The organism is Corticicoccus populi, from assembly GCF_042686195.1.
GTDB lineage: Bacteria > Bacillota > Bacilli > Staphylococcales > Salinicoccaceae > Corticicoccus > Corticicoccus populi.
On sequence record NZ_JBHUOQ010000001.1, the window covers coordinates 633,328 to 690,998 of the forward strand.

The window sequence follows — 57,671 nt, forward strand, 5'->3', positions numbered from 1 at the left end:
ACTATCCTTCCCTCTGTAATCACGATTGATATTTTTGATTTCATCATTCGTTACAAAGGATACACTCACTTCTGCTTCACCTTCCTGCTTCAAATAATCATAAGCAAATGACAGAAGCGACTCGATATCTTTACGTTCGGTATCGGAAGTAAATTGTCCTGCATCAATAAAATCCACTGTAATCATAATTTCATCTCCTATTCGTATGCCTTGATAATTTTAGAAACCAGCGGGTGACGGACAACATCCGTTTCATCCATTCGGTTGATTGCGACGCCTCTCACATTATCAAGCCGGCGGACAGCTTCAATCAAGCCGCTTTTAGTAGAGCCCGGCAGGTCAATTTGTGTCTCATCTCCGGTCACTACCATTTTTGATCCGAAACCGAGACGGGTTAAGAACATTTTCATCTGCATTTCAGTAGTATTCTGTGCTTCATCCAATATACAAAACGCATCATTTAATGTACGGCCTCTCATATATGCAAGAGGTGCAACTTCAATGATACCGCGTTCAATCAGACGATCGGTCTGCTCGACTCCAAGAACAGTGTGAAGACCATCATATAATGGACGCAGATAAGGATCCACTTTTTCTTTTAGGTCACCCGGCAGGAAACCTAAATTTTCCCCGGCCTCTACTGCAGGACGTGTTAAAACAATACGTTTTACCTGATTCTCCCTGAACATCTGACATGCCAGTACAACAGCCAGGAACGTTTTCCCAGTACCTGCGGGACCGATTCCGAAATTAAGATCATTCTTTTTAATGTTTTCAATGTAGTTTCTCTGTCCGGTTGTTTTTGCCCGGATACCGCGGCCTTTTGTATCTTTGGCGATGACTTCATTATATAAATCCTGCATGTACTCAATCGTATTATTTTTTGCCATTTGAGTTGCAGACTGAACATCCCGTAAATTGATTTTAACGCCGCGTTGAATCAGTTTGATTAAATGAATCAGAACATCCTTTGCACGTTCTATGTTTTCTTCATCTGATCCGCTGACTGTAATTTCATTGCCCAGTGTATGAATGGTCACATCAAATTCAAGCTCCAGGTAAGAGATGTGGGCATCATTCGCACCGATAAGTGCCTGTGCCTCATCGATACTTTCCATATTTATAATTTTAGGCATGTATAAACCCCTTTTTATATCTATTCAACCTTTAGGTTCATCTATATTATACGGTTTATAACAGGGCTTTTACAATGATTTAATGTGATCTGGGTGAAGGATTGGAACTTTATCATCTATTATATCAGTGAAAATGAAATTCCCAGTATTTTAGAATGAAATAATTGTTCATGCTGAAAGGCTGTGTTATATTCACGATGTAAAGTAAATAATCTTTAAGGAGTGTTTTTATGGTTGAACATGTTACTTTAGGAAAATCCGACGTGAAAGTTCACCCTGTCGGACTCGGTACCAATGCAGTCGGCGGACATAATATCTATAAGGATCTGGATGAAGAAAAAGGCCGTGATGTTGTGCGTATGGCAATTAAAAATGGTATCACACTTCTTGATACAGCATATATTTACGGGCCGGAACGTTCAGAAGAATTAGTCGGTGAAGTGGTAAAAGAGTTTAATCGTGAAGATGTAGTGATTGCTACAAAAGCGGCGCATAAAACTGTCGACGGAGAAACTGTGAAGGATAATTCACCGGAATTTTTAAAACAGTCTGTTGAAGCGGCATTGAAGCGCCTGCAGACCGACTACATTGATTTGTTCTATATTCATTTTCCAGATGAAAAAACAAACAAAAGAGAAGCAGTTGCAGCATTGAAAGAGTTGAAAGATAAGGGGAAAATACGCGCCATCGGTGTATCCAACTTTTCTATTGAACAGCTGAAAGAAGCAAATCAGGATGGTTATGTCGATGTGCTGCAGGCTGAATATAATTTATTGAACCGTGATGCAGAAAAGACTTACCTGCCTTACACTAAGGAAAATAACATCACTTTCATACCTTACTTCCCATTGGAGTCGGGTCTTCTTGCAGGTAAATATGATGAAGACACTGTGTTTGATGATTTACGTGCTGATAAACCTAATTTCCAGGGACAGAAATTTAAAGATAATTTGGAAAAAGTCAGCCGTATTAAAAAAATCGCAGATAAATATGAAGAAGAAACTGCGCATATTGTTCTGGCATGGTATTTAACCCAGCCTTCAGTAGATGTATTGATTCCCGGCGCAAAACGTCCGGAGCAGGTACTGAGTAATATCAGGGCTGCTGAGATCAAACTTGAAACATCCGATATAGAGAAAATCAGCGATATATTCTCATAAACAGATTCTACGCCCCTTCCGAGGGGCGTTTATTGTATGCTTCTTCTGTTATCATGTAAATGACAGTGTCTCTGTACCCATCGGAAAGAAGAAGGTCTTTCATTACTACATCTGTCTTTGACATCCCGATTTTCTCAAGTACCTTTCTGCTGGCAATGTTTCTTGTGTCTGCTTTCCCGATGATTCTCTTCAAATTTAATTGTGAAAAACCATAATCAAGAATCATTTCAGATACTTTTCCTGCGATTCCCTTCCCCTGATAATCTGGATGAACTACATATCCAATCTCACCAGTCATTTCACTTTGATTAATATGAAGCTCGGCGGCTCCAATCACTTTATAATTTATGACAATTACTCTGTGATACAGGCTGTCATTTTCCCCGAGTAGTTCTTTAACATGGTTAAGAGTATCCCTGTATTGATTCGGTCCCCAAACCTGGTACTGTGATACCTCTGGAATCGAAGCATATTCATGAATATCGTCCACATCTGTTGTTTTGATTTTTCTTAAATACATGTTCAGCCCTCCAAAATAATGTCTGTAACTTTTCCTTAAATGGAATGATAAAATAAATATAATAAGCACATAATTAATATTAGAATTGGTGAAAATATGAACCTGAAAGTAATTCCTATGAATCACTTTGTTGCACTGGAAATTTTGTCTTGGAGATATGAAACGCCGTATGATTTATATAACATCGTCCTTAATGATGAAGAAGTAAATGAAAAATTAAATGGATCCTACCAAGCCATTTTTGACGAAGACAAACAGATTATACTTGGTTTTTTCTGTACAGGACTCTCAGCACAGGTCCCTGCAGGAAAAGCTGCAGATGTTTATAAAGAACAGTATATCGATATAGGTCTCGGCATGTCTCCTGAATACACAGGAAAAGGCTGCGGCACTGAGTTTTTGTCCTTTATTATAAAAGAACTGAAACAGATGCACCCGGACTCACTATTGAGACTGACTGTTGCAGTCTTTAATAAAAGAGCGATTCGATTATATGAGAAAATGGGTTTTTATAAGAAAGATGAGTTCTCGAGTTCAACTGTCCGCTTTATCACAATGATACAAAAAAGTTAGTGCATATACACTGATTTTTAATAAGTTTGATGATTTAGTCTAATTTATGATATATTAGACTAAATAATCGAATTAATTAAATTTGATAAGGAGTGTCGTAATATGGGGAATGAAGTGTCTATTTTCATAATGGATGTCAGCAGGTCTTCAAAAATATCGAATGGACAGGTATTAAGCCGTTACTTAGAGAGTCTGTCACTTGATGTGAAAAACTGGTGCAAAGATACTGTTACAGTGCAGATTAGTCATCGTGCAGGAGATGAGCTGGTTGTTGCTGTGGAAGGATACTCAACAGCTTATACAATAGCCTTTTATATCAGCAGGCTGTGGAAGTTTCCGGAACAGAGACCCTATTTTGGAATAACGTTCGGGGATATTGAGGACGATTTAAAATCGATTGATCTTAATACATGGATTCATCCACTTATGAAACAGGCCAGAAAAGCGAATGATGAATTAAAAAAAGAACACCCTCATCCTGAATGCCGCTTTCAGCTTTTACCTGTATTAAACGAAAATCATCACCCGGCATCTTACAACTCATTTGAAACGCTCATTAATTCCAATCTGCAGCTGCAGCAGGAATTAATTAATCAGCAGACCGATATACAGTCTGTCGTATGCGCATTATATTTAATACTCGGCAAACAGAATAAAGTCAGTGAACACTTGGGAAGGACTACAGCCACCATATCGCATCACATGAAACAGGGAAAAACGACTCTTATTTTGAGTGCTTTCCATGATATTTTGTGTGTACTTGAATCATTGGAAAAAAAAGAACACCCGCCTATTAAGCAGCTGCATGGTAATATACGCAGCCGGGTGACGTATCAACTGGATAATCACTTTCCAAAAGAACGGAGTTGAGTGACAAATGGTCTTATTATTATTAATACTGGCACATTTAACAGCTGACTTTTTAATGCAGTCCAATCAAATGGTAAAAGAAAAATTGAAGTATTTGAATCCACACATATTTCATCATTTTCTCGTGGCAGGTGTTTCATTGGTGATTATCTGGGGATACCAATATCACTTTCAAAACATTCTCATGCATTTCCTGTTACCTTTAGCCTTTATCATTTTCACACATTACTTGATTGATATTTCAAAGATAAAAATAAGCAGCAGATACCAAGGAAGAGCAGCCTCTGATATGAGACCTCTTGCAGTATTTCTTTTGGATCAAGGCCTTCATCTCGCGGTGATTCTAACTGCCGGTATCCTGTTTTTTAACATTACTGCTGAGAGTATTCGTCTGTTTTTTGAAAATGGATTCAGCACTTCTTTAAATTTTCCTGAGACAATCGTGTTTATTGTGATTGTATATATACTGGCCACAACTGTCAGCGGAGTGATTGTTAAACATATCATTGGGACTATCCCGTCTTCCCTTGCTAATTTTGAAGGCGAAATGACCCTGCAAAGCCGGAAGAATGCTGAAAAGGGTAAAAAAATTGCTGAAATCGAAAACAGTTTTACAGAAGCACACCACTACTTTACGTACTCAACACCAATACGTTCACGCGGTCGCTACATTGGATATTTGGAACGGCTCCTTGTGATTATACTTACTGTTTCAGGCGCATATGAAGCCATTGCTTTTATCATTGCTGCAAAAGCCATTGCACGCTTTAAACAGCTGAATGACAGGAACTGGGCGGAATATTTTTTACTGGGAACTTTATCCTCCATTTTTCTCGCTGTCATCCTTGGAATATTAGTCAGACAAATTTTATAAGCAGATAAAAATCTGCTTATAAAATTTAAATCTATTAAATGCCGTCCAGCCTGGATTCACAGATCTCAATAATTGTTTCCAGTGCTGTAATTCTTGCATAACGCTTATCATTTCCTGATATCACTTTCCACGGGGCATATGATGTATTGGTCAAGTTCACCATATCCTCCCCCGCTTCAAGATAAAGATCCCATTTTTTACGGTTACGCCAATCCTCATCAGTTAATTTCCATTGTTTTTCAGGTCTGCCCTGCCTGTCCAGAAACCGTCTCAGCTGCTCACCTTTATCAAGTGACAGGAAGAATTTAATTATAATTGCGCCGGAATTATATAACGACTTTTCAAAATCATTAATCTCTTCGTATGCTTGTGACCATTCTTTTTTTGTCGCGAATCCCTCAATCCGCTCAACCAGTACCCGGCCGTACCAGCTGCGGTCAAAAAAGCCGACATGTCCGCTCCTCGGTATTTTAGATGCGAACCGCCATAAATAATGATGTCTCAGTTCAATATCCGTGGGTGAGCCGACCGCATTATACGTATAGCCTGTCGGATCAAGCAGTGCGCGTGTCCGTTTGATATTTCCGCCTTTACCGGCGGCATCCATGCCCTCATATACGAGTATGAGCGGTCTTTTCTCTTTGTACAGCTGAAACTGTATCTCACGCATTCTTTTTTGAAGCTCAGGCAGACGTTCTTTATATACTTTTTTCTCTACTGTCTCCTTGTCAAAATCAAAATTAAATAATTCTGTTTCAAAGCCGGTTGTAAAACCGCCCGACACTTTTTCGCGTATATTTTTTTGCTCTTTCTTAATTCTTTTGTTCAATTTCTTAATAATGGTTTTGAATAATTTCTTCACCGCATGTTTTTTGTCATCAAAATCAATTTCGGTCCATGGACAGTATGCATCGTGGGCGATAAAACGCTCCATCTCACCTTCATAATTAAAGTGTTCAAGCCTCTCCTGAAATTCTTCAGCTTTCCATTTCAATATTGGATTCTTTTTTATCTTCTCTATATGATGCTCACGTACATCTTTAGCTGTATCAATATAAAATTTCAAAATTTCATAACCGTTTTGAATTAAGGTTTTTTCAAAGTTGTCCATATCCTCTTCAATTTCATCAAAATCCACTTTAATATTATCCCTGATATTATTTTCTTTAAACTCAATGTACTGGGCATACCAGCTTCTGAAATGAATATTGATATCTCCTTCTTTGGGAAGATGATTCCAATATCTGTGCATAAATGAGTGTCTCAAATCAAATTCTCTCGGCGGTCGGGTTGCGATAAAATCCGTATATTTTGCATCGAGTGCCATGTAAAGTGCATTTGATAAACGGGATTTCCCGGACGCCGGGGGTCCTTCAATCACTATCATAACCGGGATTCCAAGGTTATGTATCGTCCGCGTTACCTCTCCAAGCTGGAATTCTAATTCTTTGTCTGGTTCCACCATCTGCATCCCTCCAGATTAAGTCTTAATTATATACTACCCTAATCTATCATTATTCAACAGAATATTCTGTGATTATTTACTGCTTATCAGTCTACTCTCTGATGAAAAAACTTTATAGTGGACAAACGATTATAAAGTTTTAAGTGAATACTTTGGAACATTGCGATAGAGGGTTAGATGTATGTAGGTGATGAATTTTAAGCTTTTGAGAAAAAGCACAGTTGAATGTTTATCAACATAGTAATATTTTTCAAAATGTTTCTTAATTAGATCTTCCTTTTTGGAATTACTATTACACTAAATCATTCTTCTGATAACTTTTCGAATAATCTTTTAAAATTATTAACGGTATTATCGCTTAACTCAATCTCACCTTTAGTTACGGCATCTGCAAATAAATTAGAGAAGAGCACTTTTAAACTATTATCACTTTGTATAATTTCAGAACTATAATCCTTATTTATTTTTTTATAGTCTTCATCATCGATTAAGGATTCTATTGTTAATGCAGTTTCATTTTTAGATTTTGATAAAACATCCTCTATCATAATTATATTTTGACTTTCAAAATTTTTTGCCTCCTCAGTTCCTTCTTTAAAGCCATATGATTTTAATATAGCTTTTCTACCATTTACTCCTGCATTGTCCGAATCAAATAATGCTTTAAATTGAAAGCCCCATCCCCACAAAATATTAGTCAAATAAACAACATTACTAGCACCAATACTTGGAATAAACTTCATACCTTTAATATTTATCTTATTTGCCATTACATCAAGATAAATTGCATCTGAATAACCTTCCGTAATGATATTCATATTAAGTTCAGTCATCCCTATATTCTGATAAATTTTCATTCCTAATGCACTTATTAATGGTGAGAGCGATTCACTTTTTGACAAGCCATCAATTTTTTCAGACAGTATGCTTGTAATGATTTGCGAACTACCCTTTGTATTTTTTTGCACTGTTCTAATACGATCTAAACGATTTTCGTTCAGCATAAAAGGAGAATGTGTAGTATAGACAATTTGATTATCATCTCTTGATAAATCATCAAATAGTTCTAACACCTTTTTTTGAGCATCAACATGTAAATAGACACCAGGTTCATCAATCAAAAAGATAATATTTTCATTCTCTAAGTTATTTGCGAGAATATCAACATATAAATTAAGGTACCACTTCAATCCTTGACTTCGTTCAGAAACAGATAATATTGGACCGTCTGTCTTTATATAAAGTGAAAATCGATTTCTACTCATATCTGCCAGAATACTTACATTTTCTTCTTGTTTATAAAAATCATTAAACCCTTTTTCAACTTTTGTCTTAATACTATTCTTAATTTTTTCTTTTGCATCCATTCCCCGACCATTATCCGGATGATCTATACAAGCAGTTCTAATATCATCAATACTACAACCTGATGCTATTAATAGGTTCTTTAACGAGCCTAAACTAGGACTATCTTTTTCCAAAAAATCATTACTAACTTTATATTCACTTAACAAACTATTTTCTACGTATTTATAGAATTTCGGGAACATGTTATAGGCTCTTTCAAAATAATTCTTTAGATAATCATAAGTTTCTTGCATTATTGTTTTTTCTTCAATCGATAAAAGTTCTATAATCTTTTCTTTTATTCTATTTAGATGATTTAAGTAGTCAGGGACTATATAATTATTAGCACCTCTTAAATAATTAAAAACTATTTCAATATTATTCGAATTAAAATTTTTAATTTTATCTTTATATTTTTTTAGTAGTTCTCCTATGATTTCTAAGTTACTTTGAAATTCTTCTTTGTTAAAATATTCTTGGATTCCTCCAGAAATAGATATTCCAAATGGTTCGTACTCTTTAGAAATACAAAATAAGGATTGCTTATTATTTGATTTTAATCCCAATAGTTGAATTTCTGTGTCACTAAATGAACATTCTACATCAATTACCATTTTTGCATTGCCTGCACCTTGCGGTATATTTTTATAGGTGTTGGGTGGCAAACCATTTATTAATGATATCGATCCTAAAATATCGATAAGATTGCTTTTACCTGATTCATTTTTACCTATAACAGCTGTGACTGAAGAGTCAATTTTTAACTTAGTTCTCTCTTCAATAGACTTATAATCTGTTATCCAAATAAAGTCTAATTTCATATACATTCTCCTTCTAAAATTCTTATAGAATAAAAAAAAACGATGACCCATTACTTGTTTTCTGATTTTAGTTATAGATATAATTCAGCAACATATATTTTGATATCCTAATCCAAAAATTTACTAAAGACCCATAAAAATATAATAATTCTTTTTTAGGTATCATTGGCAAATTATTCTTTTAAAATTTCAGACCTTTCAGCTTTTCAGCGAGCTGATTGTTAATCGGCTCATCATCATTATTCATATATTTTTTAACTGTTTTACGATCAACTTTCCCACGGCTTTCTTTTTTCTTTCTGGCTTCAAATGCAGATAGTTTTTCACGATGTCCGCATACACATGTGAAAATCTGATTGTCACCGGAACCGCTGAGTGTGAGTTTCTTCTTACATTTTGGACATCTAGCATTTGTTGTTCTCGCAACATTCTTCTTATATCCACAGTCTCTGTCCTGACAGACCAGCATTTTACCTTTCTTCCCTTTGACTTCAAGAAGTGGTTTCCCGCAGTCCGGACAGTCTTTACCTGAAATATTATCATGTTTGAACTTTTTACCGCTCTCTTTAATTTCAGTAATAATTTCTTTTGTATGGTCCTTCATTTCTTTAATAAACACTTTTCGGCTCAATTGATTCTTTGCGATTTTTTCGAGTTTCTGTTCCCAGACTGCTGTTGTCGCAGGAGATTTCAATTCTTCAGGTACAAGATCCAGCAGCTGTCTGCCCTTTGAGGTGATACGGATCTCACTGCCGTTTTTCTCAATCAGGAAGGAATTAAATAATTTATCGATGATATCAGCACGCGTCGCTACGGTGCCGAGACCGCCGGTTTCCTCAAGAATCTTCCGCATTTTATTATCTTTAATGTCACTGTATTTTGCCGGCTTTTCCATAGCGGATAAAAGTCCTGCCTCAGTAAAGCGCTTCGGCGGATTCGTTTCCCCTGTCGTGATACTGCATTCTTTCACTTTCAGTATCTCACCTTTGTTTACTTTAGGCAGTGATGTGTTTTGAGAAACATCACCAAACACTTTTTTGAATCCTTCTTTAACGACATTTGTTCCTTTCGCTGTAAACTGTTCGCCGTCGATTTCCCCGCTCACTGTCATTTCTTCAAATTCATGCGGCGGCATTAAAACTGCAATAAATCGTTTAACAATTAAATCATAGATTCTACGTTCTTTTTCACTTAAATCGCTCAAATGAACAGTTTCCTCTGTCGGTATAATCGCATGGTGGTCACTGACTTTTTTATCATCTACATATGATTTATTTGCTTTCACCGGAGAATTCAGAATCTGTACAGCATAAGAGCGGTATTCACCGATTCCGCATGCACGAAGTCTTTCAGGAATAGTTGAAACAATATCACTGGAAAGATATTTAGAGTCTGTTCTCGGGTATGTCACAATTTTATGACGTTCATAAAGATTCTGCATGACATTTAACGTTTCCTTTGCAGATAAGCCGAACCTGTTGTTGGCGTCACGCTGCAGTTCTGTTAAATCATATAAAGAAGGTGCGTATGTTTTCTTTATTTTAGAATGAACATCCGTGACTTTTAAATCCTTATGACTGACTTTGTTTTGAATTTTCTTAATGAGTGATTCATTGAAAGTGGATGTTCTGTTTTTATCATCCGACCACTTAAACTTAATACCATCAGTCAGCACTTCAAGGCCGTAGAATGTTTCAGGTTTAAAATGTTTAATCGCTTCTTCTCTTGTAAAAATCATATTCAGCGTCGGCGTTTGTACACGGCCGCAGTTCAGCTGCGCATTGAATTTTGTCGTCAATGCACGAGATGCATTGAGTCCGACATACCAGTCTGCTTCACTTCTCGCGACTGCCGCCTGGTACAGTGCATAGTAGTCACTGCCCGGCTTCAACTGTTTAAAGCCTTGTCTGATTGCTTTATCAGTAACTGAAGATATCCAGAGTCTTTTAACCGGTTTATTTACTTTGACTTTATCTATCACCCATCTTGCAACAAGCTCACCCTCACGCCCTGCATCTGTTGCGATAATAATCTCATTGACATCTTTTCTGACAAGCTGGGATTTCACAGCGTTAAACTGTCTGCTCGTCTTTTTAATTACCATTGTCTGGAGCGGTTCCGGCAGCATCGGAAGATCTTCAAGCTTCCATTCTTTTAATTTCGTATCATACATTTCCGGAGATTTTAAAGTCACTAAATGACCCAGTGCCCATGTCACGATATAATTTTTTCCTTCTATAAATCCATTGCCTTTTTTATGGCAGTCCAATACTTTCGCAATATCTCTGGCCACTGATGGCTTTTCTGCGAACACAACACTTTTTGCCATGTGTGTCATCCTTTCATTCTTTAAACTAGTCTATATTATACAGAAAAAGCCATGGATAAGATATCCTTGGCTTTCCGGTAATTTTGAATGACAGAATACCATTCGATTGTTTACTTATGTCCTCCTCAACTATATGTCCTTCACCAGTTTGTATCCAATCCCCCACACGGTCTGTATTATTTTGGGCTTGGATGGATTCTGTTCGATTTTCTCCCGTATTTTCCTTACATGCACAGTGACTGTAGTGTTGTCTCCTAATGCATCCAGTCCCCATATTTTTTCGAACAGCTCTTCTTTAGTGAATACGTGGTTGGGGTGCTGTATCAGGAAATAAAGTAAATCATACTCTTTTGCAGTCATTTCAACTTTTAGTCCGTTGACTGTAACTGTTCTTGCCACGTGGTTAATTGTTACACCCTTCAAGGAAATTTCTGCGGAAGCACCGGACTGATTTTTAATGCGGTCATATCGGTTCATATGCGCTCTGACTCTTGCCGTAAGCTCATTGGGATTAAAAGGTTTTACAATATAATCTGCTGCGCCGTGGCTGAATCCTGTAAGTTTTTCAAAATCCTCACCTTTTGCAGTCACCATTAATACCGGAATGTCTGTCCGTTCACTAATTATTTTCGAAATTTCCAATCCGCTTTGGTCAGGAAGCATCAGGTCTAAAATAATCAGGCGGTACTGATGATTATCCAGCAGTTTAAAGGCAGTTTTACCATCACCCGCAATATCACATGTCAAACCGTTCATCTCTAAATAATCTTTTTCAAGTTCAGCAATACTCCGTTCATCTTCTATAATCAAAATATCTGTCATAACATCACCTGCGGAAGTTTAATGGACACGACTGTCTCTTTATTCAAAAGGCTGCTGATATTGATTTCTCCGTCGTGTTTTTCAATAATTCTTTTTACGATTGCGAGACCGAGTCCGCTCCCGCCTGTAGTTGAATTCCTCGATTGATCTGTACGGTAAAATGTTTCAAATACATGCGGCAGGTCGTGTTCATCAATACCGGCACCATTATCCTTAATGTCTATATACACGAAACCGTCTTTACTGAAAATATTAATTTGAATCAAAAGAGGCTCCTGTCCTCGGTATTTAATACTGTTCCCAATGATATTTGAAACCGCTCTGTAGAATTGTTCACGGTCTGCTGATACAGCTAAGTGTTGTGAACCTTGTAATTCAATCATTATTTCCGGATGATCCAATTGATATTCACTTACAATATCACTAAAATACGGCGCCAACTGAACCGGACTAAAATGAAATTCCACCTCTTCAAGGTCAAGTTTTGAGTACAAAAATAACTCATTTATCATAGATTCCATCCGTTCAATGGACTGATTGATTGTTTCTGTATACCTATGACGCTTCTCTACTGTATCAGCGACACCGTCAGCAATGCCATTCACGTAACCTTTCATAGAAGTGAGCGGTGTTTTTAAATCGTGGGACAGGCCTGCCATCAGTATCTGTCTGTTTCTGTTATATGCATCTTCTTTTTCACGAAGTGTCTTCAAATTTTTCCGCATCGTCTCGAACGAATCGGACAGACTGCCGATTTCATCGTTTCTGTTAACAGTAACAGGCGTATCAAGGTCGCCTTCTCCAATTTTCCGGGCATGTTCATTAAGCATTTGAATCGGCCGGATAATGTGTCTGCTGACGAGCCATGAAATCGTTACATTCACCAGTAAGAATACCAGTATGATGGATATGAAACGCAGCGTAATAAACGTGCCTGTACTGCCGTTAAGAGATACAATAATTAAATATCCCAGAACGATATCGATAAAAAACAATGAAATCACCGGTACAATCAGCAGTATTATATTGGATAGAACCATCTTTTTTGTAATTGACATATGATCACCCTGGTTGGTTGATTATCTTTATTATACCTAAAGAAATCAGGCCTGTAACCGTTCCCCATATGATATTTGTCATAAATACACTGATGAACGCAAATGGATTCGTCAACGGACCCATTAACGCTCCCAGCAGTACAGGTGAGAGAATACCGCTTAAAATAACTGAGGCCGCTGCATAAAATATGCCTGTCATAACTAAGTGCTGCACCGGTGTTTTTACATTTTTATAAACCATGATGATGATCCAGACAGCTGATATAATCAAGGTCAGTGATATGCTTGTGTATGGCTGACCAATCATTTCTGTAACACCCAGTATGCTCATCAACGGCCGGATTAAAGCAAATGCAGACAGCAGAATAATTAATTTCCAGTTAAACTTCATTGTCCGCACCCCTGTCTTTATAAAATACTTTTGATAACAGTAAAGTCATTGTCCCGAGTATTACACCCATCACAACTCCTGTCGATAAACTGCTGATAACCGCAAATCCCCTGATTATTATTTCAGATGGAAAAGCTGAACCAGAAAAATTCCCGCCCAATGAAACACCTTGAGGAAAAGCCGCCGTCCATAACAGCTGATGCGTGACCGCAAGAAACACACCATATATGACGCACAGCATTAACATTGTGATAAAAGGCCGCCTCACCCTTTTCATCAGTATATATACTATCCAGATAAATATCGGAATAAATACAAACAACGCATTTACAAATGTACCTTCTTTAATCATAGACAAATCATGAAGTATGACCCTCGGCACTCCTGCTAAGGATAGAAGTACCATCTCAAAAAAATGAATTCCAAAAACCGCTTTAAAATTTTTCACATTAAATCCTCCCATGTATCGTATACCTTTACTCTACATAGCATCTGTTATTAAATAATTATCTAATTCTTAAATATTTCTTAAACCATTGATTGGAAATTTTATCCTAATATAGTTTTTGTTTCAAGGTATATTAGGTTATGATAGGATTAAAATACTGTTAACTTGTAATTTAATCCTGCTGTTTTAAAAAGTATTTCCTGAAGTTGTTGATAAGTTAAAGTATCTTCCAGTTAAATATGCAAATTAGAAAATAGAGATGAGGATATTTATGAAGAGATTAGCTGTAGTTACTGTTGGAATGACTCACAGTGGCAAAAGTTCATTTGCAGAAAAATTAGAAAGCAGGCTCGATAACTCTTTTGTCTTGGATCAGGATAATCATGCTGCGTTTATTAATACATATTATCAAAAGCTTCAGCCAAAGAATGGGACTAATACACTCAAACATTCAATTACCGATTTACTTACTGATTATGCGATTGTAAATACCGACCTTCATTTCATTACCTGCAGTTCAAATCTTGTTAAAAAAGGGAGAACTTATCTTCTTGAAACATTCTATAACAAAGAATTATTCACCCGTATATTAGTATATTTTGATATTCCACACGACATCTTGAAGAATAGAGTGAAAAACAGTGTACGAAATACAAATATTTTTAGAGGTGACTATACTAATTTTGAACAGGTCCTTACGCGTCAGATTAATGAAAATTATTTAACAGACGCACAACCTTCCGCAGAAGAAGCAGATTATTTATTTGTAGTAAAAAACAATGATGAGGTCGATTCTATTATTAAAGAAATCATTGCTATAGCTGAGAAGTAATCAGCCTTCCCAATATGTAAAATTCAAATATTAATGTACGATTGGTTGCTGTTACAGGAGGAATCAGGATGTGGACTAATAAAAATTTTCTTTACTTTTTAAGTGGTCAGATTGCTTCATCAATAGGATTGGCTCTGTTTACAACTTCTCTGCCATTTTTGGTTATGTATTTGAATGGAAATGCCAGTGACATTAGTGGTGTTCAGAGCATGTTTATTGTCCCGCAAATTTTCATTTTATTAATTGGCGGAGTGTTTGTAGACCGTCTGCCGAAAAAAACTGTGATTATTCTTTTAAATATTCTAAGAGCAACAGCATTATTCATCATTTCCGTACTGATTTTTACCGGTAGAATTGAACTCTGGCATATATATGTACTTACCTTTCTACTTGGACTATTCAGTACAATCTATCAACCTGCTTTAAGAGCATTCTTACCTTCTGTAATATCCAAAGAATTTTTAATAAGGGCAAATTCATATCGTTCGATGATTAGAGAAACATCTGAAATGATTGGGCCGGTGTTTGCTGCATTTCTTGTTACAGCTTATGGTATATTCCTTACGTTTGGTGTTACAGCTGTTTCATTCTTACTTGCGGCTGTTTCATATGTTTTTATTGCAGTAAATCGTCCTCCGGATCCGAATACACGAAATACAATAATGAGTGATTTCAAATCAGGTGTCAAAATATTATTTGAAAAGAAGTGGCTTGGTTCAAGCATCTTTATCGGCTCAATCGTCAATGTAGGTATTGCATCTTTTGATGTTATCATTCTCCCAGTGTACGCAGAATATCATTTCGATGGTATTCAAAGTTATGGTCTACTGTTATCAAGTATGGCAGTCGGTGCATTTTTAGGTGCTCTTGTCATCAGCAGACAGACTAAAATAGAAAAGCGTATGAAAAAATATTATAGTTTCATGCTTATATTAGGTTTATCAATCCTCTTATTATATTTTATTAATCATTTTTATATTGTGTTAATTATAATGTTGTTGATTGGTTTTTCAATTTCATCATTCATTATACTTTGGGACAGTACTATACAAGAACTGATTGAAGAAAAATTCCTTGGCAGGATTATCAGTCTTCAAATGTTCGGAGGTCTACTCCTTTTGCCTGTAGGTTATTATTTTTTCGGTGTAATCATTGATTATATCAATTTTGAAATCAGTATTATAATCAGCGCATTAATTATAATACTCTCTGCTCTAACCGGTCTTCTGATACGGAAAATTTACGGCATTCATATTTAAAATAAAAACCCCCAAATAATTGAGAATCATTATCAATTATTGTATATTATAAATAACACTATATAAAGGGGAATTAAATCATGCAGATTTATTGGACTAAAATAAACCGTATTATTGATGAGACGCCGGAGGTAAAAACATATATGCTTGATTGTCCTGAGGGGTTCACTTGGGAAGAAGGATCTCATACCCATTTCGCATTAAAAGGATTCAATGCCGGGGAAAAACCAAATAGAAGTCTGATTCGTCATATGTCCATCTCAACTCTGCCTCATGAAAATTCAATCGGCATTACGACACGTATTAAACCGGAGTGTTCTGAATTTAAATCTATTCTAAGAGATATGGCTGTCGGCAGTGAAGTTGCACTGTTTAAAACACATTCTAATGTTCCGCTTAAACGTGAAAACAAAAATGTATATCTCCTGTCATCAGGAGTCGGACTCGCAACATTCAGACCTCTTGTGATGGACTATCTTGGGCGTATGGATAATGTGAATCAAATTCATTCTTTAAATATTGATTCAACAAAAGACTTTTTATTCCCTGATATTTTCAATGCACTTCCGAATCAGAAGTTTTCAGTTCAATTTGTAGATAACCGCATTCAGTATTATGATGCAGTAAAAGAGCTGGCAGATGATCAGGACGGACTATTTTATGTCGTCGGCAGTGATGAATTTTTGCAGCAAAACATTGAAATTTTGCGCAGTAAAGGAATAGACCCGGCACAAATTGTACTCGATAAACATCCACAGCAGCGTTCGGGCTTTTTGCCTGAGGAAATCTGATCATAAAAATCCCCCCTTATATTTGTGGGCAACCTGAAGTTTTAGGACTCTACAAATTTAAAGGGGGCTTTATTTATTATTTATCGAGGTATTCTTTAATCAGACGAAATGAGTTTATTTTATCTTCAAGTAAATGAGTATTAGTAGAAATCATCAATTCATCGACGTTTTCATCACTGTAGATACGTTCAAGCATGTTTCCAACTTCCTGCTGGCTGCCGATAATCATACTATCCATACGATGACTCACTTTTCTGTTTTCTTCTTCCGTTAGAATAAATGATTTAGCTTCTTCAACGGACGGCAGGCGGTCATCATTTTTACTTTCTCCAAATTCTCTTTCTTTCATAATACCAAAAATGATTGAACTCATTGCGATATCACGGGCTTTTTCTGTTGTCTCTGCGCAAAAAGCAGTAATTGTAACAATCACTTTACCGTTATTGCCTGATAGATTATCTTTGTAGGTCTTCAGCACTTTTTTGATATCCCCGGCATTTGACATGAACTCACCGAAACAGTAATTAAGTCCTGCCTGTCCTGCTGCCTCAGCACTCTTTTCACTCGTTCCAAGCATCCACACTTCAGGCACTTCTTCATTCTTCGGTGTAATTTTTAATTTATAGTCTGTATTATCATAGTTGATATAGTTGATAAGTTCTTTTGCAAGTTCCGGCATATTCAATGCATTTTTTAAATAATTATCACTTAATGCTTCAGATACTTCTGCCGGTCCGCCGGGTGCACGGCCAATACCAAGATCTATTCTTCCCGGATATAATGCAGATAAAGTGTGGTACTGTTCCGCTACCTTAAATGGTTTATAATACGGCAGAAGTGTCGCTCCAGATCCGATTCTGATATCTTTTGTCAATTGTCCGATTGCTGACAGCACCACTTCCGGCGCTGATGAAGCAAAGCCCGTCATTCCATGATGTTCAGCAATCCAAAAACGATAAAAACCGGATTTATCTGCAAAAACTGCCAAATCCACTGTATTGTTCAGTGCGTCCCTGGAAGATTCTCCTTTTGATACAACTGCCTGATCCAGTATACTTATTTTCAATTACGACGCCGCCTTTACATCTTTTAAGGTGACATTGTATTCCCCCACCTGGCCGGCTTCATAAAGATTTGTCCGGTCGGTATAATAATTTACAATTTTCCCACGAAAGTTTAAATTTCTTTCAGGAACCTCCACATCAAAAATCTCCTGATAAAGCAGTACAGCAATATCATGATATTCGTCACTGGTTACATCAAAAATAATTTGTATTTCTGACTGACCATCGTTTTCTTCATAACTTTTCAAATCGATTGATACATTATTTAAAAGAATTTTATTTACCATAAATCATTCACTCCATTCCTGAATAACTGTAACATGAGATAATTGATTTTCTTAAAAATTTGCCTGTGATTAACTGTTACCCACTAAGAAATCTACTATAGTAGGATTGGCAGTTCTTACCGCATGAACATTACTCGAATCATTCCCACCAAAATTAAGTGTCATTTTCCCGGACTGCATGAAAGACATCACTGGTATGTTTACGAAACTGTATGGAAATGCAATAAAATGTCCGGCATCTTGGAAGTCCAAAAATATATCCTTTGGATGAGTGCGTTGTGTTCTAATTAATTCTGAAAATGCTGATGACGGCCAAAGCTGATCATCAGCTCCTGAAATTAACATTATTGGACAAGAAATATTTTCAACATCAATCATTATATTTTTTAATTTTGAGGATTTCTTGAGAGAATGAGTCCATATTTCTAAAAAGCTCATTGGTTTATTTCGAAAATAATTCGTAAATGATTTAAAAATTAAAGATGGTGAAAATCGTGTTTTTAAATATGGAAGTGGTACACCATCGAGTGTCCAGCTTTTTACAGGAGCAAAAACACCTTCTCTCATTCCGGAAGTTATATAGGCTCCAGGCGCACCAGCAATGATTGATTTATAATCATCATAAACTGATCCAAGAAGCAAAGCCAATTCCGCTCCTTTAGAATATCCAACCAAGTGGACATTCCCGTCACATCGTTCATGATTTTTAAGATATTCCGTTGCTTCCTTAAAATATTCCAATGGAATATTCTCTAAATTTTTCGGCAGATTCTCACTATTAAAATACGGTAAGGCGTATACAAGAAAATTATGAGAAGCTAAATATGCGGCAGATTCCGCTTTACAGCCACCGTCAGAACCACTCAACAATATAACGGCAGGAAATTCTCCACCTTTCTTTGGCTCAAATAACAGGCCCTTCCTGTCAGAAGTCGAATATTCTAATTTTCTAACAGGTTTTCTATAATAGATTAATTTGAAATCTGTAATATACAACACCTTGCCTTCAGCCATCACTCTTAAACTCACGAGAATCGGCAACTCATTATTTTTTTCAAAATAATCTTTTCTTCCAGCAGCTTTTTCTTTCATAGACCATAAAATCCCATTGGAGTCAGCAGTGTAATAATCACCTTTTACTGGGGATTGTTCATCCAAATTCACCTCATTATTATTCGGCATGTATTCATTTACCGATTTGAAAATTTTATTATTATCGTCCTTCATCTCAGTAATTATAGTTATTAATTCTTCCGGGCAGTTTTTTATCCGTAATTTCAAATCTTCATCGATAAAAACCTCTTCCTTCAATCCTTCAATATATACCAATAAAATCACCAACATCTTCTATTAATTTATGTTATTAAAACTCAATGTGCTTATTATATCAAACTTTATTTTTACTCTTATAAATATGTGCAGACTAAAAAAAGAACCTGCAATCTCACTGGATTACAGATTCTTAAAGTTCTATATAAACGCTCTATTCTTCAGCTCTTCAGGGCTTCTGCTGTATCACTATTTTCAGGAATTTCACCATTCGGCGTTAATTCTTCAATAACCTGTTGGACAATTTCTTCTTTCTGCTCTAATTTTTCTGAAACTGCAGCTATGATATCCGGTACTGCCAAAATTTCTGTACCGTGCTCAACTTTTGTTTTAACATGTGGTGTTTTCACCCATGTACCCTGGTTCGGCCAGGTATAGAGACCGATGAATTGAACAATGAAATCTGTCAGCATAAACCATTGAACAGCGATAAATACTTTAAAAGTGTTATGTCTGCCGACTTTTTTATACGTACTGTATATCGGCAGCACTCCGAAGCTGTAAAGTATTAAAAGGATGTTAAAGCCGTAAATATATAAGAAGTAATCATTTACAGTATGCCATGCCGATGTCAGATCCGTTGTCATTACGACAGTTAAAAATCCGCCGTTTAAAACGGTCAGACCTGCTATTGATGATAGTAAAATGATAATCAGCACCATATGGAGCGCCTTACCCATACTCATCAGGAAGAAAATTTTGTCGAGATACTTAAGATTGAGTGTCTTGATGAATTTTACAGATAAAGGAATGAACTGCTTAAATGCAACATACCAATGCCCTTTAATCCAGCGGTGTCTTTGTTTCATACTAATCTTTGTATGCTCCGGTTTCTCATCGTATACGCCCGCAAAATCGTTCCATAATATTCTGCCGCCGTCTTTTACAATGTCAATCTCCATCTCCAAATCTTCAGTAAGAGATTTAAATTTAAATCCACCCTTCGCAATCAACCAGTCTGTACGAATGAAAAACCCCGTACCTCCAATTGAATTCGGCAGACCGAGACGGTATTTTGCTGCCTGCATAAAACGGTTATTTGTCCAGAAAATCACGCTGTAACCGAGGCTGACTAACTTATTGTAATTTTTAGTGCCGAGATACGTTTGTATCGCTTCCGGTTTGTCTTTAGTAATATATTGTGAGTTGACTTCTTTTAAAATATTATCGTCAACAAAATTATCTGCATCAAGAATCATAACTAAATCATAATTTTCCTGAACATTTTTAAAGCCTAATTCTCTAAGTGCATATTGAATCCCTGCCGGTTTGCCGACACCTTCACGCGGAAATCTTTTTTGAATCGTATCAACGACAAGCATTCCGTGATTTTTGGCAATTTGAGTGGTCTGATCTGTAGAATTATCACTGACAACACAAATGTCATACAGTGACGGATCATATTTAATACGTTTTAAATTTTCCAGCGTCTTCAAAATCACTGTCTCCTCGTTGTGTGCGGCAATCAGTATAAGAAACCTTGTCTCATCTTCAAGAATTTCATAATCTTTCTTTAAATTTTTATAACCGAATAAAGAAATGAAAAGATTATAACCGTAAACAACCATGAAATAAAACGATAAACTAATAGTAAGCGCATACAACACAGTGATAGAAAAATTTAAAAATTGATCCAATACGTATCCCCCTTGGCACAACGTGCCGTCATATAATTTGTCTATACATGTATCATACTACAAAGTATCTATAAAAATATAGATAAATATGTCAGAAATAAGTAATTTTTTGAAAATTTTTTAATTTAAAAAGTACGCAGCAGGTTCTGCGTACTTTTCAGTCTTTCAATATTACTCAATATACCGCTTAATATGCGCTGCAGTAACAGAATCTTGTACATCCAGAAGACCTTCAGGAATACCGCTGTACAAAATACGGCCGCCTTTTCCACCTGCACCGGGTCCGACATCAATCAACCAGTCGGCATGGGTCATCATTGTCAGGTTATGCTCAATTAAAATAACTGTATTACCCGCTTCAATCAACTGTTTAAAACAATCCAACAATATTGGAATATCAGCCTCATGAAGACCGGTGGTCGGTTCATCAAAAATAAATGTATGTCCAGAACTGCCGTTATCTAAATGTCGGCTTAATTTTATTCTTTGAATTTCACCACCGGATAGTGTGTCGAGCGACTGCCCGAGTCTCATATAATTCATGCCGGTAGACTGAACTGTTTTTAATCTGTTGTAGATGTTCGGCATATCTTCAAACATATCCAAAGCTTCTTCGACTGTTAAAGATAAAACATCCGCAATTGAATAACCTTCTACTTTTGCGTCCAAAGCTTCTTGTCTGTATCTGGTACCATTACACTCCTCACATACCTGAGAAAAGTCACCCATAAATGCAAGCTCTGTTTTGATGATACCTTTGCCGTTACATTCAGGGCAGGCACCGGTGGAATTGTAACTGAACATGCCTTTTTCAATGCCGGTGTGTCTGCTGAAGAAAGTTCTGACTTCATCAAACAAATTCATATACGTTAACAGATTCGAACGATTTGATGCATGGACTGGTTTCTGGTTAATAAAAGTCGTATCCTCTTTATTTTTAAAGCCTTCCCGGAGCAGTGTACTTTTTCCGGAACCTGCAACGCCTGTTACCACCGTAAGAATGTCCTTTGGTATTTTTACAGATACATCTTTCAAATTATTTTTATTAATATTTTGAAGTTCAATATATTCTTTCGCTGCTGCCGGCTCTTTCTTTAAATGATGCTGCTGATTAAGACTGGTGCTTGTCACAGTATCAGAATCGAGCAGTGCCTGATACGTCCCTGTAAATGTCACCTGTCCGCCGTGCTGTCCCGCACCGGGTCCAATATCAATAATATAATCAGCTGTTTTGATTACATCAGGATCATGCTCAACAATTAAAACCGTATTTCCTTTATCTCGAATTGATTTCATTATGCGGTTAATTTTTTCAATATCTTCCGGGTGCAGACCGACACTCGGCTCATCAATAATATAAATCAAATCAGACAAGGGACTGTTTAAATGCCGGACGAGTTTTATTCTCTGGGATTCCCCGCCGGATAAACTTGTGGTCTCACGGCTCAGTGTTAAATAATTTAACCCGATATAAGACAGTGCCTCTAATTGAGAAAGCAGCGGCTTTATAATATACATTGCTTTGTCATCATCCAGAGTTTTTAAAAAGTCAATCGCATCATCAATAGACAAAGATGTAAAATCCGCAATACTTAACTTCTTAATTTTACAGGAAAGTACTTTGTCGTTCAGACGTTTTCCTTTACATGAAGGGCATTTTGAAGCAGTCACTACTCTGTTCACATCTTTCAGGAAACGTTTCTTCTCAAAATTATCATTCAACAGAAATGAACGTCTGAACCTGTGAATTAATCCCTCAAACTTTGCAGTTTTCGGCCAGTTATCCGGCGGATTCTTAAGTTTTTTCGGTTTAGTGTACAGGAACGTATCCAATTCTTCTTTTGAATAGTCTTTAATTTTTTTATCATTATCAAACAGCCCGCTGTATAAGTAGCGCTTCCCGCGCCAGCTGTCCGGACTGAAAGAAGGGAACTTAATGGCATCTTCGTTTAATGATTTATCAAAATCCAGTAATTCATTTAAATCAATATCTTCAACATAACCGAGCCCCTGGCATGATTCGCACATGCCGCTTGGATTATTAAAAGAAAATACACTTGAATATCCGACAAACGGTGCACCGATTCTTGACCATAACAGCCTGACAGATGCATAAATGTCAGAGATTGTTCCTACAGTTGATCTCGCATTGCCGCCTAAACGTTTTTGATCAATCACCATCGCTACAGGGAGATTTTCGATATGATCTACGTCCGGCTTATCATATTGAGTCAATTGATTTTGAATATAGCTTGAATAAGTTTCATTCAACAGACGTTCTGATTCTGCTGCGATTGTATTAAATACCAGTGATGATTTACCTGAACCTGAGCGTCCTGTAAATACAACAAGCTCTTTTTTCGGTATATCAACATCGATGTGTTTTAAATTATTTTGACTGGCACCTCTTACTTTGATAGATGTCATTACACTCACCTCAAATATCATTGTACTTGAAAAGAGACTTAAATTTAAGTCTCTCAATTTTTATGTTTATTTATTTTATCAATCAGCGTTTCCCATAAATCAATGATTTCATCAGAGTATTCAACATTCCGCTTACTGTAAAGCATTTCTTCATAGATTTTTGTTAAGCGGCTCATTTCATTTATAAGAAAGGCTTGATCTACCCTTTCGGCATATTCCCGCAGTGTTTCATCCTCTGTTCTCTCACCTACAGTTTTACCGAGTAGTTTCAGCAGATAAAAATAGGCGGTCTTGAATGAACTGCTGTTTAAACTGCTGACAAGACGCTTTCTGATAAAATAAATTCGGATACGTCTCCACTTAATCAGAACAAACAGCAATAATAAAATAATCAGTGATGAAATACCGGCAGTCAAAAACAGAGTGGGACTTCTACTGCCGCTGTTTTCACTATCTGCAGCTTCTTCATTGTTCTCTTCGATTTCTGTTTCAGGCGTTTCAGGTTCATCAATCACCGGTTCTTCTGTTTCGGATTCTTGTGGCTCAACAGCTGTCTCACTTTCTACTTCTTCAAAGTCTGCAAGATTGGTAAAGCCCTGAGTCGGCTCAAATGGTACCCATCCTGTTTCCGGAAAATAGACTTCCACCCATGAATGTGCATTACTGTTTGTCACTCGATTAATATAAGTATCTGTCTCATCCGTATCCTGCGACCTTCTCTCACCGCTCGTAAATCCCTTCACCCATCGTGCAGGAATATCCTGCGTTCTGAGCATCACAACCATCGCAGTGGAGAAATTATCACAGTAGCCGTACTGCGTTTCGAATAAAAATTGATCAACATAATCTTCCCCTTCACCTGTTGTCGGTACATCAGTCAATTGGTAATCAAAACCATTAGCATTAAAATAATTTTCAACAGCCCGCGCTTTGTCAAATCGATTATCAAAAGGCTCTGTAATCTCCGATGATAAATCAAATACTCGTTCCGGCAGATTGTCCGGCAGCTGGGTATACTGTTCAAGAATATCTTGATTATCATCTTCCGGACTGTTTCGAAGGTTTTCAGTATCAAACACCGGGTGTTCATATGAAATTTCCTGGTATCCTAATTCCCCATCCTCTGCATTTTCATAGTGAAATACAAGTGTTTCACTATTTTCATATAAATTCAGTACGCCGTTATTATTTTCTGCATCAATTGAAACCACACCATATGGGTAGGCAATCAACGGCAGACCGTTGCCGCCCCGGTAATCTATTCCTGTATTCATAGATTCTGTCTGCACATTGTCACTATTAAACGTAGTGAGTGTTACACTGCCGTCTGCCTGTTCTACAGGATTTTCCTGATTCGAGACCTCCCAGCCACGTCCCGTATAAATATCTTTTGTTTCCAGCCTCCAGTAATGATCTTCTGTAACCTCCGCTTCGAAAAGTAATGTATTATCAAGAACCAGACTCCCTCCAAGGACAGAATCATCTGCACTGTAACCAATACGGGATATATTATCCTGGCCTTCGCCTTCATTCTGAACTATTGACAGATTTTCAAGAAAAGGCACAGGATTTGTCCACTCCGGACTGTGTTTCGGTGCCTGATACGCAGCATAAGTAATGACAGGAATGCATAACAAAAGCGGTACAGCCCAGTAAATCATTTTTTGAATATGTGTCACTCTTACATTTGAACTCTTTATGACCTTACTCATCCCCGATAAGCCCAAAGTAATCATGGATATGATGAACACCCGGATTACTGCATATGTACCATCAAAAGAAGTATATGAATCAACAGCGGCAATCATTAGAAAAGTTAAAATGATAAAGAAAAGCACATCTTTCCTCACCGCCATCAGACGGTATAATAACATTGCCATCGACCATATGAGTAAAAGACAGAGAATAGTCCTGAAAAACAAAGTCAGTTGAAACCATTGACCGGAGAATATTAAACTGATATTGAGTAAAATCTCCTGCACCATGACTCCGAGCCATCTCACATCGAGTATACTGCTGTCAAAATATAATATGTGAATAATAATCAGCAGCACACTCCCGTTAATCAGAAAGCGAATAATCCGGTTCAATCTTAAATAAGTTATCAAAAAACAAATGACTGTAAACAGTATAAATAAATCTATTCTCGTATCTTCAAAGATAGTCTGAAGAGGATAAATCCATTCTAAAAATAAAAAGAAACCTGCTGAATATAATAATAACGGACGCCAGCCATTATCTCCCGACTGCTTCATATACTCCTCACCTCGACAGGATCTTCATAAAAAGATTTTAAATTGATTTCATACACTCTGATATTTGACAGTGACAGCTTGTGAAGTACTTCTTTATCCTTATTCGACAATCTGCCCATGTATAAATATATCAAAGAAAAATACCCGGCATGTTTGCTGATATTAATGATGGAATGGACAGGTACATTGCTTGAAGACGTCATAATCATCACAACGTTTCCTGATTCATTTGTTCTGCTCATTTCATTAAATGAGGTCTCGGGCAGTATTCCAGAATCTCTTTGACGCCGCGATAAATATTCATCTATCATTATTTTCTGAATGTCACCTTCACTCATATCAAACGATTCAGTAACACTGCCGAACGATATAAAATGCACTATATAGTCTTTCTTCGACAGTATTCTCGTAAGGGATGCACTTAATTCAATGGATGCTTCATATAGTACAGGTGCAGAATCTTTCCTCATAAAATTATTATGAATCACCCATATGTCATCACTTTTTTCCTGATCAAATTCTTTTGTCATCACTTCATCTTTCCGGGCAGTTTGTTTCCAGTCAATCCATGCCATTCTGTCACCTGGAACATATTCTCTCGCACCCGATACTCCCGTAATATTAATAGACGGAATATGATAGACGGCCGTACCGCCCTCGCCTTCAACACTTTTCACATCGTCAATCTTTAATTGATGATGATACGGATAAACTGTGAAAGACTGCTGAATGCTGAAAGTGACACTTTTTCGTATGATACCGAAGATATCTCCGGTTTGTATCTCGATATCACTTAAATAATGTACCCCTCTTGGAAGGTGCTCTAAAGTATAACTGTATTCAAACTGTCTTTTGAATAGTGGAAATAAAATACCGGAAGCCTCTCTGTCAATTTCCATACTTCCTGCTACTTTTGGAAACTTGTATTTTTCTTTACCACTGTCTCCTTTCATTAACGAATCAGGTATTTTATCCTGTACTGTACAGTATTGAATCGGAAACGGAAGACGGCGTTTTATAATGATGTTCACCTTGATTTTATCTCCGGATTGAAAGACAGAAACATCATTCTGTCTTTCTACATACCAAAAACGAATTGGATATAATAAAAAAATAACAAGATACAGCATGACAGGAAGAAAAGCGTAAACTAAAAACCAGCTGACAAAGCCGCCCTGAACCATCGCATATGTATAAAGAGAAAGGGATATCACAAATAAAAAAACAATCCGTAATACCAGACTAATTGTCTTCATCATGTACCCGCTCCTTTTTCAACTGGCACACGGATTGATTGAACGACTGATTCAACCACATTCTCATTTGTTTTTCTCTGATATTTTGCTTCTGAAGTCAGTTTTAAGCGGTGGGATAATACAAAAGGTGCCATATACTTCACATCATCAGGTATTACATAATCTCTGCCTTCAATATAGGCATAAGATTTACTCGCCTTCATCAAAGCAAGCGCACCTCTCGGACTCACACCAAGATAAATATCCTTATGATTCCTTGTATGAGTGACAATATCCATAATATAGTGATGAATGGTCAAATCTGTGTAGATTTCAGAGGCCTCTTTCTGTGCTGATAATAATTCACTTTGAGTCATGACAGCTTTAATGTCCTCAATTGGATGATGGCGGCTGTTCTTTAAAAGCATATCCAGCTCATTTTGATAATCCGGATAGCCGAGTTTCAGTTTCAATAAAAAACGATCCATCTGTGCTTCCGGCAGAGAGTAAGTACCGTCATATTCAACAGGGTTTTGTGTTGCCATAACGAAGAACGGACTGTTCAGCTGTCTTGTAACACCATCAACAGTGACACTGTTTTCTTCCATTGCCTCAAGCAGTGCAGACTGTGTTTTAGGCGAGGTCCGGTTAATTTCGTCAGCAAGTACAATATTCCCAAAGACAGGTCCTTTAATAAATCGGAAGTTTAGTTCTTTTGGATTATAAATAGACACACCTGTGACATCCGACGGAAGCAGGTCCGGAGTAAATTGAATTCTTGAAAAATGACAGTTGATTGACTGAGCCAAAGAACGTACAAGCATGGTTTTACCCACACCGGGAACATCTTCAAGCAGTACATGACCTCTTGTCAAAAGTGCGGCAAGACTCAGCTTGATAACCTCTTCCTTACCGTAAATTACTTCCGCCACATTATTTAATACATCTATGATTTTCGAGTGATTTGAAAAATTTTTTTCAGCCATTAAATTTCTCCCCCCGATAATATGTTAATATTTTCATAATTATCAAATTTTAATATATTGTTTATATTATGCTACCATGCAGACAGTAATAATGAAATTATTAGGTTCTTAATTTTTATTATAATAAAAGCCTGAGGTCATCCCCAGGCCGTTGTATTCTATTAAAGTCTTTCCTGTTTTTGTTCAGGCTTACCATACTGTTTAAACCTCTATATGACCTTACTGATACCAATCAACAGGATACTTCTTTATCCGTCTGATTTAATCACCTGCATTGCTTCTTCATCTCTTTCCATCACTGCACGCGCAAACGGACATTCCGGAACAATCTTTTTATTTTCCTGCTTTGCATAATCGACCATTACACTTACAAGACTGCTGCCTACACCCTGTCCTGACATATGGTCCGGAACTAAAGTTGAATCTACGATAAAATCCCCATCATCGTCTAACTTATAAGAAATATATGCTTCCGGATTTACGTCATCATCTCCGATATAAAACATATTCTCACCTTTTTTAATATCTATATCCATTTACTGTTCCTCCATTCCATTGTTTTCTTATATATTCTCGTTAATGCCACTTTTGAAACATTGAATACAAAAAAAGAACTTCAACTTGAGAAATCTCAAATTGAAGTTCTTTTTTATTTTTAAGCTTGAATTTCAGGCTTTTTCTTAACAAGTCCGAGAAGTACCGCACTGATTACTGCACCAATCAGAAGTGCAAGTAAGAACATCATTACATTTTCACCAACACCGACTACAAAGATACCGCCGTGAGGTGCCGGGATAGTTGCCCCGAGTCCGAGTGCCATCGCACCTGCGAGTGCAGAACCAACCATCATTGTCGGAATAACTCTAATCGGATCTGCTGCTGCGAATGGGATCGCACCTTCTGTAATAAATGAAAGTCCCATGACAAAGTTTGTCGGTCCTGAAGAACGTTCCATTTTTGTGAACTTACTTCTAAAAATAATTGTGGATATTGCGATTGCAAGCGGCGGTACCATTCCGCCGATCATTGCTGCTGTAATAGGCTCCGGATTACCCGCAGTTAATGCCGCAATTCCAAATGCATATGCGGCCTTATTGAAAGGACCACCCATATCAATTGCCATCATTCCACCGAGTAATGCACCTAAAATCACTATACTCGAACCACTGAGGTCAAACAAGAAAGAGTTCATTGCTGAATTCAATGCGCCTGCAGGCGGTTCAACAATATAATACATAATAACCCCGGTCAAAAATACACCGATTAACGGGTAAAGTAATACTGGTTTAAGGCCTTCAAATGAAGCCGGTAATTTTTCGAGTACTTTTTTAATACCTAGCATTAAATAACCTGCTAGGAAACCTGCGATCAGACCGCCAAGGAATCCTGATTCCATCACTGATGCCATCAGTCCGCCGACCATACCCGGTGCAAGTCCCGGTCTGTCAGCAATACTCAATGCGATAAAGCCTGCTAAAATCGGAATCATCAGTTGGAAAGCATTACCACCGATGAAGTTAATCATTTCCGCAATTACATTATATTCTGCATTCGACGGATCAGCGGATTCAATTCCCCAGAAGAAACTGATTGCAATTAAAATACCACCCGCAACAACAAATGGCAGCATGTTTGATACACCATTCATTAAATGTTTATAAATTGTTGCGCCGACACCTTTTTTAGAGTCTTCTGATTCACTCTGGCTGCTGCCGGACCCTTTATAGACACTGCCTTTTTCGTCCAATGTATTTTGAATCAGTTCCTGTGGACGTTTCATACCATCTGCAACCGGCACCTCTGTTAAATGTTTACCGCTGAACCGGTCCATTTGAACATTGGTATCTGCTGCAACAATCACTCCGACTGCACGGTCAATTTCTTCAGCAGTCAGTTTATTTTTCACACCGCCTGAACCATTAGTCTCAACTTTGATGTCCACATCCATTTCAGCCGCTTTGTTTTTTAACGCATCTGCTGCCATGTATGTGTGTGCAATTCCTGTCGGACAGGCCGTAACTGCAACGATAAACGGTCTGCTGCTGTCTGCAGGAACCTCTACAGTTTCTTCCTCATCGGAAACAGAGTCATCAAAATGATTAATCGTATTTAAAATATCATCAGCTGTCTCTGCTTTTAATAATCTTTCTTTCGCTTCCGGATTCATTAAAATTCCGGAAAGTTTTGCAAGTGCATCCAAATGTGTCGTTGCCTGTCCTTCAGGCGCCGCAATCATAAAGAATAGATGTGCAGGCTGTCCGTCAAGTGAATCATAATCAATACCTTCTTCACTGCGTCCGAACATGATTGACGGTGTTTTTACTTCTGCTGTCTGAGCATGAGGGATGGCAATACCATCGCCGACACCCGTTGTACTTTGTGACTCTCTCTTATGAATCGCAGCTTCAAACTTTTCAGTATCCGTAATTCTGTCTGCATCAAATAAACCATTAACCAGTTCAGTAATCACATCATTTTTAGAAGCCGAGTTCACATTCATGTTAATCGTTTCTTTTGTTAACAACTCTGTAATTCTCATGAAATTCACCTCTTTATATTTTTTCTACTTCAACATTCGGGAACAGGGCCTCTATGTCATCTATCGATGCCAGGTCCTCGTTAAATGCGGTTGCACTCCCGGATGCGATTGAGTATTTAATCTGTTCCACGATATCTTTATCCTCGTGACTGATAAAACCTGCGACAGTTGAATCTCCTGCACCGACAGAATTGACAAGCACACCGCCAGGATTTGAAACTCTGAATTGATGCTCTTTATTTATAAACAATGCACCATCTTTACCAAGAGTCACAAGTACATTTTCAGCACCCTGCTCAATCAAATATTTTGCAGCTTCAACCACTTCTTCCACCGATTCAAGTGAACGTCCGATAATACCTTCCAACTCAAACTTATTCGGTTTTACAAGATACGGCTGATACTTTAATGTAGATGTCAGCTTTTCACCTTCTGCATCAATACTGAACGGTACATTCTGTTGATGCAGATGTTCTGCCAGCCGCGCATACAGGGCATCATGACCACTCGGTACACTTCCAGCAAACACAACATGATCATCAGAATTCAGTTTTTCAATTTGATTGATTAAACTTTGAATATTTTCTTCAGTAATGACAGGACCGCTAGCATTAATTTCTGTTTCCACTGAGGTTTTCAACTTTACGTTTATCCGCGTGTCACCTTCCACCTCAACGAAATCATGTTGTATGCTTCTTAGATTAAGTTCATCCTTGATAAATTCTCCGGTAAAACCGCCGATAAAACCGAGGGCAAGTGTTTCTTTCCCATGCTCTTTAACAATACGTGATACATTGATGCCCTTTCCTCCCGGAAATTTCTCAGTCTGATTCGACCGGTTCAACTCACCTTCCTCAAGCTCACTGAGTCTGACGATATAATCGACGGATGGATTAAATGTAACTGTATAAATCATGACTACTCACCTCCAATTATTTTTGTAATCTTAGCTGCCTCACTAAGAAATTTTGAACTGTTTTTATTGGTAATCAATGCTGCTTCATTTAGTGCGGCAAACTGGACAAATGCTGTTTTGTGAAATTTAGAGTGATCCGCAAGAACGAACTTCTGCTTCGACTGCATTATTGCAGTCCTTTTTATATGGCCTTCATCACTGTCAGGGGTTGAGTACCCATGCTCTAAATCAACACAGTTTGTACCGATAAAACATTTGTCAAAATAAAGATTCTCAAGCTTCTTTATCGCATCATGACCGACAATTGCACGTGTAGTCAACTTAACTTTACCACCAAGAAGATACACATAGTATCCTTTTTTTACAAGTATATCAATCAGTGTCATATTGTTAGTGACAATCGTCAAAGATTCTGCATCAATAAACGGAAGCATTTCATATGTTGTAGTCCCCGCATCAATAAAAACAGTATCTCCATCATCAATCAGTGACGCTGCAAGTTTACCAATGTATACTTTCTCTTTTAAATTACGAATAGATTTATCAGAAAAAGTCGCTTCTTTCTCAATTTTGTCCAATGTGGCCCCGCCGTGTATACGTGTTAACAGCCCGGAACTCTCAAGAAAGGTTAAATCCCTTCGGATGGTTGCTTCACTGCTTTCTGTAATATTAACAAAGTCAGCAACACTGCCCGAACTGTGACGATTTAAAAATTCCAGTATTAAATCATATCTTTTTTGTGTCAGCATCTCTATCACCGTCTTAATCATAACATTTTAGACAATCATATTCAATCACATTCAATCAATTATAATCAAAATAATTTAAAAAAAGAGGACCTTTCTAATTAGAAAGGTCCTCTGATTCATTATCTTCTAGACTTCGGCTTACCTAAAATTTCACTGAAAATAATACCATTAACTACTGCACGCTGATCAAATGATAAATCTTTTTTTGTAACATGCTTTCTCCCGGACCTATTTCTTTTGTGAGACTGCGTCCGGTCGTCACCATATTGATAACGCACCTGTTCAGCAACATCTCTGCCAATTCCTGATGTGCGGGTCTCTTTTTTGGGACCTTGGTTTCTGGAATAGCCCTCACTGTATACTGCCTGCTTTGATTCAGCAGCACGTTTACTGTGTTCAGTCCGGTAACCCCGGTTATTTTTTTGAAAATCACGTTTATTTCTCTCTCCTGAAGAATTACGTTCACTTCTGGAGTTCTGAACTTCCTTGACTTTCTTCTCTGCTTCCTGCTGCATACGACGCGATTCTTCAGTTCGTCTTGTTGTCTCTGACTGTCTGCCGGACGGACGTTGTTCTTCTTCAGTACCCATGGCTTTGTCATATTCTCTTTTAAACTCGCGTTTTAAATCTTCAAAAATACCTTTGGAACCTGATGATTCATCCCGGTTTTCCGGCTGACGCCGCCTTGGTGCAGAGTTGCTCCGGCGTTCCATCTTACTCGGATCAATGTTTCTTTGACCCTCTTTTTCTTTATTTGCCCTGCTTGCAATAGTTGAATATATGATACCACCAACAATGATTAATATTGGTAAGAGTTCCATAATATCACGACCTATTCTTCGTCTTCACGAGACGGATTAGTCATCTTGTTGATTGAGTCCCTCATATTTGTATCTGCTTCAACATTTTTAAGGTTATAGTAATCCTGAACACCGATGTTACCACTTTCAAGTGCGCTGGCAAATGCAAGAGGTACTTTGGATTCTGCTTCAACCACTTTTGCTCTCATTTCTTCAACGCGCGCTTTCATCTCCTGCTCTTTGGCAACAGCCATTGCGCGGCGCTCTTCGGCTTTCGCCTGAGCGATGTTCTTATCAGCAACTGCCTGCTCAGTCTGCAGGTCGGCACCAATGTTTTTACCGATATCCACATCGGCAATATCAATTGAAAGAATCTCAAATGCTGTACCGGAATCAAGACCTTTTGACAATACAGTCTGTGAGATACTGTCCGGATTTTCAAGCACTTCTTTATGGCGCTGTGATGAACCAATTGTTGAAATAACACCCTCACCTACACGGGCAATAATTGTTTCTTCACCTGCACCACCGACAAGTCTTTCAATGTTTGCACGTACAGTAATACGTGCTTTTGCTTTCACTTCAATACCGTCAACCGCAACACCGGCAATAAATGGTGTTTCAATCACTTTAGGGTTTACGCTCATTTGAACGGCTTCCAGTACGTCACGTCCGGCAAGGTCAATTGCCGCACAACGTTCAAATGTCAGATTAATGTCCGCACGCTGTGCAGCAATCAGTGCATCAACGACACGGTCAACGTTACCTCCGGCAAGGAAATGCGCCTCAAGCTGGTTTGTCTTCAGCTTAATCCCTGCTTTATGTGCTTTGATTAAAGGTTCAATTACACGTTTCGGTTTAACACGTCTTAATCTCATACCTACAAGTGTGAACAATCCAACCTTAACTCCTGCAGCTACTGCAGAAATCCACAGGCCGACAGGAACAAATGACAGCAGGAATGCAAAAGCGATGAGAACAATAACAATCAGGAATATAACCGTTAATGCTCCACCCGTAATAAACATTAAATCCATATTAAATTCTCTCCTTTAATATAGTTCTATTCTTCTACCGGTCTTACTACGATTCTTGTACCTTCAACAAATATAATTTTAACTTCCACATTCCCTGCAATGTAAGAACCTTCTGCCACAGCATCAATACGACGATCATCAAGACGAATCGTTCCAGACGGCCTGAGTGGGGTAATTGTTTTTGCAATTTTGCCTAATAATTCCGAACGGTCATCAAATGATGTATAACCCGATTCCTTATCTGTTGAATCACTCAGTATTAGACGGCTGAAAAACGGAAGTCTTCTTTTATTATTTTTTTTCACAAGTATCACCCACAATATAATCGCTATAATTAAAATAAAAAGTAAGAAAATGCTGTATAAAAGTATATTTCCACTGACAAGGAGTATACTGATCAATATCATAAACATCCCTAATACACCAAGGAATGTGCCGAGTATAAAAAACTCAAGCATAATCAACAGTGCACCCAGTCCGAAAAGAAATAAGCCACTGATATTGTGACCGTCAGTTAACAAATGACCAGCATAAAAAATGATGATTGATGTAAATGCCACTACACCAAATAAGTTAATGTTTGTTGAAAACACCTGTAACACAATACCAATAAAGAATAAAGCCAATAATATAAAGGCAATCACAGGACTTGTAACAACATCACGAAATGTTGTGATTGTGCTACTCATTATTAACATCTCTGTTAACGCCATGATAATCCCCTCCAATCTAATTATACATATAATCATCTTAAAAATAAACGAAACCGTAACGGTTTATGTATAAAAATTAATTTTTAATACATTTCTTAAAATTTTGTAATTGAATTTCGAAAAGATATATTATAAAAAAAGACAACACCAGTCAGGTGCTGTCTCTATATTAAATTACCCGAGGGAGGTCGGATTATTTAAATTTACGCTTACGAGCTGCCTCAGATTTTTTCTTACGCTTCACACTTGGCTTTTCGTAATATTCTCTTTTACGAACTTCTTGAATCGTACCGCTTTTAGAAACTGTACGCTTGAAACGACGCAATGCATCCTCAATTGATTCATTATTTCTAACAACTGTTTTAGACATTAATTTTCCCTCCCTCCGAATAAACACATGCAACATTAAACATAGAATTAACTATGTACTCACACATTATAATATAAGTCTTTTTTTCGGTCAACTTTATTTTAATAATCTTCTTTTGAAATGCCGCCGTTAATGATTTCTTTACCGCTTGAAGCTCCTATGCGTGTTGCTCCGCTGTCAATCATCTGTTTGGCATCTTCAAACGAACGGACACCGCCGCTTGCTTTAACACCCATTTCTTCTCCGACAGTCAGACGCATTAAAGCGACATCTTCAGCTTTAGCACCTTCTCCGTTGAATCCTGTAGATGTCTTAACAAAATCTGCACCGCATTTCTTCGCAATCTGGCATGCAGTAACAATTTCATCACTCGTTAAAAGTGCAGTTTCAATAATTACTTTTACCAGTGTATCTTCCCCTGCAGCATCACAAACCGCTTTAATATCATTATAAATATAATCTGTATTTCCGGATTTCAATGCACCGATATTAATAACCATATCAACTTCATCAGCACCGTTTTGAATAGCGTTCATTGTTTCAAACGCTTTAACTTCGGGCGTTGTCGCACCAAGAGGAAAACCGACAACTGTACATACTTTTACATCAGTTTCTTTAAGCAGTTCACTTGCTGTAGTTACCCACGTCGGATTAATACAGACACTGAAAAAGTCAAATTCCTTGGCTTCTTCACATAATTCAAAGATTTCATCCTGAGTTGAAGCAGGTTTTAATAAAGTATGATCAATATATTTTGATAAGTTCATTTTGATTCCTCCAAATTTAAATTGTTCTTTCTAAATAAGCATATGTTTTTATCATCGGCTTTTCCAGTACTCTGACAACTTCGCCTTTACTTACGGGATAGCCTGGTTCAGTAATTTTCACTTTAACCAGTTCACCGGTCAGTGATTCGTCACCATCGACTTCAATTTTCAGGTAATTATCTGAATGTCCGATAAGCTTGCCGTCCTTCATTTCCTCAGGAATGATTTCCAGAACACCATCTTTAAACTGCTCAGCATAACTTTGTGCAAGTTCCTTGTTTAAATCGAGCAGACGATGGACTCTTTCATTTTTAGTTTCATTGTCAATCTGATCTGTCATTCTTGCAGCAGGTGTCCCTGTACGGATTGAGTACGGGAATACGTGTAGTTCGGAAAAATGGTGTTTACGGATGAAATCATATGTCTCCATAAACTCCTCTTCAGTTTCACCCGGAAAACCGACGATTACATCACTTGTGATTGCAACGTTCGGCATAATTTCCTTTAATTTTATAATACGGGATTCAAAGAATTCCATAGTATATTTTCTGCGCATTCTTTTTAATACAGTATCACTGCCGGACTGAATTGGGATATGAAGGTGTCGTACAATTTTGTTTGAGTCATTAATGACATCAATGACTTCATCTGTTAACTGGCTTGCTTCAATACTGGAAATACGCAGACGGTTTAAACCGTCTACTTCCTCAAGGTCACGAAGAAGCTGTGCTAGATTGTAGTCTTTTAAATCTTCGCCGTAGCCGCCGGTATGAATACCCGTTAAAACGATTTCTTTATATCCTTCATCTACAAGTGTCTGTGCCTGTTCTACTACCTTCTCAGGATCTCTGGAACGCATCAGGCCGCGTGCCCATGGGATAATACAGAACGTGCAGAAGTTATTACAGCCTTCCTGTATCTTTAACGTCGCACGGGTCCGGTCTGTAAAATACGGCACATCCATCTCTTCATATGTGCGTTTTTTCATGATGTTTTTAACACCGTTAATCGGTTCGCGTTCTTTATGATACTGGTCTACATATGAAAGCAGCTTATCCCTGTCTTCTGTACCGATAATAATATCAACACCAGGAATGTCCATAATTTCTTTTGGTGACGTCTGGGCGTAACAGCCGGTTACTGCAATGACGGCATCCGGATTCTGACGAATGGCACGACGGATGACCTGGCGGCTCTTTTTGTCCCCTGTATTTGTTACAGTGCAGGTGTTCACAACAAATACATCTGCATTCTGTTCGAAATCCACACGCTCATAGCCATCGTTTTTAAACACCTGCCACATCGCTTCTGTTTCATAATGATTTACTTTGCAGCCAAGTGTATGAAATGCAATTGTTCTATTAGTCATAACATCAAATCTTTCTACATTTATTAATAGGATAACTTAAAATATGATAGCACTTTTACAGCCTTCATTCAATCTCAAGGCAGTAAATCTTCTGCAAAGCAACAATTTAAAACATCATTATGTAGGAAATAAAAAAACAGAAGCACCTTTGTATATGCTTCTGTTTTAAAACGGTAATATTCACTTGTCATGCTTTCCTAGCTCCATTGAATCAGCTGTGCAATTACTAAAAATACAATGGCTGTTCCAATCCACATGAAGAACAGCGGCAGATAAAAACGCACCCACTTATTCCATGAGATCCCTGCCAGTGCAATTGTAGCCATAAAGTAGCCGGAAGTTGGGTAAAGAAGATTACCTACACCATCACCAAATTGATATGCAAGTACTGCCGTTTGACGTGTGACACCGATTAAATCAGATAACGGCGCCATAATCGGCATGGTTACAAGCGCCTGACCGCTTCCGGATGGAACTAAGAAGTTAAACAGCATTTGGAAGAAAAACATACCGACGGCTCCAAAAACTGCCGGCAGCCCAGCAACAACTGACCCGATGTTATTAACAATTGTATCCATAACCATTCCATCTTCCATAACCACACCTACTGCACGGGCAACACCAATAATAAATGCCCCGACAAGAACATCTCTGAAGCCCTCGTTAAAGCCGAAACATATCTCTGTAAAGTTCAGTCCTGCAACCCTGCCGACAACTACACCCATTACTATGAACAGGCCGGCCATTTCAATCATGAACCACCCCTGGGTCAACACTCCGTATAATAATACTCCGAAGAACAGAAGCAGCAAAACAGACGCAACTTTTTGTCTGTTATTAATTTGCAGCGGATCACCTGTGAAGTTATTCTTTAAGTACTGTTCCCTCTTCTCAGCATCGTCATAATACACAAGACTGACCTCAGGATTCTTCTTTACTTTCCCTGCATAACGCATCAAATAAATCATACCTATCAGTACAAAAACAACAAAAGCAATGATTCTAAATTCTATTCCTGAAAATACCGGTACATCCGATAATCTTTGGCCGAGGCCTGTATTTACCGGGTTGAGAAATCCAGTCGTAAAACCTGCAGTCGTTGCAATTAAAGCTGTACCTGCAGCAACGATGGAGTCATATCTCAATGCAATCATCAAAGGTATTAATATAGGAACATAGACAAGACTCAGCTCCTGAGTCCCAATCAAACTGCATATCACGGCAAACAGTACAAACAGTATAGGAATAATCATGATACTGTTTTTTGAGAATTTCCTTGTCAGTTTGTCGACACCAATTTCTATTAAACCGGTCTTTTTAATAACCGCAAATAATCCGCCGATAATAAATGTGAAAAATACAATTTCGCCTGCTTCAATTAAACCTCTCGGCACAGCAGTCATAAACTCCGTAAGACCAATTGGCGACTGCTCCACACTCTGGTAGGAATCCGGATCAATCGTCGTTCTTCCATCCGGCCCTGGTACTCTGTCATAAGTACCTGCAGGAATGAAATAAGTCGCAATTGAAGCCAGAATAATAAAAACAAAAAGAATGACGTATATATGAGGCATTGTAAAGCCTCTCCCCTTAGACTTAGCGCCTGTTTTTTTATGTTCAGCCATTTTATCCTCCTTTGTTATAACAGCTCTTTTAAGAGCCTGAATACACTTCAGATTCACACATAAATTTAAACTTATGTATAAAATAATTTTTAAAAATTTCAGATGATAAAATAGTGAATTAAATTAGTCAGCGGCTGCTGATTCAGTTTATTTTACCGATTCATATTCATCAAGGGCTGCCTGCAGACCTTCAGCATGATTTAATTTCACACCGTGACGAATAAGCACTGCCTCTAAAGCTGATAGTACAAACAATACGTTCTCTTTCCGACAGCTGTAGCCCATTGTGCCTATCCGCCATATTTTACCGTGCAGCGGTCCGAATGAACTCGCAATTTCAATACCGAACTGCTCGAGAAGCATGTTCCGGACAGAGTCTCCGTCAATACCTTCAGGAATTTTTACGCAGGCAACCATCGGCAGCTTCCATTCAAAATCGTTAAATAATTCAAGACCCATAGCTTTAATTCCTGACATTAGTGCTTTTTCATGTTTTTTATGACGGTCAAAACGGGTTTCAAGCCCTTCTTCCAAAACGATTCTCACACCTTCACGCAGGGCATAAAGCATTGAAGTCGCTTCTGTATGATGGTTTAACCTTCTCGGTCCCCAGTAATCCTGTAACTGGCTTAAATCAAAGTAATTGCTCTGAATTGTTGGTCCTGATTCAAGATTGTCTTCAGCAGTTGCAATTCCCCGTTCTACTTTCTTTCTTGAATTAAGGACTTTTTCAATACGCTCATTATATGTAATTGGAGACATACCTGAAGGTACAGACAAACACTTCTGCGTCCCGCCGATTACAGCATCAAGCTGCCATTCATCAACTTTCACAGGTGTTCCTCCGATAGTTGCAACAGCATCAACAATACATAAAACATCCAGTTCACGACATGCAGGACCGACTTGATCAAGCGGCTGCATGCAGCCCGTGGACGTTTCTCCATGTACCACAGCGAGCACTTTAGGCTTCACTCTTTTTACCGCTTCAATAATTTCATCCTGATTAAATACTCTGCCCCACTCACATTCAATCGTATGAATTTCAGCCCGGTTCCGCTCAGCAATTTCAGTAAGCAGATGACCAAAACGACCGAAAATCGGAATAAGCACCTTATCTCCGGGCTCAATCACGCTGCTCAGTAAACTCTCAATTCCTGATCTCGAAGTTCCGTCTATAGGAAATGCCCACTGGTTCTCAGTCTGGAACACACCCCGGAGCATATCCATTGTTTCATTCATAATTTTAGTAAATGCCGGGTCAAACTGTCCTAGAATCGGGGTGCTCATTACACGAAGTACTCTTGGATCAACTTCAACCGGTCCGGGCGTCATAATTGTTCTTAAAGGCGCGTTAATTTCTTGATAGTTTTTCATTCCTAATCCTCCTGTAGAAGTTCTTGTTATTCTTGTCATCAATATATAAATATTTCACAGATGTATAAAAAATGTATAAATCATAAAAATAATTTCAAAATCCAATATTTATTCTGTCATATGATATTCTCATTAAATGGTAATAAAAGGAATAAAGTGATTATACGAAGAGAAATACATTTAATATTTGGTGATTTCAAAAATATTTTTTTTCATAATAACACATTTCAAAATAAAGAGTGTCAGTTAATTTCAAATTTTCAGCAATAAAGAGATAAAATATAGTAATAATAATCCGTTATATAGTTTAAATACACATTTAAAAGCGTTTTATTCTTCCGATGAATGATGTGACACCTTCAATGACATATATATTCCATATAAAATATCTTTACCTGAACTCGATCCCAAAGTAAGTAATTTTTCGATGGATTCCGGGGATGGATGATGGTGAAGATCCGTAATTCTTGAACTGAAAATACCATCAGCAGCACAGTGAAGGAAATTTTTGCTGACTGTCGTCGTTAAGGGTTCTTCAATCAGGACTTTCATGGCCTTTATATGACTTTCATTAATAAAGGGATTGATAAAATGTCCGTAAAGTATGCCGACGAGTATATCATCTCCGGTCGGTGTCAATCCACTTCCCCGGCCAATAATATACCTCAGATCACTTTCCACACTCTGTACCAGTTTCAATCTTTTTATAACATCAGAAATCAATTCCATATTGAAGAATGACGACTCATACGTTTCAAATGATATATCATCAATGCTATCAAGCAGTTTTTTTATATCCGCGTTATAAAAATCAGAATCCGGTGTAAATATTTCCGCCCTGCTGCAGTCCAGTATAAAACGTGGATGCCGGAGTATACTGTCTTCGACCATTAAGCGGTCGCCGATATTAATCACAGCTTTCATCTTCTGTACGTTTACGGGATCTACTGAAATACCGAATGGGAATAAGCCGTTAATATCTGTTCCGATAAATATTAACTTTTCATCAGCACCTGATATATTTATCCCTTTATCGAAGATACTGTGAACTATAAAGTATTTATCCTCTGTCATTCGGTCGACGGCAGTTATCCCGACCCAGTCAGCATAAATTCTCATTCTTTAAATCCGAGTTTCTCTGCGTACGCTGTCACTGCCTTTTCAAAGCACTCCACCGGAGGCTGCACGGTGCCGGCACCAATCTGCCCGTAACCTGCAATTTTATGAGCTATTCCTGTATTAATTACTGGTGTAATACCGGTTTCGACTACTTTTCTTGCATCAAGACCTAAGCAGGCACCTTTGAAATCCCACGTTGGAATAATAAAATTCGGGTGGTTGCTGATAAATATTTCCGCCATCTGATTGGTGGTATCAAGTGCATCATTAAATCCACCTGAACCGACAAAGCGTGTTACTGCCGGGGCTGCAATCATAGCAACACCGCCTAATCCGATTGTTTCCGTGATTGCAGAATCTCCGATATCAGGATTCGCATCTTCAGCAGAGTAACCTGTAAAATATAAGCCATCCGGTGTATTAACCGGGGCAGTGAACCATTCATCCCCCATTCCCGAAATACGGATACCAAAGTTTTCACCGTTTCTGCACATTGCAGTAACAACTGTTCCATCCTTAATCACGGCAGCTGCATCCATTACTGCCTTGCCTGTTGCCATCGCAATATTTAAAAAGAACTGGTCGGTGTTTGATAAAAATTGAATCACATCTGTACGGTCTTTATTATCAATTTCTTCAAGTCCTGAAATAACAGGACCGACCTCTTTTAAAAATACAAGGGATGCTGCTATATTTCTCTGATGAAATTCATCGCCCATGGCAATCGCTCTTGCTATTAAAACATTTACATTCAGTCCGCCGTCAATATTTCTTAATGCCCTGCCAAGTACAGGACCAAGAATGTTCTTCATCCAGTGAAGACGTTCAATTACCTGTATATTATATGCCCCGAAACGCAGTACAGCACCGATGCCCTCATTCATCTGACAGTATGCCTCATTACCGTTTTCCTTATTTTCTACTACCAGCACCGGCATATTGGGTGAGGTAATTCCGCCCATCGGACCGACAGCTCTGACATGATGGCACGGAATAAAAGTGATTTCCCCATTTTCAAGCAGCTCCCGTGCAGCCGTTTCGTCTTCTGCCCATTCTTCAAATAAAACAGCCCCAATACATGAGCCCTGCATTGGATCAGTCATGTTCTCATATTGAATCGGCGGTCCGGCGTGGAGGAGAACATACTCTTTAAGTTCGGAAATGACTGATTTCGCCGGGACAACATCAGTCAGAAACGGGGATGCTTCAGTAATTTTCTGAATGACGGCCTCATTTGCTTCATTAATCGTTTTATAATTCATTAAAATTCTCCTCTTCATAATTATTCAAAAACTGAAGTATTTTCATTAATTTTTCGTCCCCGCCGGCAACCGGCCTCCAGTTAAACTGAACACAATCTGCACCATTGTTTTTAATCGTCTCTGAAAAGCTTTTTAAGCCGATGTTAATCACACTTGGTTTCATATACATTAAAGAAAGGATACTCTCATCTATAGATAAATCCTCTTTTGTGTGCTCGATTGTTTTTATTTCCGGGTTCGGATTTGTAATTTCTCCACCGGTTAACTCTATCGCTGTGCGGACCATCTGATCATTTGTATCACAGACTATTACACCGATTTCCCTTAAAGTTTCAATTTGTTTTCTATAATTTTGCGGATCATTTTCTGTTCCCACAACTGTCGCAAGGATTTTAATATTTCTTTCTTCACTTTCAAATACTTTTTTGATTGCAGGCTGAAGTGCCCCTGCCATATTGTCATGACTGCCGTAACCAATCACAACATCAATCATGATGACTGCTGTAGAAGGGTCATTAATTGATGATTCAAGAATTTCAATACGCTTTTCAGGGTCAATCATAGGATGCGGCTTCCCTTGAGTATATATATCATCACCTAAATCAATAATTTCATGATTCCTCGTTTTAAGTACTGCTGCAGAATGACTGTCTTCAATAATCTCTTCATGAAATGCTTCCTGGATTAACATTGCCGCTTCAGAAGCCAGTGTTCCTCCGGAATAATATCCCTTGATCCCATGTTGATTTTCCTCAAAAGACACATCAACCCCTTGTACTGTTTCCGGCACGAAGACAGGTTCTCTGCCATCCGCCAGTTGGACTGCAGCTGAAGCTGCTTCATGAAGTGTGTATGCATGATAAATATTCGGTTCATGGTATGAAGGTCTTTCTCCTAAGAACAATGTCACCACAGGCTTCTCAACATTTCTTAACAAATTCAGAACCTTCTCCTTCACTTCTTTTGCAGGCGGCTTTGAAATCACTGTAATGACTTTTACATCGGGATTTTCATTCAATGCTTTAATACTGTCAATCATCGTCACTGCACCGACTTCTGAAGATAAGTCGCGTCCGCCGGTTCCAAATGCGTTCGATACACCTTTACGAAAGCGGTCAATAATTGTAGTCACTTCCTGGATTCCAGTGCCGGAGGCACCGACCACTCCAATATCCCCTTCCCTCACTGAATTTGTAAAGGCAAGGGGCACGCCGTTAATAATGCCGGTACCGCAGTCCGGTCCCATAACAAGCAGACCTTTTTCACGAGCCTTACGCTTCAGCTTGATTTCATCTTCTTTCGGCATATTATTACTGAAAATAAATACATGCATTCCATGATTCAGAGCATTATCTGCTTCCATTGCGGCGTACTGACCAGGGATAGAAATGAGAGCAAGGTTTGGATTTCCTGCCATCTCTACTGCTCGTTTCCAATTATGTGCTTCTTGGTCCGCCGGTCCATTTTGCGACACTGATTTTTTCTTCAGCTCCGACTCTGCTTTCTCTTTTATTTCAGAAACCGCCGATTCATTCTCTGTGTCTATAACAATGACAATGTCATTCGGCCCGGCGTATTCGAGTTCAGGAGTTTCAAGACCTGAAGATTTAAAAATATCTTTATTTGCCGGTGTTCCCATCATTATAGAGACTTGATTCACATTATCCATAGCCGATAATTTATTAGATAAAAGCATTAAAGCAATTGAATCCTGATACATATTCTCTTTTATAATCGTATACAACATATCTCATCCCTCTGTTCTTTTTATTCCTGTATTCAAGATAATACATCCGCAGTTAATATTTATAAACCTAATGTCAGTCCTTATAGGCAAGCTGATAAAGAACATCTTTCAGTACTTCAATTCCTTTGACCAGATCATTAATATCCGTTTCCTCATTAACATTGTGGCTGATTCCGTCTATAGATGGAACAAAAATCATTGCTGTCGGTACAAAGTCAGAAAAAATCTGGGAATCATGACCGGCACCGGATGCCATCACCTTGTATTTTTCCGGTGCGTTACTTTCAGCTGATGATTTGACAGTTTCCATCAACCGATTATTCATTAGCTTCGGCTCTTCATCCATCCAGAGCTGAATATCATATTTAATATCATTTTTGTTTGAAACTTCTATAATTTTCTCTTCAATTTCCCGTGAAAAATCATTTAATGCTGTCTGATCAATATGCCGGCAGTCGATAGAAAAATTCACTTCACCCGGGACAACGTTCACTGTATTCGGAACAGGTGACACCTGGCCGAAAGTTAAAACCAGCGGATCGCCGATTTCAAGTGCACGTTTATTTAAATCATATGCAATTTCAGAAAAAGCATTTACTGTATCCCGGCGGAGTCCCATCGGGGTTGTACCGGCATGGTTCGCTTCTCCCTTTAAATTAACGGCATATCTTTTCTGCCCGACTATACCGTTAACGACACCGATGGTTTTATTCTCAGTCTCGAGAACTTTTCCCTGTTCAATATGTATTTCGACAAATGCCTTAATATCCTCCCGGACATTATCTGTTTCCCGGTAATCGAATCCGGATTCCCGCATCGCATCTTCAAACTTTATTCCGTCTGCATCAAAGGCATTTTGAACATCCTTTTTATCTGCAAGATTAAAAAAGTTCTTGCTTCCCCAAAATGAATATGGGAATCTGCTGCCTTCCTCTTCACATAAAGACAGTACCTCTAAAGTTCTGAGCGGCTGTCCGTATGTTTCATTCAAATACTTTACAGCAATGAATGCAGCTAAAATTCCATACTGTCCATCCAGATGCCCGCCTTCAACAACTGTATCAATATGTGAACCTGATAAAATGGTTTCATCCGGATATCTGCTGCCTGTAATACGGCCCGATAAATTTCCAACAGCATCGAAATCTGTTTCAAATCCATTTTTCTCAAATGATTTTTTAAGTTCACTTACAGCCGTCCGCCACTCTTCAGTATATAATAAACGGGTAATCCCGCCCTGTGGTAAGCCGCCGAAGCTTGAAAACTGCTGATCCAACTCTATAAATGTTTCCTTAATATTCATTGTTTGCACTCCCAATTAAATTATTCTGAACCTACAAATACTCTGATTATATCAAATTCACGTCATCTTGAATATTGTAAATATTCAAACTAAAATTATCAAGCTTTTTCCTCTTTTATATTGATTCTGTTTGATTAAAACCATAATAAAAAACCTTCAGTGACTGAAGGTTTTTAAATCCAATATTAAAAGTTACTCTCTAAGCACTATTACTGAATACTTTTGGATATGTTTATATAATCTCCTAATTTTAATGAATTGGAATTGCGTCCATGCCCAATTTCTTCTGTTTTAGCAATAGGAAGACTGTTATCCATTAAAATATTTTGAATTAGCTGCTCAACTGACTGTTTATAATTTTCCTGATAATATGTAAATGTTCCTAATAAAAGACCTGAGATTCTATCAAACTTATCTAACTCTTTTAATTGATGAACCATTGAGTACAAATTTTCTTCGCCACCGCCCAAACTTTCTAAAAAGAGTATCTTATTTGTTAAATCAGGCATATAACGAGTACCTGCTAACTTTAAAAAACAACGGATATTGCCACCTATCACGACACCTTTTATTTCACTGCCTTGAATAAACTTCCAGGCTGTTTGATACAAATCATCTGTATCATTAAGAAAAGAAGCTTTAAATTTATTGATTTGCTTTCCACTCTTATCCCACACCAAAGTCGAAACTTGAAATAACTCAACACTTTGGTCACTTTGACTAATCAAACTGTTGAGGACTGTTGTAATATCACTGTAACCATAAAATTTCTTTTTCTGATTTCGGATAAGTGAATAATCCAGATTATTCAAAACACCATTTGCTGTATCTCCTCCGGATATATCGAATATAGCATCTATTGTATTATCGGCATAATATTCATTCATAATCTGCGCTTTTTTTGCACCGTTAAAAAGTGTTCTTTCCAATAATGTCGGGCTGAGTACAACATCTAATCCTAATTTAGTTAACACCTGTTCGATTTTATATACTTCCTGAATATCTTTTGGCGGGTTAGAATTTCCAACCAACGCAACTTTTTGTATATTATTCATATTAAATAATTAGTACACTCCTTATATTTCTATTGATTTTTATGCCCCCTCATTCTTCAATACTGTTGGATATCGACTTTAATCTATATCATAAATTAGAATTACAGTTCTACAAATAGAGGTGATTAACAAAATATTAAGACTAGCTATCATGCAGTCACTATTATACACCGAAGTCATTATATCATTTAAATAAAAAAGACATTCAATTACACATAATGAGTCAACTATTTTGAATACACTTTGCCAATTTATCCGAGTGTACATTATAAAAAGCCTAAGCATATCTTGATGATACCGCCCAGGCTTTTTGACACTATATTAATCCACTATTAAGCTGACTGCGGAAAGGAAATATAAAGGAGCAGTTTCAGCTCTAAGAATTCGTGTACCCAATCTAACATTCTCAAAGTTTTCTGCTGTCTTCACTTCATGTTCTGAAAATCCGCCTTCCGGACCAAATATAAAAGCAATTTGTTTCTTACTTTCAATATTGTCCATGTGTTTTTTCAATGCTTTGGATTGATCAGTCGAGAGGTCTTCGTAGGCAAAGTATACTTCTTCATCACCACTTACATCAACATGATTCAATTTTGCAGCAAAGCTTATACGGGGAATCACCAATCGTTTAGATTGTTCACTCGCCTCTTTTACTACTTTTTCATAGCGCTGCAGCCGTTTTTGTCTTTTCTTATCATCAAGCTTCACAATACTCCGGTCTGCTTCATATATCACGAATTCTGAAGCACCGAGTTCTGTCGTTTTCTGCAGCATCCATTCAAATTTTTCTCCTTTTAACAAGGGACAGATGATTCTGACCTTTACAGGCAGTTCAGTATCTGAGGATTCCTGAGAAACTACTTTATATTGAATTGAGTCATTTACCTCTGTAACTGAACAGATAAATACATTTTTATCTGCGTCTACCATTTCAAAAGTATCATCCGGCTGAAAACGCATCACATTTTTCATATGATGCGTGTCGCTTTTCTGTACTTCCAATACGCCGCCGGTTTTTAATATTTGATTTGTAAAATACCTTTGCACAATTATCACACCTTTTCAGATAAAATCGCTGTCCAGCCGTCTTCTTCCAGGATATCAACGATTTTAAATCCTGCATTTTTAAGATGATTAATAATTTCATCACGTTTTTCAACAATGATTCCCGACGCAATAAACTGTCCGCCCTGATTTAAGCGTTCAAATGCATCATCAATCATCGCATCGATAACATGTGCAAGTATATTTGCAATAATCACATCAAATTGCCCGGATTCATTTTTTAGTAAATCACCAGTCTCTAATTGAATGTCTTCTGCGCAGCGGTTCAGTTCAAAGTTTTCTCTTGCCACTTTTAAAGAGAGTTCATCAATATCTGTCGCCTTTATGGATCTCACGCCCATTAAATGCGCACCGATTGATAAAATTCCGGATCCTGTACCGACATCGATAATTTTATCAGACGGGGTAATTATTTTTTCAATAAACTTCAGGCACATACTGGTTGTGGGATGATCTCCTGTTCCAAATGCCATTCCCGGATCAAGCTTAATGAGTTTATCATTTTCTTCCGGCGTATAGTCATCAAGCTCCCAGGAAGGTACAATAACAAAATCATCTGATACTCTGAAGCTGTGAAAATAATTTTTCCATTCATTTTCCCAATCTGATTCTTCGATTTCAGAAATTTTAATTTCAACTGAATCTTTATCAACTAAATCGCTGTTTTTAATAAATGTTTTAATTTGATCCATCTTGTCATCCAATGAGACAGTCTCATCAAAGTAAACAATCACCCTAATATCTTCCTCTGGATATTCATCAGCATTTAACCGGAATTTCTGTTCGAAATCATCAATGTTCTGTCTTAATAAATCAACGGAATACTCAATGGAAACACCTTTTGATAGAGTATTTAAAAACTCAGTGAACAAATCCTCATTATCTACTTTTGTATAGATTGATACTTCATGCCATTTCATCAATTAATCACCCTTAAAAAAACGTCTGGTACGATCCATAAAGCTTTCCTGCTGCTCATTAATATCTTCACCGCTCTGTTCGGCGAGGTCTCTGAACAATTCAACTTCTTTTTCCGATAATTTAGTCGGTGTAACCACTTTAACAGTGACAAACTGATCACCGTAACCATAGCCATGTACATTCTTCACACCTTTTTCTTTCAAGCGGAATCTTCTGCCTGACTGTGTACCTGCCGGAATTGTCAGTACTACTTCTGCATTAATTGTCGGAACTTTAATTTCATCACCAAGTGCCGCCTGTGCAAATGAAATAGGCAGTTCATAATGAATGTCATCACCGTCTCTTGTAAAACGTGAATCCGGCTTCACTCTAAAGACAATATACAAGTCACCCGCAGGACCGCCGTTTATGCCTGGTTCACCTTTTCCGTGAAGTCTTACCTGCTGACCGTTGTCAACACCTTCCGGTATAGTCACTTCAACTTCAACATCTTTCGTTACAGTACCTGCACCTTTACATTTGTTACATGGATCTTTAATTTCCTGACCGGTCCCGCCGCATGTCGGACATGTTCTTTCTGTTTGAATACGGCCGAATGGTGTATTTTGTTCTACTGCAACACGTCCGGAACCGGAACACATGCCACATGTTGACTTGGATGTTCCCGGTTTTGCACCGTTACCATCACAAGTGTCACACGTTACTTCTTTTTTAATCTTAATGGTTTTCACTGCACCGAATATTGCTTCATCAAAGTTGATGGTCATTGTATATTGAAGATCATCACCTTTTTGAGGTGCATTCGGATCCTGACGGCGTCCGCCGCCAAAGAATGAACTAAACACATCTTCAAAGCCGCCAAAGCCGCCGGCACCACCAAAACCACCGCCGCCTCCGCCGAACTGCTGGTTCATACCTTCATGTCCGAAACGGTCATACTGCGCCTTTTTGTCTTCATCAGATAATACTTCATATGCTTCTGCAATTTCCTTAAACTTTGCATCCGCACCTTCTTCCTGATTAATATCCGGGTGATACTTTTTTGATAATTTTCTATATGCTTTTTTTATCTCATCTTTAGAAGCTCCTTTTTGAACACCGAGAACTTCATAATAATCTCTTTTCGCCATTTACTATCGCCTCCAACTTTAAAATCATATCATTAAAAAAAGTCAAAGCCAAATCCATTGGCTTTGACTTTTATAAAAACTTACTTCAACTTACTTTTTATCGTCTTCATCTACTTCTTTGAAGTCTGCATCCACAACATCATCCTGAGATTCTGTGTTCTCAGCACCTTCTGCCTGTTGTTCCTGAGCCATTTGTTCATAAAGCTTCATAGATAGACCCTGGATAATTTCTTCAAGACTGTCTTTTTTAGCTTTAATGTCTTCCATGTCAGAACCTTCTAATGCAGTTTTCAATTCTTCTTTCGCAGCTTCTGCTTTTTCTTTTTCATCAGCTTCGACTTTATCGCCTAAATCTTCAATTGTTTTATCAGTTGTAAATACTAACTGATCTGCCTCATTGCGGAGGTCCACTTCTTCACGGCGTTTTTTGTCGTCTTCTGCATTATCTTCTGCTTCTTTAACCATTCTGTCGATGTCATCATCGGAAAGATTGGAAGAAGATTGAATTGTAATTTTCTGCTCTTTACCAGTACCCTGATCTTTTGCAGTTACATTAACAATACCGTTTTTGTCGATATCGAATGTCACTTCGACTTGAGGTACACCGCGTGGTGCCGGCGGAATATCCGTTAATTGGAATCTGCCGAGCGTTTTATTGTCGCTTGCCATCGGACGCTCACCTTGAAGAACGTGGATATCTACTGCCGGCTGATTATCTGCAGCTGTAGAGAATACTTGTGATTTACTTGTAGGAATTGTCGTATTTCTCTCAATCAGAACTGTTGAAACATTACCCATAGTTTCAATACCTAATGATAATGGTGTTACATCAAGTAATACAACATCTTTCACATCTCCAGAAAGAACACCGCCCTGGATTGCAGCACCCATTGCTACTACTTCATCAGGGTTTACACTGCGGTTCGGCTCTTTGCCGACCTCTTTCTTGATTGCTTCCTGTACTGCAGGAATACGTGTTGAACCCCCAACAAGAATTACTTCGTCAATTTCGCTTTTATCCAAACCAGAGTCTTTGATTGCCTGACGTGTCGGCTCCATAGTACGTTTAACTAAATCACTTGATAATTCTTCAAATTTTGCACGTGATAATGTTGTTTCAAGGTGCAGTGGTCCTGCTTCGCCTGCTGAAATAAACGGCAGTGAAATTTGTGTAGAAGATACACCTGATAAGTCTTTTTTCGCTTTTTCAGCTGCATCTTTCAAACGCTGCATTGCCATTTTATCATTTGATAAGTCGATACCATTTTCTTTTTTGAAAGTATCAACCAGGAAGTTGATGATGACTTCATCAAAATCATCTCCGCCGAGACGGTTGTCACCTGCTGTTGCAAGAACATCAAATACGCCGTCACCAAGTTCAAGAAGGGATACGTCGAACGTACCGCCGCCGAGGTCAAAGACAAGTACTTTTTGGTCCTGCTCCTGTTTATCCAGGCCGTATGCAAGTGCTGCAGCTGTCGGTTCGTTAATAATACGTTCTACTGCAAGACCGGCAATTTTACCAGCATCTTTAGTTGCCTGACGTTCAGAGTCATTGAAGTAGGCAGGAACAGTAACAACTGCTTTATCAACTTTTTCACCAAGATAGCTTTCAGCAGTTTCTTTTAAGTTCTGCAGAATCATTGCTGAAATTTCCTGAGGTGTAAATTCTTTATCTTCAATTTTTTCTTTATAATCTGTACCCATGTGTCTTTTAATGGACATGATTGTGTTCGGGTTTGTAATTGCCTGGCGTTTTGCTACTTCACCGACCTGGCGCTCACCGTTTTTAAATGCAACAACTGAAGGAGTTGTACGGTTACCCTCTGCGTTTTGAATTACTTTTGCTTCTCCGCCTTCTAATACAGATACAACTGAGTTTGTTGTACCTAAGTCAATTCCAATTACTTTACTCATTATATAATTCCTCCATCATATATTATATTATTTATTCGCTTACTTTTACCATTGATGGTCTCAGTACACGATCTTTCAGCTTATACCCTTTTTGGAACTCTTCAATCACGATACCTGATTCCTCTTCTGAAGCTTCAGACATTACTGCCTGGTGAACATTCGGGTCAAAAACTTCTCCGACACTTTTCACTGTAGTAATACCATGATTTTCGAATATATTTGAAAAATCCTTGTGAACCATCTCGACACCTTTTTTCAGTGAGACAAATGACTCTGAATCACCCTCGATAGCTAATGCTCTCTCCAGGTTGTCAAGTACAGGTAAAAGATTCTCAGCAAATTTCTGGTCTCTGTATTTGTTGTTTGTATCATTTTCCTGCTTGTTTCTGCGCTTAAAGTTCTCAAACTCAGCAAGCAGTTTTAAATATTTTTCTTCTTCTGTATCCACCTGTTGTTTTAAGCGTTCAATTTCTTCCTGCTTCTCATCGACCGCTTCTGTTTCTTCTGAGTTGTCAGTATTTTCATCAGTCTCCGGGGAGTCTGATACTGTTTCTTTTTGTTCTTCAGTTAAATCTTTTACCGCTTCATCAGTTTCTTTGTTCGTCACGCGAGTCACTTCCTTTTACATCCTGATTTTTAATGGCGTACAGGAGTTTTATGACTTCTTTATAGCCCATGATTTCAGGACCGATAATCATCAAATTCCCACTGACGCCAAATTGTTTGAAATTAGTAGTAATCACAGAAATCGAATGGTATTCCTTCTCCAGATCATCGCTTAGATATACTTCTACACCGTTCAAACGGTCGAGATCCACTATTGATGACAATTGATTGGTTTCAATCGCATCATACAGCATCTGCAGAGTATTCGAGTCAGAACTAATCTGCTGAATCAAATGATTAAAGCCTGAATGTCCGCTGACCATAGAAGGTCGTGTGACACTTGTCAGTGCTTCTGATATATCCATAATCAGTTGATTAATACTTGCTTTCGGATGCGGAATGTTTACCATTGTATCGATAAGCGCCAGTGATTGATCGGCAACTGCCTGATTCAGTAAATTACCGAGGAACTCAATTTCCTCCATCGTAACATCTGACGGCAGCGTCACAGGGATTTTCCTAATATCCCCCGTATCAAGCACCACGATAACCAATAAAAGATGCCCGCTGATCGGCGTTAAATACAAAGCCTTGACGACCTCGTTTCTGCCTGTAAGGGACACTTGAGTCAAATGGTTTGTCATTTGGCTTATCTCTCTGGCAATTTCCTGTGATATAAGTCCGGGGTCCTGAACCCCTCTGTAATTCAATCGATACGGCTCTTCCAGGCTGTCATCAAGATTCTCACTCAAAATACTGATATAGTATTTTAAAGCTTGTCTTGAAGGTATTCTCCCGGCTGAAGTGTGCGGTTTCGTTAAAAAACCGTCCGCTTCAAGCTTAGCCATATCATTTCTGACGGTCGCGCTCGATATATCCAATGAATATTTCTCAATTAAATACTTTGAGCTAACCGGATTCATTGTCTTCAAAAAATCATCCACAATGTGAAAAAGGATAATCTCCTGTCTATTTGTGAGCATTGACTCCACCTCATTAGCACTCTATCTCCTCAAGTGCTAATTATAATTTATCAAATTGGTCAAAGTATGTCAATGATGAAGCCTCACTTTTTTTAACTTCTTTAACTATAATAAAAATTCGCTGAAAACCTCATTGCCTACAATACGTCCGTGCTTTGTGAGAGCAATATAATCATCGTTCCCTGCTATCAGATTTTTATTCTCAAGCTCATTAATTACAGAGCCGTACACACTTTCAATGTCACTGCCGAATTTTTCTTTAAAACGTGTTTTGTTTACACCCTTATTCATGCGGAGACCGAGAAACATCTCTTCCTCCATTCTTTCCTTATCCGATATTTCAATGACTTCTTTCACAACGCTGCCGGTTTCATTCATGGTATTAATGTAATGATTAACCGGTTTGATATTATAGTAGCGCCTGCCAGGTGTATAGCCGTGACTTCCGGCACCGGCACCGTAATAATACTCATTTTTCCAGTACGTTTTATTATGCATGGATTCAAACGCCTCTTCCGCAAAATTTGATATTTCGTACTGCGGATAGCCGAGGGCAGTTAAACCTTCCATCACACGTTCATATTTCTTCTGTTCAATACTGTCATCAGCAATTTTCATCTTACCGGCTTTAATCTTATTATAAAACACCGTATGCGGCTCAATAATCAATGAATACCACGATACATGCTTCGGGCGGATCATTTCAACATGTTTGAGACTGTCTTCAATATCCCCCGTAGATTCTCCCGGCAGATTATACATTAAATCAATAGAATAATTACTGAGTCCAATTTTATTTAAATGATTGATACTATTGTAAATGTCATCCAGCTGGTGTGTCCTTCCAAGAACTTTTAACAGCTCATTATTAAATGTCTGAATGCCGAGACTGATTCTGTTTACACCGTGTGCATTAAGTACATTTAACTTTTCTTCAGTTAATTCATCCGGATTCGCTTCAAAACTAAATTCATGCGTCACTATAAATGTCTTGTTAATAAACACCAGCAGTCTGTCGAGCTGGGATACTGTCAATGCAGTCGGTGTACCGCCCCCGACAAAGATTGTTTTGAAGGTTCGGATTTCAATTTGTGACAATTCTTGTATCAATGCATCGATATACTCATCCACCGGCTGATTTTTTATCAGCACTTTATTAAAATCACAATAAGTACATATCCGATTGCAAAAAGGAATGTGAATATACAAACTGTCCATTTTTATCTCCTAACAACATATAAGCCACTAATATTAGTGGCTTATTGTTTAATCATCATCCATTTTAAGTACAGCAAGAAATGCCTCCTGAGGAATTTCCACACTTCCGACTGCCTTCATCTTCTTCTTACCTTCTTTTTGTTTTTCAAGAAGTTTACGCTTACGGCTGATATCTCCGCCGTAACATTTGGACAGGACATTTTTACCCATCGACTTAATGTTTGTTCTGGATACAATTTTCTGCCCGATTGCTGCCTGTACCGGCACTTCAAACTGCTGTCTCGGTATCAGGTTTTTAAGCTTCTCAACAATGATTTTCCCACGGTCATAGGCAAAATCTCTGTGAACAATAATGCTTAATGCATCAACCTTCTCACCGTTTAAGAGAATATCCATCTTCACAAGTCTGCTTTCTTTATAGCCGATTAATTCATAGTCGAAAGAAGCATAGCCTTTCGTCTGTGATTTCAGCTGATCAAAGAAATCAAAAACAATCTCTGATAACGGAATTTCATAAATGATATTCACTCTGATATCATCCAGATAATCCATCGTGATAAAGTTTCCGCGTTTTCTCTGACAAAGTTCCATTACAGCACCCACATAATCATTAGGAACCATAATTGTAGATTTTACGTAAGGCTCTTCAATGCGGTCAATCTTCTGAGGATCCGGCATTTGTGCAGGGTTGTCCACTCTCACTTTAGAACCATCCGTTAAAGAAACTTCATAAATTACAGACGGAGCGGTTGCGATTAAATCGATACCGAACTCACGTTCAATCCTTTCCTGTACTATCTCCATGTGCAGGAGACCGAGGAAACCGGTTCTGAAACCGAAACCTAACGCCTGAGATGTTTCCGGCTCATACTGCAGTGATGAATCATTAAGTTCCAGCTTTTCAAGCGCATCTCTTAAATCATTATATTTCGCTGAATCAATCGGATACATTCCACAGAACACCATCGGGTTCATCTTTTTATAACCTTCCAAAGGTTCTGTTGCAGGATTTTTCGCAAGCGTAATTGTATCGCCGACTCTTGAATCACTGACATTTTTAATAGATGCAACAATAAAACCAACATCGCCGACAGACAGTTCATCTACAGGCATCGGCTTAGGAGTGTTAATCCCCACTTCCGTCACTTCAAACTCTTTACCTGTCGCCATCATTTTGATGCGGTCTCCGGCTTTAACTGAACCTTCAACGATACGGATTGATGAGATGACACCTTTATAAGGGTCAAATACAGAGTCAAAAATTAATGCTTTTAACGGCGCATCAATATCTCCTTTTGGAGGCGGCACTGTTTCTACAATTCTTTCAAGAATTTCTTCAATACCGATATTCGCTTTCGCGGAGGCCTGAATAACATCATCTTTATCAAGTCCGATAACATCCTCAACTTCCTGCGCAACTCTTTCCGGGTCAGCTGCCGGAAGATCGATTTTGTTCATTACAGGAACAAGTTCCAAATCATTATCCAGTGCCAGATAAACATTTGCGAGCGTCTGCGCTTCAATCCCCTGAGCGGCATCGACTACGAGCACTGCACCTTCACAAGCTGCAAGAGACCTCGAAACCTCATACGTAAAATCGACGTGTCCCGGTGTATCAATCAGATGAAATATATAGTCTTTTCCATCTTTTGCTGTGTACTTCAAGCGTACAGCATTTAATTTTATTGTAATACCTCTTTCACGCTCAATATCCATTGAGTCCAGTAACTGTGCCTTCATGTCTCTTGTCGCAACAGACTGCGTATTTTCTAAAATACGGTCTGCAAGCGTAGATTTACCATGATCAATATGGGCAATAATTGAGAAATTTCTAATCCGTTCCTGTCGGGTAGTGCGGTCATTTTGATTCATTAACGGTCCAACTTTCCTTTTACTCGAATGTTCATATTATAACAACTAGAAGATTTTTCTTCAATTCATTTTCTGCTTTATATTGCATCCGTGCGACACTTTTGGTACAATATTTCTTGTTGCAATTAAAGTTGTACAACTATAATTTGGAGGTGAATCTTATGCCTAATATTAAATCTGCAATTAAACGTGTTAAAACTAACCAAAATGCGCAGGATGCAAACATTGCTCAGAAAAACAAAATGCGCTCAGCAGTAAAGAACGCTAAAACTGCTAAAGAAAACAATGCAGAAAACGCTGGTGAATTAGAAAGCTACGCAGTGAAACTTGTTGATAAAGCTGCTAAAAACAATTTAATTCATGATAACAAAGCTGCACGTGTTAAATCACAATTGATGTCTAAATAATAAAAAAACCTTCTTTAAGTAGAAGGTTTTTTATTTTTATATTTCAAGCAAAAATAATTCAAATAATGTTTCCCTGTCTAAATAACTGGATTTAAACCGATAATCCATATCACGGCATTTCACCATTTTCTCTTCCAGTACATTCTGCTGATATCTTCTTACTTCACGCTGTGCAAGTTTGACTCTGTACGGATGCACTTTAAGTTCCCTCGCAATATAATCCTGTTGAAATCCTTCACCCATCAACAGTTTCACCTGATATAACAGTCTGAACTGACTGATGATTAAATGCAGAAGCTGCATGGGTTCTTCTTTTTGAAGTATCAACTCTCTGACAAGTTGTACCGCTTCAGTTTTTCTGCCGTTCAAAATATATTCTGTCAGTTTAAATATATTCTGTTCCAAAGAGATACTGACTATCTCTTCAACATCCTGATTTGTCACATTATCATCTACATAAAGCATCAGTTTTCGAAGTTCATTTGTAACAACCGTATAGTTCATTCCCGTCCTATGCAGAAATAACTGTGCTGTTTCATCACTCATATTAATATTTTCTTCCTGCAGATTTTTTTTGATATATTCAAGCAGTTCATTTTCAGTCATTTCCGATATTTCTGTAACCTGTCCATTTTTCTGAATCAGCTTAGTCAGCTTTTTACGCTTATCAAGCTGTTCATTGAACACTTTAAAAATAATCAGAGTATCATCATTTTTATTTGAAATGTATTCAAGCAGCAAATCAATATCGTGATTCACATCACTTTTCACCCTGGCCCCTGTAAATGAAAAGACATCATTAATAATCAGAGCCTTCTTATCAGATAAAAATGGCAGTGTCTGTGCTTCTTCAATCAGTGCTTCGACCGGTGTTTCTTTATAGTTGAG

The 57,671-nt window shown here is 38.0% G+C and carries 52 protein-coding genes (2 of these 52 only partly in view); 8 read left to right on the forward strand and 44 right to left on the reverse strand.

Annotated elements, in window-relative coordinates; all coding sequences use genetic code 11:
- Window positions 1-186, reverse strand: the 5' portion of a protein-coding gene (ybeY, locus tag ACFSX4_RS03350; protein WP_377771532.1) for an rRNA maturation RNase YbeY. Its footprint begins 279 nt before the window's first position; only the first 186 of its 465 coding nucleotides appear in the window; it begins with the start codon at window positions 184-186; its stop codon lies beyond the left edge, outside the window.
- A gap of 11 nt (window positions 187-197) precedes the next feature.
- Window positions 198-1,136: a PhoH family protein gene (locus ACFSX4_RS03355; RefSeq protein ID WP_377771534.1), complete on the reverse strand. Its 939-nt coding sequence runs from the start codon at window positions 1,134-1,136 to the stop codon at window positions 198-200.
- Window positions 1,137-1,366: 230 nt separating this feature from the next.
- On the opposite strand from ACFSX4_RS03355, the gene ACFSX4_RS03360 reads away from it, so the two are divergent.
- The gene (locus tag ACFSX4_RS03360; RefSeq protein WP_377771536.1) at window positions 1,367-2,296 is read left to right on the forward strand and encodes an aldo/keto reductase; all 930 of its coding nucleotides are present in this window, start codon (window positions 1,367-1,369) and stop codon (window positions 2,294-2,296) included.
- Between the two features lie 7 nt (window positions 2,297-2,303).
- Here the strand turns inward: ACFSX4_RS03360 and ACFSX4_RS03365 are convergent, their stop codons facing one another.
- Entirely contained in the window at window positions 2,304-2,816 is a 513-nt protein-coding gene (locus ACFSX4_RS03365) for a GNAT family N-acetyltransferase (protein ID WP_377771538.1), read from the reverse strand.
- Window positions 2,817-2,912: 96 nt separating this feature from the next.
- Between ACFSX4_RS03365 and ACFSX4_RS03370 the strand changes: the two genes are divergently transcribed.
- From ACFSX4_RS03370 to ACFSX4_RS03380, 3 genes are all read left to right on the forward strand, one after another.
- Window positions 2,913-3,389 (forward strand): GNAT family N-acetyltransferase, encoded by a 477-nt coding sequence (locus ACFSX4_RS03370; protein WP_377771540.1) that lies wholly within the window; start codon window positions 2,913-2,915, stop codon window positions 3,387-3,389.
- 102 nt (window positions 3,390-3,491) lie between these two features.
- Entirely contained in the window at window positions 3,492-4,259 is a 768-nt protein-coding gene (locus ACFSX4_RS03375; protein WP_377771542.1) for a hypothetical protein, read from the forward strand.
- 7 nt (window positions 4,260-4,266) lie between these two features.
- Complete coding sequence (locus ACFSX4_RS03380; RefSeq protein WP_377771544.1) at window positions 4,267-5,133, forward strand: DUF3307 domain-containing protein; 867 nt, start codon at window positions 4,267-4,269, stop codon at window positions 5,131-5,133.
- Window positions 5,134-5,167: 34 nt separating this feature from the next.
- Here the strand turns inward: ACFSX4_RS03380 and ACFSX4_RS03385 are convergent, their stop codons facing one another.
- The 7 genes from ACFSX4_RS03385 to ACFSX4_RS03415 form a co-directional block, all read right to left on the reverse strand.
- Entirely contained in the window at window positions 5,168-6,598 is a 1,431-nt protein-coding gene (locus ACFSX4_RS03385) for a phosphate--AMP phosphotransferase (protein ID WP_377771545.1), read from the reverse strand.
- Between the two features lie 302 nt (window positions 6,599-6,900).
- Window positions 6,901-8,766: an AAA family ATPase gene (locus ACFSX4_RS03390; protein WP_377771546.1), complete on the reverse strand. Its 1,866-nt coding sequence runs from the start codon at window positions 8,764-8,766 to the stop codon at window positions 6,901-6,903.
- A 181-nt stretch (window positions 8,767-8,947) separates the two neighbouring features.
- Complete coding sequence (locus ACFSX4_RS03395; protein WP_377771547.1) at window positions 8,948-11,095, reverse strand: DNA topoisomerase III; 2,148 nt, start codon at window positions 11,093-11,095, stop codon at window positions 8,948-8,950.
- A 129-nt stretch (window positions 11,096-11,224) separates the two neighbouring features.
- Window positions 11,225-11,917: a response regulator transcription factor gene (locus ACFSX4_RS03400; RefSeq protein WP_377771550.1), complete on the reverse strand. Its 693-nt coding sequence runs from the start codon at window positions 11,915-11,917 to the stop codon at window positions 11,225-11,227.
- Entirely contained in the window at window positions 11,914-12,975 is a 1,062-nt protein-coding gene (locus ACFSX4_RS03405) for a sensor histidine kinase (protein WP_377771552.1), read from the reverse strand. The genes ACFSX4_RS03400 and ACFSX4_RS03405 overlap by 4 nt, the downstream gene beginning before the upstream one ends.
- Before the next feature lie 4 nt (window positions 12,976-12,979).
- A complete protein-coding gene (locus tag ACFSX4_RS03410; RefSeq protein ID WP_377771554.1) occupies window positions 12,980-13,366 on the reverse strand; it encodes a hypothetical protein in 387 nt (128 codons plus the stop codon).
- Complete coding sequence (locus ACFSX4_RS03415; RefSeq protein WP_377771556.1) at window positions 13,356-13,814, reverse strand: hypothetical protein; 459 nt, start codon at window positions 13,812-13,814, stop codon at window positions 13,356-13,358. Before ACFSX4_RS03415 ends, ACFSX4_RS03410 begins: the two co-directional genes overlap by 11 nt.
- Window positions 13,815-14,085: 271 nt before the next feature.
- Between ACFSX4_RS03415 and ACFSX4_RS03420 the strand changes: the two genes are divergently transcribed.
- From ACFSX4_RS03420 to ACFSX4_RS03430, 3 genes are all read left to right on the forward strand, one after another.
- The gene (locus tag ACFSX4_RS03420) at window positions 14,086-14,646 is read left to right on the forward strand and encodes an ATP-binding protein (RefSeq protein ID WP_377771558.1); all 561 of its coding nucleotides are present in this window, start codon (window positions 14,086-14,088) and stop codon (window positions 14,644-14,646) included.
- 68 nt (window positions 14,647-14,714) lie between these two features.
- The gene (locus ACFSX4_RS03425) at window positions 14,715-15,905 is read left to right on the forward strand and encodes an MFS transporter (RefSeq protein WP_377771560.1); all 1,191 of its coding nucleotides are present in this window, start codon (window positions 14,715-14,717) and stop codon (window positions 15,903-15,905) included.
- Window positions 15,906-15,985: 80 nt separating this feature from the next.
- Window positions 15,986-16,696 carry a dihydropteridine reductase gene (locus ACFSX4_RS03430; RefSeq protein ID WP_377771562.1) on the forward strand — a complete coding sequence of 237 codons (711 nt, stop codon included), beginning with the start codon at window positions 15,986-15,988 and terminating at the stop codon, window positions 16,694-16,696.
- Between the two features lie 76 nt (window positions 16,697-16,772).
- Here ACFSX4_RS03430 and ACFSX4_RS03435 read toward each other — a convergent pair whose 3' ends face one another.
- The 33 genes from ACFSX4_RS03435 to lepA all read right to left on the reverse strand — a co-directional run bounded on the left by ACFSX4_RS03435 (window position 16,773) and on the right by lepA (window position 56,376).
- Entirely contained in the window at window positions 16,773-17,762 is a 990-nt protein-coding gene (locus ACFSX4_RS03435; protein ID WP_377771564.1) for an MsnO8 family LLM class oxidoreductase, read from the reverse strand.
- Entirely contained in the window at window positions 17,763-18,047 is a 285-nt protein-coding gene (locus ACFSX4_RS03440) for a DUF3219 family protein (protein WP_377771566.1), read from the reverse strand.
- 69 nt (window positions 18,048-18,116) lie between these two features.
- Complete coding sequence (locus tag ACFSX4_RS03445; protein WP_377771568.1) at window positions 18,117-19,385, reverse strand: acyl-CoA thioester hydrolase/BAAT C-terminal domain-containing protein; 1,269 nt, start codon at window positions 19,383-19,385, stop codon at window positions 18,117-18,119.
- Window positions 19,386-19,537: 152 nt separating this feature from the next.
- On the reverse strand, window positions 19,538-21,013 hold the full coding sequence (locus ACFSX4_RS03450; protein WP_377771570.1) for a glycosyltransferase family 2 protein: 1,476 nt from the start codon (window positions 21,011-21,013) through the stop codon (window positions 19,538-19,540).
- Window positions 21,014-21,184: 171 nt separating this feature from the next.
- Entirely contained in the window at window positions 21,185-23,440 is a 2,256-nt protein-coding gene (locus ACFSX4_RS03455) for an ATP-binding cassette domain-containing protein (RefSeq protein WP_377771572.1), read from the reverse strand.
- Between the two features lie 53 nt (window positions 23,441-23,493).
- Window positions 23,494-25,695 carry a DUF4129 domain-containing transglutaminase family protein gene (locus ACFSX4_RS03460; RefSeq protein WP_377771574.1) on the reverse strand — a complete coding sequence of 734 codons (2,202 nt, stop codon included), beginning with the start codon at window positions 25,693-25,695 and terminating at the stop codon, window positions 23,494-23,496.
- On the reverse strand, window positions 25,692-26,951 hold the full coding sequence (locus ACFSX4_RS03465; protein ID WP_377771576.1) for a DUF58 domain-containing protein: 1,260 nt from the start codon (window positions 26,949-26,951) through the stop codon (window positions 25,692-25,694). Before ACFSX4_RS03465 ends, ACFSX4_RS03460 begins: the two co-directional genes overlap by 4 nt.
- Window positions 26,951-27,916 (reverse strand): AAA family ATPase, encoded by a 966-nt coding sequence (locus ACFSX4_RS03470; protein ID WP_377771578.1) that lies wholly within the window; start codon window positions 27,914-27,916, stop codon window positions 26,951-26,953. The genes ACFSX4_RS03465 and ACFSX4_RS03470 overlap by 1 nt, the downstream gene beginning before the upstream one ends.
- Before the next feature lie 248 nt (window positions 27,917-28,164).
- Window positions 28,165-28,452, reverse strand: a complete 288-nt coding sequence (locus tag ACFSX4_RS03475; RefSeq protein ID WP_377771580.1) for a GNAT family N-acetyltransferase — start codon at window positions 28,450-28,452, stop codon at window positions 28,165-28,167.
- A gap of 119 nt (window positions 28,453-28,571) precedes the next feature.
- Window positions 28,572-30,455 carry a PTS fructose transporter subunit IIABC gene (locus tag ACFSX4_RS03480; protein WP_377771582.1) on the reverse strand — a complete coding sequence of 628 codons (1,884 nt, stop codon included), beginning with the start codon at window positions 30,453-30,455 and terminating at the stop codon, window positions 28,572-28,574.
- 13 nt (window positions 30,456-30,468) lie between these two features.
- Window positions 30,469-31,371 carry a 1-phosphofructokinase gene (gene pfkB / locus ACFSX4_RS03485; RefSeq protein ID WP_377771584.1) on the reverse strand — a complete coding sequence of 301 codons (903 nt, stop codon included), beginning with the start codon at window positions 31,369-31,371 and terminating at the stop codon, window positions 30,469-30,471.
- A gap of 2 nt (window positions 31,372-31,373) precedes the next feature.
- Window positions 31,374-32,120 (reverse strand): DeoR/GlpR family DNA-binding transcription regulator, encoded by a 747-nt coding sequence (locus ACFSX4_RS03490; protein ID WP_377771586.1) that lies wholly within the window; start codon window positions 32,118-32,120, stop codon window positions 31,374-31,376.
- Between the two features lie 119 nt (window positions 32,121-32,239).
- Window positions 32,240-32,941 carry a hypothetical protein gene (locus ACFSX4_RS03495; RefSeq protein ID WP_377771588.1) on the reverse strand — a complete coding sequence of 234 codons (702 nt, stop codon included), beginning with the start codon at window positions 32,939-32,941 and terminating at the stop codon, window positions 32,240-32,242.
- Between the two features lie 11 nt (window positions 32,942-32,952).
- Window positions 32,953-33,948, reverse strand: coding sequence for a flotillin-like protein FloA (floA, locus tag ACFSX4_RS03500; RefSeq protein WP_377773433.1), 996 nt, complete (start codon window positions 33,946-33,948; stop codon window positions 32,953-32,955).
- Window positions 33,949-33,983: 35 nt separating this feature from the next.
- The gene (locus tag ACFSX4_RS03505) at window positions 33,984-34,670 is read right to left on the reverse strand and encodes an NfeD family protein (RefSeq protein WP_377771590.1); all 687 of its coding nucleotides are present in this window, start codon (window positions 34,668-34,670) and stop codon (window positions 33,984-33,986) included.
- Between the two features lie 193 nt (window positions 34,671-34,863).
- Entirely contained in the window at window positions 34,864-35,040 is a 177-nt protein-coding gene (gene rpsU / locus ACFSX4_RS03510) for a 30S ribosomal protein S21 (protein WP_377771592.1), read from the reverse strand.
- 101 nt (window positions 35,041-35,141) lie between these two features.
- Window positions 35,142-35,813: a deoxyribose-phosphate aldolase gene (gene deoC / locus ACFSX4_RS03515; protein ID WP_377773435.1), complete on the reverse strand. Its 672-nt coding sequence runs from the start codon at window positions 35,811-35,813 to the stop codon at window positions 35,142-35,144.
- 10 nt (window positions 35,814-35,823) lie between these two features.
- The gene (gene mtaB / locus ACFSX4_RS03520; protein ID WP_377771594.1) at window positions 35,824-37,176 is read right to left on the reverse strand and encodes a tRNA (N(6)-L-threonylcarbamoyladenosine(37)-C(2))-methylthiotransferase MtaB; all 1,353 of its coding nucleotides are present in this window, start codon (window positions 37,174-37,176) and stop codon (window positions 35,824-35,826) included.
- A gap of 197 nt (window positions 37,177-37,373) precedes the next feature.
- Window positions 37,374-38,801 carry a YfcC family protein gene (locus ACFSX4_RS03525; protein WP_377771596.1) on the reverse strand — a complete coding sequence of 476 codons (1,428 nt, stop codon included), beginning with the start codon at window positions 38,799-38,801 and terminating at the stop codon, window positions 37,374-37,376.
- A gap of 147 nt (window positions 38,802-38,948) precedes the next feature.
- Window positions 38,949-40,178, reverse strand: a complete 1,230-nt coding sequence (locus tag ACFSX4_RS03530; RefSeq protein ID WP_377771598.1) for a pyridoxal-phosphate-dependent aminotransferase family protein — start codon at window positions 40,176-40,178, stop codon at window positions 38,949-38,951.
- A 330-nt stretch (window positions 40,179-40,508) separates the two neighbouring features.
- Window positions 40,509-41,297 carry a DUF2877 domain-containing protein gene (locus ACFSX4_RS03535; RefSeq protein ID WP_377771600.1) on the reverse strand — a complete coding sequence of 263 codons (789 nt, stop codon included), beginning with the start codon at window positions 41,295-41,297 and terminating at the stop codon, window positions 40,509-40,511.
- Window positions 41,294-42,559, reverse strand: coding sequence for a YlbE family protein (locus tag ACFSX4_RS03540; RefSeq protein ID WP_377771601.1), 1,266 nt, complete (start codon window positions 42,557-42,559; stop codon window positions 41,294-41,296). Before ACFSX4_RS03540 ends, ACFSX4_RS03535 begins: the two co-directional genes overlap by 4 nt.
- The gene (gene fdrA, locus ACFSX4_RS03545; protein ID WP_377771602.1) at window positions 42,549-44,306 is read right to left on the reverse strand and encodes an acyl-CoA synthetase FdrA; all 1,758 of its coding nucleotides are present in this window, start codon (window positions 44,304-44,306) and stop codon (window positions 42,549-42,551) included. The genes ACFSX4_RS03540 and fdrA overlap by 11 nt, the downstream gene beginning before the upstream one ends.
- Window positions 44,307-44,379: 73 nt before the next feature.
- Complete coding sequence (gene allC / locus ACFSX4_RS03550) at window positions 44,380-45,609, reverse strand: allantoate deiminase (protein WP_377771604.1); 1,230 nt, start codon at window positions 45,607-45,609, stop codon at window positions 44,380-44,382.
- Between the two features lie 209 nt (window positions 45,610-45,818).
- A complete protein-coding gene (locus ACFSX4_RS03555; RefSeq protein ID WP_377771606.1) occupies window positions 45,819-46,664 on the reverse strand; it encodes a S66 peptidase family protein in 846 nt (281 codons plus the stop codon).
- 321 nt (window positions 46,665-46,985) lie between these two features.
- Window positions 46,986-47,711 (reverse strand): RsmE family RNA methyltransferase, encoded by a 726-nt coding sequence (locus ACFSX4_RS03560; RefSeq protein ID WP_377771608.1) that lies wholly within the window; start codon window positions 47,709-47,711, stop codon window positions 46,986-46,988.
- Window positions 47,712-47,716: 5 nt separating this feature from the next.
- Window positions 47,717-48,649: a 50S ribosomal protein L11 methyltransferase gene (gene prmA / locus ACFSX4_RS03565; protein WP_377771610.1), complete on the reverse strand. Its 933-nt coding sequence runs from the start codon at window positions 48,647-48,649 to the stop codon at window positions 47,717-47,719.
- Between the two features lie 3 nt (window positions 48,650-48,652).
- Window positions 48,653-49,780, reverse strand: coding sequence for a molecular chaperone DnaJ (gene dnaJ, locus ACFSX4_RS03570; protein ID WP_377771612.1), 1,128 nt, complete (start codon window positions 49,778-49,780; stop codon window positions 48,653-48,655).
- Window positions 49,781-49,870: 90 nt separating this feature from the next.
- A complete protein-coding gene (dnaK, locus tag ACFSX4_RS03575; RefSeq protein ID WP_377771614.1) occupies window positions 49,871-51,697 on the reverse strand; it encodes a molecular chaperone DnaK in 1,827 nt (608 codons plus the stop codon).
- A 31-nt stretch (window positions 51,698-51,728) separates the two neighbouring features.
- The gene (grpE, locus tag ACFSX4_RS03580) at window positions 51,729-52,304 is read right to left on the reverse strand and encodes a nucleotide exchange factor GrpE (protein WP_377771616.1); all 576 of its coding nucleotides are present in this window, start codon (window positions 52,302-52,304) and stop codon (window positions 51,729-51,731) included.
- On the reverse strand, window positions 52,285-53,286 hold the full coding sequence (gene hrcA, locus ACFSX4_RS03585) for a heat-inducible transcriptional repressor HrcA (RefSeq protein ID WP_377771618.1): 1,002 nt from the start codon (window positions 53,284-53,286) through the stop codon (window positions 52,285-52,287). The genes grpE and hrcA overlap by 20 nt, the downstream gene beginning before the upstream one ends.
- Before the next feature lie 105 nt (window positions 53,287-53,391).
- Window positions 53,392-54,510 carry a radical SAM family heme chaperone HemW gene (gene hemW / locus ACFSX4_RS03590; protein WP_377773437.1) on the reverse strand — a complete coding sequence of 373 codons (1,119 nt, stop codon included), beginning with the start codon at window positions 54,508-54,510 and terminating at the stop codon, window positions 53,392-53,394.
- Window positions 54,511-54,552: 42 nt separating this feature from the next.
- Window positions 54,553-56,376: a translation elongation factor 4 gene (gene lepA / locus ACFSX4_RS03595; protein WP_377771620.1), complete on the reverse strand. Its 1,824-nt coding sequence runs from the start codon at window positions 56,374-56,376 to the stop codon at window positions 54,553-54,555.
- A gap of 161 nt (window positions 56,377-56,537) precedes the next feature.
- Here lepA and rpsT point away from each other — a divergent pair, with 161 nt between their 5' ends.
- Complete coding sequence (gene rpsT / locus ACFSX4_RS03600) at window positions 56,538-56,783, forward strand: 30S ribosomal protein S20 (protein WP_377771622.1); 246 nt, start codon at window positions 56,538-56,540, stop codon at window positions 56,781-56,783.
- Between the two features lie 36 nt (window positions 56,784-56,819).
- Here the strand turns inward: rpsT and holA are convergent, their stop codons facing one another.
- Window positions 56,820-57,671 carry the 3' portion of a DNA polymerase III subunit delta gene (gene holA, locus ACFSX4_RS03605; RefSeq protein WP_377771624.1) on the reverse strand. 111 nt of this gene lie beyond the right edge of the window, so the window shows 852 of its 963 coding nt (coding positions 112-963); the start codon falls outside the window, past its right edge — the gene reads right to left on this strand; it ends in the stop codon at window positions 56,820-56,822.

Bases quoted from the DNA above. Each gene is read 5' to 3' on its own strand.
- ACFSX4_RS03355 (WP_377771534.1), bottom strand. From the start codon at position 1,136: ATGCCTAAAATTATAAATATGGAAAGTATCGATGAGGCACAGGCACTT.
- floA (WP_377773433.1), bottom strand. From the start codon at position 33,948: ATGTTTATTACGGGTGGAGCATTAACGGTTATATTCCTGATTGTTATT.
- ACFSX4_RS03465 (WP_377771576.1), bottom strand. From the start codon at position 26,951: ATGAAGACAATTAGTCTGGTATTACGGATTGTTTTTTTATTTGTGATA.
- ACFSX4_RS03525 (WP_377771596.1), bottom strand. From the start codon at position 38,801: ATGGCTGAACATAAAAAAACAGGCGCTAAGTCTAAGGGGAGAGGCTTT.
- dnaJ (WP_377771612.1), bottom strand. From the start codon at position 49,780: ATGGCGAAAAGAGATTATTATGAAGTTCTCGGTGTTCAAAAAGGAGCT.
- ACFSX4_RS03475 (WP_377771580.1), bottom strand. From the start codon at position 28,452: ATGGATATAGATATTAAAAAAGGTGAGAATATGTTTTATATCGGAGAT.
- ACFSX4_RS03420 (WP_377771558.1), top strand. From the start codon at position 14,086: ATGAAGAGATTAGCTGTAGTTACTGTTGGAATGACTCACAGTGGCAAA.
- ACFSX4_RS03370 (WP_377771540.1), top strand. From the start codon at position 2,913: ATGAACCTGAAAGTAATTCCTATGAATCACTTTGTTGCACTGGAAATT.
- ACFSX4_RS03425 (WP_377771560.1), top strand. From the start codon at position 14,715: ATGTGGACTAATAAAAATTTTCTTTACTTTTTAAGTGGTCAGATTGCT.
- ACFSX4_RS03375 (WP_377771542.1), top strand. From the start codon at position 3,492: ATGGGGAATGAAGTGTCTATTTTCATAATGGATGTCAGCAGGTCTTCA.
- ACFSX4_RS03400 (WP_377771550.1), bottom strand. From the start codon at position 11,917: ATGACAGATATTTTGATTATAGAAGATGAACGGAGTATTGCTGAACTT.
- ACFSX4_RS03480 (WP_377771582.1), bottom strand. From the start codon at position 30,455: ATGAGAATTACAGAGTTGTTAACAAAAGAAACGATTAACATGAATGTG.
- ACFSX4_RS03555 (WP_377771606.1), bottom strand. From the start codon at position 46,664: ATGAATAATATACAAAAAGTTGCGTTGGTTGGAAATTCTAACCCGCCA.
- lepA (WP_377771620.1), bottom strand. From the start codon at position 56,376: ATGAATCAAAATGACCGCACTACCCGACAGGAACGGATTAGAAATTTC.
- ACFSX4_RS03430 (WP_377771562.1), top strand. From the start codon at position 15,986: ATGCAGATTTATTGGACTAAAATAAACCGTATTATTGATGAGACGCCG.
- ACFSX4_RS03495 (WP_377771588.1), bottom strand. From the start codon at position 32,941: ATGGAACTCTTACCAATATTAATCATTGTTGGTGGTATCATATATTCA.
- ACFSX4_RS03360 (WP_377771536.1), top strand. From the start codon at position 1,367: ATGGTTGAACATGTTACTTTAGGAAAATCCGACGTGAAAGTTCACCCT.
- ACFSX4_RS03540 (WP_377771601.1), bottom strand. From the start codon at position 42,559: ATGAATTATAAAACGATTAATGAAGCAAATGAGGCCGTCATTCAGAAA.
- ACFSX4_RS03365 (WP_377771538.1), bottom strand. From the start codon at position 2,816: ATGTATTTAAGAAAAATCAAAACAACAGATGTGGACGATATTCATGAA.
- ACFSX4_RS03380 (WP_377771544.1), top strand. From the start codon at position 4,267: ATGGTCTTATTATTATTAATACTGGCACATTTAACAGCTGACTTTTTA.
- ACFSX4_RS03410 (WP_377771554.1), bottom strand. From the start codon at position 13,366: ATGAAGTTTAACTGGAAATTAATTATTCTGCTGTCTGCATTTGCTTTA.
- ACFSX4_RS03385 (WP_377771545.1), bottom strand. From the start codon at position 6,598: ATGGTGGAACCAGACAAAGAATTAGAATTCCAGCTTGGAGAGGTAACG.
- rpsT (WP_377771622.1), top strand. From the start codon at position 56,538: ATGCCTAATATTAAATCTGCAATTAAACGTGTTAAAACTAACCAAAAT.
- prmA (WP_377771610.1), bottom strand. From the start codon at position 48,649: ATGAAATGGCATGAAGTATCAATCTATACAAAAGTAGATAATGAGGAT.
- ACFSX4_RS03490 (WP_377771586.1), bottom strand. From the start codon at position 32,120: ATGCTGACACAAAAAAGATATGATTTAATACTGGAATTTTTAAATCGT.
- hrcA (WP_377771618.1), bottom strand. From the start codon at position 53,286: ATGCTCACAAATAGACAGGAGATTATCCTTTTTCACATTGTGGATGAT.
- ACFSX4_RS03455 (WP_377771572.1), bottom strand. From the start codon at position 23,440: ATGACATCTATCAAAGTAAGAGGTGCCAGTCAAAATAATTTAAAACAC.
- ACFSX4_RS03390 (WP_377771546.1), bottom strand. From the start codon at position 8,766: ATGAAATTAGACTTTATTTGGATAACAGATTATAAGTCTATTGAAGAG.
- pfkB (WP_377771584.1), bottom strand. From the start codon at position 31,371: ATGATTTATACAGTTACATTTAATCCATCCGTCGATTATATCGTCAGA.
- ACFSX4_RS03440 (WP_377771566.1), bottom strand. From the start codon at position 18,047: ATGGTAAATAAAATTCTTTTAAATAATGTATCAATCGATTTGAAAAGT.
- ACFSX4_RS03535 (WP_377771600.1), bottom strand. From the start codon at position 41,297: ATGAGAATTTATGCTGACTGGGTCGGGATAACTGCCGTCGACCGAATG.
- ACFSX4_RS03405 (WP_377771552.1), bottom strand. From the start codon at position 12,975: ATGTCAATTACAAAAAAGATGGTTCTATCCAATATAATACTGCTGATT.
- ACFSX4_RS03395 (WP_377771547.1), bottom strand. From the start codon at position 11,095: ATGGCAAAAAGTGTTGTGTTCGCAGAAAAGCCATCAGTGGCCAGAGAT.
- ACFSX4_RS03505 (WP_377771590.1), bottom strand. From the start codon at position 34,670: ATGGCGTTAACAGAGATGTTAATAATGAGTAGCACAATCACAACATTT.
- dnaK (WP_377771614.1), bottom strand. From the start codon at position 51,697: ATGAGTAAAGTAATTGGAATTGACTTAGGTACAACAAACTCAGTTGTA.
- rpsU (WP_377771592.1), bottom strand. From the start codon at position 35,040: ATGTCTAAAACAGTTGTTAGAAATAATGAATCAATTGAGGATGCATTG.
- allC (WP_377771604.1), bottom strand. From the start codon at position 45,609: ATGAATATTAAGGAAACATTTATAGAGTTGGATCAGCAGTTTTCAAGC.
- mtaB (WP_377771594.1), bottom strand. From the start codon at position 37,176: ATGACTAATAGAACAATTGCATTTCATACACTTGGCTGCAAAGTAAAT.
- ACFSX4_RS03530 (WP_377771598.1), bottom strand. From the start codon at position 40,178: ATGAAAAACTATCAAGAAATTAACGCGCCTTTAAGAACAATTATGACG.
- ACFSX4_RS03460 (WP_377771574.1), bottom strand. From the start codon at position 25,695: ATGAAGCAGTCGGGAGATAATGGCTGGCGTCCGTTATTATTATATTCA.
- ACFSX4_RS03470 (WP_377771578.1), bottom strand. From the start codon at position 27,916: ATGGCTGAAAAAAATTTTTCAAATCACTCGAAAATCATAGATGTATTA.
- fdrA (WP_377771602.1), bottom strand. From the start codon at position 44,306: ATGTTGTATACGATTATAAAAGAGAATATGTATCAGGATTCAATTGCT.